Annotated in this window: 56 protein-coding genes (1 of these 56 only partly in view); 23 read left to right on the forward strand and 33 right to left on the reverse strand. The window is 67.2% G+C overall.

The genetic code is table 11. The annotated features are described in order from the left end of the window. Positions 1-18: 18 nt before the first annotated feature. Genes AL3_RS15350 through AL3_RS15365 form a run of 4 tightly spaced genes read right to left on the reverse strand, consistent with a single transcriptional unit; the run spans position 19 to position 4,372 of the window. On the reverse strand, positions 19-1,404 hold the full coding sequence (locus AL3_RS15350) for an MFS transporter (RefSeq protein WP_066302669.1): 1,386 nt from the start codon (positions 1,402-1,404) through the stop codon (positions 19-21). Between the two features lie 53 nt (positions 1,405-1,457). Continuing rightward, positions 1,458-2,696 carry an NAD(P)/FAD-dependent oxidoreductase gene (locus AL3_RS15355; RefSeq protein ID WP_066302670.1) on the reverse strand — a complete coding sequence of 413 codons (1,239 nt, stop codon included), beginning with the start codon at positions 2,694-2,696 and terminating at the stop codon, positions 1,458-1,460. Between the two features lie 3 nt (positions 2,697-2,699). After that, entirely contained in the window at positions 2,700-3,023 is a 324-nt protein-coding gene (locus AL3_RS15360; protein ID WP_066302672.1) for a 2Fe-2S iron-sulfur cluster-binding protein, read from the reverse strand. 35 nt (positions 3,024-3,058) lie between these two features. Beyond that, positions 3,059-4,372, reverse strand: coding sequence for a cytochrome P450 (locus AL3_RS15365; protein WP_083521809.1), 1,314 nt, complete (start codon positions 4,370-4,372; stop codon positions 3,059-3,061). Between the two features lie 119 nt (positions 4,373-4,491). Here AL3_RS15365 and AL3_RS15370 point away from each other — a divergent pair, with 119 nt between their 5' ends. From AL3_RS15370 to AL3_RS15390, 5 genes are all read left to right on the forward strand, one after another. Continuing rightward, entirely contained in the window at positions 4,492-5,388 is an 897-nt protein-coding gene (locus tag AL3_RS15370) for a LysR substrate-binding domain-containing protein (protein WP_151723867.1), read from the forward strand. Positions 5,389-5,498: 110 nt separating this feature from the next. Continuing rightward, positions 5,499-6,029 carry a flavin reductase family protein gene (locus tag AL3_RS15375; RefSeq protein ID WP_151723868.1) on the forward strand — a complete coding sequence of 177 codons (531 nt, stop codon included), beginning with the start codon at positions 5,499-5,501 and terminating at the stop codon, positions 6,027-6,029. A gap of 67 nt (positions 6,030-6,096) precedes the next feature. Further along, a complete protein-coding gene (locus AL3_RS15380) occupies positions 6,097-7,716 on the forward strand; it encodes a 4-hydroxyphenylacetate 3-hydroxylase N-terminal domain-containing protein (protein WP_083521810.1) in 1,620 nt (539 codons plus the stop codon). A gap of 49 nt (positions 7,717-7,765) precedes the next feature. After that, positions 7,766-8,728, forward strand: coding sequence for an AraC-like ligand-binding domain-containing protein (locus AL3_RS15385; RefSeq protein ID WP_066302674.1), 963 nt, complete (start codon positions 7,766-7,768; stop codon positions 8,726-8,728). Between the two features lie 76 nt (positions 8,729-8,804). Beyond that, on the forward strand, positions 8,805-9,410 hold the full coding sequence (locus AL3_RS15390; RefSeq protein ID WP_066302680.1) for an antibiotic biosynthesis monooxygenase: 606 nt from the start codon (positions 8,805-8,807) through the stop codon (positions 9,408-9,410). 82 nt (positions 9,411-9,492) lie between these two features. Here AL3_RS15390 and AL3_RS15395 read toward each other — a convergent pair whose 3' ends face one another. From AL3_RS15395 to AL3_RS15405, 3 genes are all read right to left on the reverse strand, one after another. After that, complete coding sequence (locus tag AL3_RS15395) at positions 9,493-10,473, reverse strand: permease prefix domain 1-containing protein (protein WP_066302681.1); 981 nt, start codon at positions 10,471-10,473, stop codon at positions 9,493-9,495. Then, positions 10,470-10,808, reverse strand: coding sequence for a PadR family transcriptional regulator (locus tag AL3_RS15400; protein WP_066302682.1), 339 nt, complete (start codon positions 10,806-10,808; stop codon positions 10,470-10,472). Before AL3_RS15400 ends, AL3_RS15395 begins: the two co-directional genes overlap by 4 nt. 440 nt (positions 10,809-11,248) lie before the next feature. Then, positions 11,249-11,863: a GyrI-like domain-containing protein gene (locus AL3_RS15405; RefSeq protein WP_066302684.1), complete on the reverse strand. Its 615-nt coding sequence runs from the start codon at positions 11,861-11,863 to the stop codon at positions 11,249-11,251. Positions 11,864-12,155: 292 nt separating this feature from the next. Here AL3_RS15405 and AL3_RS18525 point away from each other — a divergent pair, with 292 nt between their 5' ends. Beyond that, positions 12,156-12,863 carry an NUDIX hydrolase gene (locus AL3_RS18525; RefSeq protein WP_066302686.1) on the forward strand — a complete coding sequence of 236 codons (708 nt, stop codon included), beginning with the start codon at positions 12,156-12,158 and terminating at the stop codon, positions 12,861-12,863. On the opposite strand, the gene AL3_RS15415 is transcribed toward AL3_RS18525, so the two are convergent. From AL3_RS15415 to AL3_RS15425, 3 genes are all read right to left on the reverse strand, one after another. Continuing rightward, entirely contained in the window at positions 12,860-14,083 is a 1,224-nt protein-coding gene (locus AL3_RS15415) for an MFS transporter (protein WP_066302688.1), read from the reverse strand. The two genes, AL3_RS18525 and AL3_RS15415, sit on opposite strands and share 4 nt — an antisense overlap. A gap of 126 nt (positions 14,084-14,209) precedes the next feature. Continuing rightward, a complete protein-coding gene (locus AL3_RS15420; RefSeq protein ID WP_066302690.1) occupies positions 14,210-14,458 on the reverse strand; it encodes a hypothetical protein in 249 nt (82 codons plus the stop codon). A 91-nt stretch (positions 14,459-14,549) separates the two neighbouring features. Continuing rightward, positions 14,550-15,047, reverse strand: a complete 498-nt coding sequence (locus AL3_RS15425) for a MarR family winged helix-turn-helix transcriptional regulator (RefSeq protein ID WP_066302692.1) — start codon at positions 15,045-15,047, stop codon at positions 14,550-14,552. Between the two features lie 176 nt (positions 15,048-15,223). Between AL3_RS15425 and AL3_RS15430 the strand changes: the two genes are divergently transcribed. After that, a complete protein-coding gene (locus AL3_RS15430; RefSeq protein ID WP_066302694.1) occupies positions 15,224-15,478 on the forward strand; it encodes a hypothetical protein in 255 nt (84 codons plus the stop codon). Between the two features lie 34 nt (positions 15,479-15,512). On the opposite strand, the gene AL3_RS15435 is transcribed toward AL3_RS15430, so the two are convergent. From AL3_RS15435 to fepB, 6 genes are read right to left on the reverse strand one after another with little or no spacing between them, the layout of a single operon-like run. Further along, on the reverse strand, positions 15,513-16,904 hold the full coding sequence (locus tag AL3_RS15435; protein ID WP_066302702.1) for an alpha/beta hydrolase-fold protein: 1,392 nt from the start codon (positions 16,902-16,904) through the stop codon (positions 15,513-15,515). Then, entirely contained in the window at positions 16,894-17,766 is an 873-nt protein-coding gene (locus AL3_RS15440; RefSeq protein WP_066302704.1) for a siderophore-interacting protein, read from the reverse strand. The genes AL3_RS15435 and AL3_RS15440 overlap by 11 nt, the downstream gene beginning before the upstream one ends. Then, complete coding sequence (locus AL3_RS15445; protein WP_306303040.1) at positions 17,763-18,731, reverse strand: ABC transporter ATP-binding protein; 969 nt, start codon at positions 18,729-18,731, stop codon at positions 17,763-17,765. Before AL3_RS15445 ends, AL3_RS15440 begins: the two co-directional genes overlap by 4 nt. 3 nt (positions 18,732-18,734) lie before the next feature. Then, positions 18,735-19,784: a FecCD family ABC transporter permease gene (locus AL3_RS15450; RefSeq protein ID WP_066302706.1), complete on the reverse strand. Its 1,050-nt coding sequence runs from the start codon at positions 19,782-19,784 to the stop codon at positions 18,735-18,737. Continuing rightward, positions 19,781-20,800 carry a FecCD family ABC transporter permease gene (locus AL3_RS15455; RefSeq protein WP_066302708.1) on the reverse strand — a complete coding sequence of 340 codons (1,020 nt, stop codon included), beginning with the start codon at positions 20,798-20,800 and terminating at the stop codon, positions 19,781-19,783. Before AL3_RS15455 ends, AL3_RS15450 begins: the two co-directional genes overlap by 4 nt. Positions 20,801-20,844: 44 nt before the next feature. Beyond that, positions 20,845-21,723 (reverse strand): Fe2+-enterobactin ABC transporter substrate-binding protein, encoded by an 879-nt coding sequence (gene fepB, locus AL3_RS15460; RefSeq protein ID WP_066302710.1) that lies wholly within the window; start codon positions 21,721-21,723, stop codon positions 20,845-20,847. Between the two features lie 456 nt (positions 21,724-22,179). Here fepB and AL3_RS15465 point away from each other — a divergent pair, with 456 nt between their 5' ends. Continuing rightward, positions 22,180-23,223 (forward strand): alpha/beta hydrolase family protein, encoded by a 1,044-nt coding sequence (locus AL3_RS15465; protein WP_151723869.1) that lies wholly within the window; start codon positions 22,180-22,182, stop codon positions 23,221-23,223. 29 nt (positions 23,224-23,252) lie between these two features. Next, positions 23,253-23,651, forward strand: coding sequence for a MarR family winged helix-turn-helix transcriptional regulator (locus AL3_RS18685; RefSeq protein ID WP_169795758.1), 399 nt, complete (start codon positions 23,253-23,255; stop codon positions 23,649-23,651). On the opposite strand, the gene AL3_RS15475 is transcribed toward AL3_RS18685, so the two are convergent. Next, positions 23,652-23,882 (reverse strand): hypothetical protein, encoded by a 231-nt coding sequence (locus AL3_RS15475; RefSeq protein ID WP_066302714.1) that lies wholly within the window; start codon positions 23,880-23,882, stop codon positions 23,652-23,654. 158 nt (positions 23,883-24,040) lie between these two features. Between AL3_RS15475 and AL3_RS15480 the strand changes: the two genes are divergently transcribed. Continuing rightward, positions 24,041-24,586, forward strand: a complete 546-nt coding sequence (locus AL3_RS15480) for a GNAT family N-acetyltransferase (RefSeq protein WP_066302715.1) — start codon at positions 24,041-24,043, stop codon at positions 24,584-24,586. On the opposite strand, the gene AL3_RS15485 is transcribed toward AL3_RS15480, so the two are convergent. Both AL3_RS15485 and AL3_RS15490 read right to left on the reverse strand, forming a co-directional pair. Continuing rightward, positions 24,583-25,284, reverse strand: coding sequence for an ABC transporter ATP-binding protein (locus AL3_RS15485; protein ID WP_066302717.1), 702 nt, complete (start codon positions 25,282-25,284; stop codon positions 24,583-24,585). The genes AL3_RS15480 and AL3_RS15485 overlap by 4 nt on opposite strands. Before the next feature lie 53 nt (positions 25,285-25,337). Beyond that, entirely contained in the window at positions 25,338-26,417 is a 1,080-nt protein-coding gene (locus AL3_RS15490; protein ID WP_066302719.1) for an ABC transporter permease, read from the reverse strand. 191 nt (positions 26,418-26,608) lie between these two features. On the opposite strand from AL3_RS15490, the gene AL3_RS15495 reads away from it, so the two are divergent. The 4 genes from AL3_RS15495 (at position 26,609) to AL3_RS15510 (ending at position 31,922) form a co-directional block, all read left to right on the forward strand. Further along, a complete protein-coding gene (locus tag AL3_RS15495) occupies positions 26,609-27,994 on the forward strand; it encodes a sensor histidine kinase (RefSeq protein ID WP_083521813.1) in 1,386 nt (461 codons plus the stop codon). Then, complete coding sequence (locus AL3_RS15500) at positions 27,987-28,631, forward strand: response regulator (RefSeq protein WP_066302725.1); 645 nt, start codon at positions 27,987-27,989, stop codon at positions 28,629-28,631. The genes AL3_RS15495 and AL3_RS15500 overlap by 8 nt, the downstream gene beginning before the upstream one ends. 159 nt (positions 28,632-28,790) lie before the next feature. Then, positions 28,791-30,593, forward strand: coding sequence for a thioester domain-containing protein (locus tag AL3_RS15505; RefSeq protein WP_066302728.1), 1,803 nt, complete (start codon positions 28,791-28,793; stop codon positions 30,591-30,593). A gap of 57 nt (positions 30,594-30,650) precedes the next feature. Beyond that, positions 30,651-31,922, forward strand: coding sequence for a DUF5979 domain-containing protein (locus AL3_RS15510; RefSeq protein ID WP_066302730.1), 1,272 nt, complete (start codon positions 30,651-30,653; stop codon positions 31,920-31,922). 98 nt (positions 31,923-32,020) lie between these two features. On the opposite strand, the gene AL3_RS15515 is transcribed toward AL3_RS15510, so the two are convergent. The 3 genes from AL3_RS15515 to AL3_RS18530 form a co-directional block, all read right to left on the reverse strand. After that, positions 32,021-32,350, reverse strand: a complete 330-nt coding sequence (locus AL3_RS15515) for a hypothetical protein (RefSeq protein WP_151723871.1) — start codon at positions 32,348-32,350, stop codon at positions 32,021-32,023. Positions 32,351-32,492: 142 nt separating this feature from the next. After that, positions 32,493-33,260, reverse strand: coding sequence for a DUF427 domain-containing protein (locus AL3_RS15520; protein WP_246168391.1), 768 nt, complete (start codon positions 33,258-33,260; stop codon positions 32,493-32,495). Between the two features lie 121 nt (positions 33,261-33,381). After that, positions 33,382-33,546, reverse strand: coding sequence for a hypothetical protein (locus AL3_RS18530; protein ID WP_157075272.1), 165 nt, complete (start codon positions 33,544-33,546; stop codon positions 33,382-33,384). A 392-nt stretch (positions 33,547-33,938) separates the two neighbouring features. On the opposite strand from AL3_RS18530, the gene AL3_RS15525 reads away from it, so the two are divergent. After that, on the forward strand, positions 33,939-35,177 hold the full coding sequence (locus tag AL3_RS15525) for a cobalamin-independent methionine synthase II family protein (protein ID WP_066302737.1): 1,239 nt from the start codon (positions 33,939-33,941) through the stop codon (positions 35,175-35,177). Positions 35,178-35,238: 61 nt separating this feature from the next. Here the strand turns inward: AL3_RS15525 and AL3_RS15530 are convergent, their stop codons facing one another. From AL3_RS15530 to AL3_RS15550, 5 genes are all read right to left on the reverse strand, one after another. After that, a complete protein-coding gene (locus AL3_RS15530) occupies positions 35,239-35,709 on the reverse strand; it encodes a DoxX family protein (RefSeq protein WP_066302739.1) in 471 nt (156 codons plus the stop codon). 63 nt (positions 35,710-35,772) lie between these two features. Further along, positions 35,773-36,606, reverse strand: coding sequence for an aldo/keto reductase (locus tag AL3_RS15535; protein WP_066302806.1), 834 nt, complete (start codon positions 36,604-36,606; stop codon positions 35,773-35,775). 42 nt (positions 36,607-36,648) lie between these two features. Continuing rightward, complete coding sequence (locus AL3_RS15540) at positions 36,649-38,367, reverse strand: alpha-glucosidase (protein WP_066302741.1); 1,719 nt, start codon at positions 38,365-38,367, stop codon at positions 36,649-36,651. 68 nt (positions 38,368-38,435) lie between these two features. Then, positions 38,436-39,686 carry a M20 family metallo-hydrolase gene (locus AL3_RS15545; protein ID WP_066302742.1) on the reverse strand — a complete coding sequence of 417 codons (1,251 nt, stop codon included), beginning with the start codon at positions 39,684-39,686 and terminating at the stop codon, positions 38,436-38,438. Next, positions 39,683-41,344, reverse strand: coding sequence for an amidohydrolase (locus tag AL3_RS15550; RefSeq protein WP_174522152.1), 1,662 nt, complete (start codon positions 41,342-41,344; stop codon positions 39,683-39,685). The genes AL3_RS15545 and AL3_RS15550 overlap by 4 nt, the downstream gene beginning before the upstream one ends. A 156-nt stretch (positions 41,345-41,500) precedes the next feature. On the opposite strand from AL3_RS15550, the gene AL3_RS15555 reads away from it, so the two are divergent. The 4 genes from AL3_RS15555 to AL3_RS15570 all read left to right on the forward strand — a co-directional run bounded on the left by AL3_RS15555 (position 41,501) and on the right by AL3_RS15570 (position 46,476). After that, on the forward strand, positions 41,501-42,685 hold the full coding sequence (locus AL3_RS15555) for a helix-turn-helix domain-containing protein (RefSeq protein ID WP_083521814.1): 1,185 nt from the start codon (positions 41,501-41,503) through the stop codon (positions 42,683-42,685). Positions 42,686-42,836: 151 nt separating this feature from the next. Then, complete coding sequence (locus tag AL3_RS15560; protein WP_066302743.1) at positions 42,837-44,168, forward strand: MFS transporter; 1,332 nt, start codon at positions 42,837-42,839, stop codon at positions 44,166-44,168. 150 nt (positions 44,169-44,318) lie between these two features. Then, positions 44,319-44,927 carry a TetR/AcrR family transcriptional regulator gene (locus AL3_RS15565; protein WP_066302812.1) on the forward strand — a complete coding sequence of 203 codons (609 nt, stop codon included), beginning with the start codon at positions 44,319-44,321 and terminating at the stop codon, positions 44,925-44,927. 115 nt (positions 44,928-45,042) lie between these two features. After that, positions 45,043-46,476, forward strand: a complete 1,434-nt coding sequence (locus AL3_RS15570; protein WP_066302744.1) for an MFS transporter — start codon at positions 45,043-45,045, stop codon at positions 46,474-46,476. Positions 46,477-46,546: 70 nt separating this feature from the next. On the opposite strand, the gene AL3_RS15575 is transcribed toward AL3_RS15570, so the two are convergent. Continuing rightward, on the reverse strand, positions 46,547-47,125 hold the full coding sequence (locus AL3_RS15575; protein WP_066302746.1) for a GNAT family N-acetyltransferase: 579 nt from the start codon (positions 47,123-47,125) through the stop codon (positions 46,547-46,549). Between the two features lie 124 nt (positions 47,126-47,249). On the opposite strand from AL3_RS15575, the gene AL3_RS15580 reads away from it, so the two are divergent. Beyond that, positions 47,250-47,711: a TetR family transcriptional regulator gene (locus AL3_RS15580; protein WP_066302748.1), complete on the forward strand. Its 462-nt coding sequence runs from the start codon at positions 47,250-47,252 to the stop codon at positions 47,709-47,711. 3 nt (positions 47,712-47,714) lie between these two features. On the opposite strand, the gene AL3_RS15585 is transcribed toward AL3_RS15580, so the two are convergent. From AL3_RS15585 to AL3_RS15600, 4 genes are all read right to left on the reverse strand, one after another. Then, positions 47,715-48,518 carry an ABC transporter permease gene (locus AL3_RS15585; protein ID WP_066302753.1) on the reverse strand — a complete coding sequence of 268 codons (804 nt, stop codon included), beginning with the start codon at positions 48,516-48,518 and terminating at the stop codon, positions 47,715-47,717. A gap of 9 nt (positions 48,519-48,527) precedes the next feature. Next, complete coding sequence (locus AL3_RS15590) at positions 48,528-49,454, reverse strand: ABC transporter permease (protein ID WP_083521815.1); 927 nt, start codon at positions 49,452-49,454, stop codon at positions 48,528-48,530. A gap of 145 nt (positions 49,455-49,599) precedes the next feature. Continuing rightward, on the reverse strand, positions 49,600-50,799 hold the full coding sequence (locus tag AL3_RS15595; protein WP_066302754.1) for an extracellular solute-binding protein: 1,200 nt from the start codon (positions 50,797-50,799) through the stop codon (positions 49,600-49,602). A 115-nt stretch (positions 50,800-50,914) separates the two neighbouring features. Then, positions 50,915-51,979 carry an ABC transporter ATP-binding protein gene (locus AL3_RS15600; RefSeq protein ID WP_246168392.1) on the reverse strand — a complete coding sequence of 355 codons (1,065 nt, stop codon included), beginning with the start codon at positions 51,977-51,979 and terminating at the stop codon, positions 50,915-50,917. Between the two features lie 167 nt (positions 51,980-52,146). Here AL3_RS15600 and AL3_RS15605 point away from each other — a divergent pair, with 167 nt between their 5' ends. Next, positions 52,147-52,935 (forward strand): winged helix-turn-helix domain-containing protein, encoded by a 789-nt coding sequence (locus AL3_RS15605; protein ID WP_066302755.1) that lies wholly within the window; start codon positions 52,147-52,149, stop codon positions 52,933-52,935. Next, complete coding sequence (locus AL3_RS15610) at positions 52,932-53,696, forward strand: PDC sensor domain-containing protein (protein ID WP_066302758.1); 765 nt, start codon at positions 52,932-52,934, stop codon at positions 53,694-53,696. The genes AL3_RS15605 and AL3_RS15610 overlap by 4 nt, the downstream gene beginning before the upstream one ends. A gap of 107 nt (positions 53,697-53,803) precedes the next feature. On the opposite strand, the gene yczE is transcribed toward AL3_RS15610, so the two are convergent. Beyond that, positions 53,804-54,433 (reverse strand): membrane protein YczE, encoded by a 630-nt coding sequence (gene yczE, locus AL3_RS15615; protein WP_066302759.1) that lies wholly within the window; start codon positions 54,431-54,433, stop codon positions 53,804-53,806. Positions 54,434-54,495: 62 nt separating this feature from the next. Here yczE and yczR point away from each other — a divergent pair, with 62 nt between their 5' ends. Next, positions 54,496-55,068, forward strand: partial view of a MocR-like transcription factor YczR gene (gene yczR / locus AL3_RS15620; RefSeq protein WP_066302760.1) — the 5' portion only. Its footprint extends 837 nt past the window's final position; 573 of the gene's 1,410 nt are visible here — the first part of the coding sequence; the start codon lies at positions 54,496-54,498; the stop codon falls past the right edge of the window.

Consider the following 55,068-nt stretch of genomic DNA (forward strand, 5'->3'; position numbering starts at 1 on the left):
CCCGGCCGCCCCGGTTTCCTACCCGTTCACCTTCTCGAACGCCGGAGCACGCCGCTTGTCGAAGATGGTGGCGCCGACTTCCTGCTCCGCCTGGTTGTTGATGGACAGATCGATTCCCGGCCGGTCCCGCAGCACCAGCACGGCGGCGATGGAGACCACCGTCATGCCCAGCAGGTACAGGGACACCGATGCACTGGTGCCGGTGGAATTGATCAGGGCCTGCGCAATGGTCGGTGCAAACGCCCCGCCCAGGATTGCTCCGAGCGCGTAGGAAATCGAAACCCCGGAGAACCGGACGGACGCCGGGAAGATTTCGCTGTACCAGGCGGCCTGCGGACCGTAGCTCATGCCCAGCCCGATGGCGAAGAGCCCCAGTGCCAGGTAGAGCATCGGCAGCGACCCGGTGTCGATCAGCCAGAACAGCGGGAAGACCATCAGCGCCTGGACGCCGAAACCGATCAGGTAGGTCCGTTTCCGGCCGATGGTGTCCGCAACGAATCCGGAGAGCAGCGTGAAAATAAACCACATCGCGGCGGCGAAGGTGATGGCCAGCAGGACATCGGTGCGGTCCAGGCCCACCTTCTCGCCGGTGGCGTAGCTGGGGATGAACCCGCCGGTCGCCATGTAGCCGGCGGCGTTGTTGCCGGCGAAGACCAGGGCAGCCAGGATCACCAGGAGCCAGTGCTTGCGGAACAGCTCAGCGACAGGCACCTTGGTCTGCTGCTTCTTTTCGGCGATCTCCGTGAAGATCGGGGATTCTTCCACCGCCCGGCGCACCAGGTAGCCCACCGCGATCAGCACAATGCTGAGCAGGAACGGCACCCGCCAGCCCCACTCGATGAATGCCTCGCCCGGGGAAATCCAGCCGGTCATCACGGCGGTCACACCGGAGGCGAGCAGCATGCCCAGGGGAACGCCCAGCTGGGGGAAGGAGCCGGCCCGTCCGCGGCGGCTGGGCGGAGCGTGCTCCACCGCCATCAGGACGGCGCCGCCCCACTCGCCGCCGGCGGAAATGCCCTGCAGGATCCGCAGCAGCAGCAGTACCACCGGTGCCAGCAGTCCCGCCGTTTCGTAGGTGGGCAGGACGCCGATCAGCGTTGTGGAGATGCCCATCAGGATGAGCGTCAGGACCAGCATGGGGCGCCGGCCGATCTTGTCGCCAAAGTGCCCGGCCAGGAAAGCACCCAGCGGCCGGAACAGGAAGCTGATGCCCACGGACGCAAAGGCGAGCAGCAGGCCGATCGACTCGCCGGCCGGTGCGAAGAACACCTGGGCGAAAACCAGGCCGGCGGCTGTGGCGTAGATGAAGAAGTCGTACCACTCGATGGTTGTGCCGACGATCGTGGCGAAGGCAACGCGGCGCTGCGTCCTCCGGGTACCGGCGTCGGACCGTGGTGTGCTCATGGGGTCTCCAGGATGGTGAAGTGGTGCTCGGATTGGAAAAGAAAACAGAACGTCTAGACGAAGCTGGACGCGGCCTGCCGGGCGTAGGCCTTGAGGCTGAAGCCGGGTGCTGCCGCTTCCTCGGGGGAGGGGCCGCGGCCGGCGGCCAGGAGCTTGCGGGCGCCCAGATGATCCCCTGGCGAATTGACGGATTCGACGGCGGCGAGCCGCCCGTCCCGGAAGCACAGGATGGAGAACTTGCCGGCCGCCGGGTCTCCGTTGAGCACGGTGCTGTCCCCGGGGGCGGACAGGCCGGCGATCTGCAGCCGCAGGCTTCCCTGCGTGCTCCAGAACCAGGGCAGCTCGGTATAGGCCGACGGCGGGCCGAGGATGGTTTGCGCGGCGTGCCGTCCCTGGTCGGTGGCGTTCTGCACGGATTCCAGCCGGCTCAGGCCACCGGCATGGAGGGAGGGAAAGCTGGCGCAGTCTCCCACCGCGAGGATGGACGGGTCGGAGGTCCGCAGCGCCTCATCCACCACGATTCCGTTGCCGGTTTCCAGCCCCGCAGCCGCTGCCAGCGAGTCATTGGGTACGACGCCGATGCCCACCACCACGAGGTCCGCCGGGTAGCGCGCGCCGGTGGTCGAGACGGCTGTACCCACCCGGCCGCCGTCGCCGGCGTCAAAGTGGCTGATGCCTTCGCCCAGCTGCAGCCGAACCCCGAGTTCCGCGTGTGCGGCGGCAAACCAGTCGCTCATCGCGGGGCTCAGCGCCCGTCCCATCGGGCGCGGTGCGAATTCCAGCACGGTGACGCTGCAGCCGCGGGCCCGGGCGGCGGCCGCAAACTCCAGGCCGATGAATCCTGCCCCGACCACCACCACGTCGCGGGCGCCGGCCAGGGCAGCGTGCAGCGTTTCGGCGTCGCCCAGGGTTTTGAGGCCGTGAACACCGGGCAGGTCCGCGCCAGCGCAGGTGAGGGCACGGTTCGCGGCGCCGGTGGCGAAGACCAGGTGCGCGTAGGGCAGGGTGCTGCCGTCCTGCAGGGTGACTTCCTTTGCGGCGCGGTCCACCGCAACTACTGCGGTGCCGGCACGCAGCTGGATGTCCTTGCCGGTGAAGAAGGACGCCGCGCGCAGCGGCAGCGGGGCGGGATCCGCGCCGGGCGCCAGGTAGTCCTTGGACAGCGGTGGACGCTGGTAGGGCAGGCCTGCCTCGTCCGCCACAATCGTGACGGCGCCGGTGTAGCCGCCGCCGCGCAGGCTGTCCGCAACCTGCAGTCCGGCCTGCCCTCCGCCAATAATGACGACGGACATGCGCTACACCTGATCCGTTGGCACGTCGACAATGATTCCCTCGAGCTCGGCACAGGCCTTAACCTGGCAGCCGAGGCGTGAGCGGTCCGTACGCTCGGCAGTGGTGCAGTCCAGCATTTCCTCCTCGTCGTCGCTGACCGCGGGCAGCGCCGCTGCGAACTCCGGGCGGACATAGACATGGCAGGTGGCGCACATGGCCTGGCCGCCGCACTCACCGACAATGCCGTCAACTCCGTTGGTCACGGCAGCGCGCATCAGGGAGGTGCCGGGCTCAACCGTCACAACGGCAGGGGTGCCGGAGGGCTGGATAAAGGTAATGGTGTTCATGGTTCTCCTAGCAAAGACAGGTCAAAGTCAGGGGTTTAGCCCCAGAGGACGGGCATCTTGACCAGGCCGCGGAAGACCCAGCCGGCGTCGATGGAAGCGTTGTCCGGGTCCAGCCGCAGTCCGGGCAAACGGTCGAAGAGGGCGGGCATGGCGACCTGGGCCACCTGCGCCCGGGCGACCCAGGTGCCGGCACAGAAGTGTGCGCCGCCGCCGAAACCCAGGTGCGGCTTCTTCGGCCGGTCGATGTTGAAGGTCTCCGGATCCTCGAAGACCTTGGGGTCGCGGTTAGCTGCACCCAGCACCACGCCGATCCGCGCCCCCTTAGGCAGGCGCACCCCTTCCAGGACCGTGTCCCGGGTGACCTCGCGGGGGTACATGCCGATGGGTGCCACCCAGCGGACGGATTCCTCGAAGGCCGTGGCGTAGCGTTTCGGATCCCCGTTGATCGAGGCCAGCTGGCCGGGGTTGTTGAGCAGGGCCCAGACGGTGGTGGCGAGGACGTCGCGTGGTTCGTTCAGGCCGCCGCCGATGGTCATTTTCAGGTTGGCGCGGATTGCTTCCAGCGGGATCGGCAGGGACGCCAGACCGGAGAGCAGTGAATGGTCCGGATTGTCCTTCAGGTACGGCAGCATCTCGTCGATGGCGGTATCCACCTCGGCTGAGGACTGCGCGCTCTTCGCCCAGACCCCGGCGTCGTCGGCGTAGTTGCCGGTGCCGTCGATCATGGTCTGGCTCCAGCGCTGCATATCCGCCTGGGTGGCGTTGTGGAAGCCGCAGATCAGGCGGAGGTTCTCGGCTGCGTACGGTGCCGCGTAGTCCCAGACAAAGTCGGCACCCGGTCCCTTCTGCTCCAGCTCGCTGAGGTACTTCTCATTGTTGGCCTCGAAGACCGCGTTCCAGTGGTTCTTGATCGTTCCCGGCCGGAGCGTGCTGCCGTAGGAGTCCCGGTCCCGCTTGTGCTCCGGATCGTCCTTGCGCAGCATCGAGTGGCCCATGGCGCGCTTCATCAGCGAACCCGTCTCGTTGGCGGAGAAGGTCTCTGCGTCCTGTTCGATGGTGTGGCACGCCGCGTAGCTGGTCACCATGTAGCGGTTGACAGCAGGGACCCAGTGCACGGAAGCCTCTTCGCGCATCCGGCGGTAGATCGGGAACGGATCCCGGTACAGGTCCGGGATGGTCACCCAGTCCGCCACCGGTGCCTCGCGGGAGGGCGCCTCGCGGGACGGCGGTTCGTCCGCTGCCGGAACGGGAAGCGGAGGAGCCAGCGGGGTTTCGGCAGCAGGTCCGGCGTCTTGGCCTGCTCCGGTAAAGGGGCAGCCGGCGGTTTCCGTTGTTCCCGGGAAGGTCATCGTTTCTCTCCTGGTGGGTGGGTTGGCGTCGACACGTCTGAGACCAAGTGTGGTGTGGATCATATCCCCGGTAAAGTACAAGAAAGAGTCCACCATCCACGGTTTTAGCGAGGTTATGCATGGCCCGGTACACGCTGCGGCAGCTGGAGGCCTTCGTGGCCGTGGCCGAGCAAGGCAGCATCGCCGCGGCGGCCGCGTCCCTGCACGTCTCCCAGTCCGCGGTGTCCGGCGCGGTCAACAACCTGGAGCGGGTCTTCGACGCCCAGCTGACGATCCGGCGCAAGGCCCACGGCGTCACCCTCACCGCTGCCGGCCAATATGTGCTGACCCGCGCCAAATCCCTGCTGGTGGAGGCCACTGATCTGGAGCTGCATGCCGGTAATTCCGGCGCGGACCTCCGCGGTTCGCTGACTGTCGGCTGCTATCTCACGCTGGCGCCGACCGTGCTGGCGAGGCTGATTGACCACTACGGCCGGCGCCACCCCCTGGTGGAGCTCGATTTCTTCGACGGCCCGCAGACCGAGGTGCAGCGCCGGCTGGCCACCGGCCGGCTCGACGTCGCCATCGCCTATGACCTGTCCCTCCCCGCCGGGCTGAACCGGCAGAAGCTCTACGACACGGAGCCGTCGATTGTGCTGTCCGCCGAGCATCCGCTGGCTGGCCGCGAGGACCTTGCCCTGGCCGACGTCGCCGCGGAACCGATGATCCTGCTGGACGTGGATCCCAGCCGTGAAAACACCATGACCATGTTCGACGGCGCCGGGCTGCGGCCTAACATCCGGTTCCGGACGACTGATTATGAGGTGACGCGTTCCCTGGTGGGCCGGGGCATGGGCTACGCGATCCTGGTCCAGCAGCCAGCCGGCGGCCAGTCCTACGAGGGCCGGCCCGTGGTGGTGCGCCGGATCCGCCCGGCCGTGCGTTCGGTGCCGGTTTCCATCGTCTGGCCGGCTGCCGTCCGCCCGTCGCAGAGCGTCAGTGCCATGCTCGACCTCGCCGCTGAGCTCTACGTCTGACGCCTGCGCTGTGGCGCACATCCCCTGCGCTCCCGGCCCACCAGGACCCGGCCGCCGTTCCTAATGTGGTGTGGAACACAAGAAGCCCCGCACCCCTAAGGAGTTCCCGGATGACTGCTGAACTGCTGGAAACCCCCGTGGCCGGACCGATTCACCAGGCCGGTCCCGCTGACCGGATTGATCCGGTGAAGCTGCGCAACACCTTTGGCAACTTCACCACCGGCGTGACGATCGTCAGCTACGAACACAACGGCGAGGTGCTTGGCGCCACCGTCAATTCCTTCACTTCCGTCTCCCTCGACCCGCCGCTGGTGCTGGTCTCCCTGATGAAGACGGCGAAGGCCGCCGCCCTGCTGGCGGATAAGCCCTTCAGCATCAACGTGCTCGGCAAGGATCAGCTTTCCCACGCCCTGCAGTTCGCCGGCAAGCCGCAGGACGGCCTGGAGATCGATTGGAACCGGGAGCACACCTCCCCGCGGATCGCCGGCTCAATGGCCTGGTTCAGCTGCGAACCCTGGCAGCAGTACGACGGCGGCGACCACGTCCTGGTCCTCGGCAAGGTCACGGCCTTTGGAGACGCGGCCGACGACGACGCCGGGCCGCTGGTCTTCTACCGCGGCGGCTGGCGCGGCCTCGCCTAAGCGAACGCCCACCCCACCCCAACTTCCCCCAGCAGTGCAATCACACCTGTGCAAAGGAGCATCCAGCATGACCACCACCGAACCCGCCGCCGAACCGGCCGCGGACGCCCAGGCAGCGCCCGGCGTCGTACCCCCTGCCGGTGAAACCGCCGCCCGCCCGATGAACGGTGCGGAGTACCTGGACTCCATCCGGGACGACCGTGAGGTCTACATTTACGGCGAGCGGGTCAAGGATGTCACCACCCACCCGGCGTTCCGCAACTCCGCCCGGATGATCGCCCGGCAGTACGACGCGCTGCATGACCCCAAGACCAAGGACGTGCTGACCGTCCCCACGGACACCGGCAACGGCGGCTACACCCACGCGTGGTTCAAGGCACCGAAGTCCGCTGAGGACCTGCTCAAAGGCCGCGACGCGATCGCCGCCTGGGCCAAAATGTCCTACGGCTGGATGGGTCGCTCACCGGATTACAAGGCCTCCTTCCTGGCCAGCCTCGGCGCCAACGACGAGTTCTACAACCCGTACCAGGCCAACGCCCAGCGCTGGTACAAGGAGGCGCAGGAGAAGGTCCTGTACTGGAACCACGCGATCGTGAATCCGCCGATCGACCGGCACAAACCCGCCGACGAGGTGGGGGATGTGTTTGTGCACGTGAAGAAGGAGACCGACGCCGGGGTGATCCTCTCCGGTGCCAAGGTGGTTGCCACCGGCTCGGCGATCACCAACATGAACTTCATTGCCCACTACGGCATGCCGATCAAGGACAAGCGGTTCGCGATCGTCGCCACCCTGCCGATGGATGCCCCGGGGCTGAAGCTGATCTCCCGCGCCTCCTACGCCATGACCGCGGACGTGATGGGCAGCCCGTTCGATTACCCGCTCTCCTCCCGGCTGGATGAAAACGACGCGATCCTGATCCTCGACGACGTCCTGGTGCCGTGGGAGAACGTGTTTATTTACGGTGACGTGGAGAAGGTCTCGCAGTACTCGGTGCGCTCGGGGTTCAAGTCCCGGCTGCTGCTGCACGGCTGCACCCGGCTGGCCGTGAAGCTGGACTTCCTCACCGGGCTGCTGGTGAAGTCCCTGGAGCTGACCGGCACCGCCGACTTCCGCGGTGTGCAGACCCGGGTGGGCGAGGTGATGGCGATCCGGCACCTGTTCTGGTCCCTGTCCGAGGCGATGGCCCGCAACCCCGAACCGTGGAAGGGCGGGCGCGAGGGGTACGTGCAGCCGGACCGGATCGCCTCGATGGCCTACTCCTGGTTCTCCACCACGCAGTACCCGAAGATCCGCGAGATCGTGCAGAAGGATCTGGGTGCCGCGCTGATCTACCTGAACTCGCATGTCTCGGACTTCGGCAACGAGGACATCCGCGGCTACCTGGACAAGTATGTGCGCGGTTCCAATGGCATCGATTCGCTGCAGCGGGTCAAGACGCTCAAGGCCCTGTGGGACGCCACCAACTCCGAGTTCGGCTCCCGCCACGAACTCTACGAGCGCAACTACCAGGGCAACCATGAGGGTGTCCGGCTGGAAATCCTCAACGTCACCAAGGGTTACGGCCTCACGGACCAGTTCACCGCGTTCGCCGATGAGTTCATGGGAGAGTATGACGAGAACGGCTGGACCGTCCCGGACCTGTTCGGCAACGAGGACGTGAACATGATCGGCAAGTTCAACCTCTAGCGCCGGTTTGCGGGGTGCCGGAGCAGCGGGAATGGGAGGAACGGCAACAATGGAGTCGCGTAGCTACACCGTGCACACAGCCCCGGACCTGCCCCGCTGGCGTGCCCTGGTGGATGATCTCCTGCTGCCGCTGGATATCCGCAGCGACCACCCCTCCTTCGGCGCCACCATTGAAGCGGTGGCGGTTAACGGCATCCGGCTGTTTACCGTCACCGCCGGTCCGCACCACGCGGACCGCACCGACCGGCTGGCCAGTGCCGGTGCGTCCTCCGGGGCGGACCCGTTCTTCACCATTTCGCTGCAGCTGGAGGGGAGCAGCAGCATTGAACAGGGCGGCAGCCACGCGCTGCTGCAGCCCGGGGACTTCACCGTCTACGACTCCACCCTGCCCTACACCCGCAGGTTCGACGGGCACTCCTCGTCTCTGGTCGTGATGTTCCCGCAGCAGCTGATCAGCCTGCCGCCGCAGGCGCTCGCCGGGATCGCGGGGCAGGCCATCTCGGGTGCTGCCGGAACCGGAGCGATCGTCTCCGCCTTCCTGACCGGGGTCGCCCGGAACCTTCCGGCCCTGGACGGAAAACTCGGGCTCGGCCTGGCAGGATCCATGGTGGACCTGGTGACCGCCGCGTTTGCCGATGCGATGGGCTTCCACCCGGTGTCGTCGTCGCGCCTGGAACAGGCCATGACCGTGCGGAACTGGATCATGGACCGCCTGGGTGACCCCGGGCTCAGCCCCGGCGCCATCGCAGCGGGGAACTTCATCTCCACCCGGCAGCTGCACCTGCTGTTCCGGGAACAGGGCACCACAGTGTCCACCTGGATCCGGGAGCGCCGGCTGGAGATGGCCCGCCGCGACCTCGCAGATCCGCTGCGCGCCGAGGACCCGGTGGCCGCCGTCGCGCAGCGCTGGGGTTTCGCCGACGCCCGGCATTTTGCCCGCGTCTTCAAGGCTGCTTATGGCAGCCCGCCGGTGCAGTACCGCCGGGCAGGGCTGGGCCTGGCTTCCGGCTAACAGCGGGTGGGAGATGCGCACGGGCCGCTGACCAGCGGATTCGGAGCACCGGCCCGGGATCCGGATACTGGAAGGCATGACAACTTCGCACACTGACACCCTTCCGGCCCGGGGGCCGGAAGCGGTGACGGTCTCCATCACCCGGCGGGTCGATCCCCGCCGCGTGTCCGAGGCCACGCACTGGGTCCAGGAGGGCGTCAACCTCGCCAACACCTGGCCCGGTTTCCTCGGCTCGGGATGGGTCCGCGCCTCCGCCACCTCCGACGAATGGCACATGCTGTACCGCTTCGCGGACGAGCCGTCCCTGGATGCGTGGGAGCATTCCCGGCACCGCCAGGACTGGCTGGCACAGGGACGGGACCTGGTTGAAGACCGCACCGTCACCCGCCGCACCGGAATCGAGGGCTGGTTCGACACGCCGTCGTCCACCACCGATCTGGAGGCACCCATCAAGCCGCCGCGCTGGAAGCAGGCGATCGCCATCTGGCTCGGGTTCTTCCCGGTCAACCTGGCCTTCACCGCCTTGGTGGGCGTGCTGCTTCCCGGATGGTGGGACTCGCTGCTGATGCCGCTGCGCGTGCTGATCACCACGGCGTTCCTCACCCCGATCATGGCGTACTGGGTGCTGCCCTGGGTAACGGGACTCCTGCACCCCTGGCTGCAGCGGCAGCGGACCACCTAAAACTCCTACCGAAAACCGACGGCGGCGCCGGCCGGGGAAACTTGTCCCGGCCGGCGCCGCCGTCGTCTTTAGTGCCTTGTGTCTACCGCAGTGCCTGCTGCACCGGAACCGGCCGGCTGGCCTTCCAGGCCTTCAGGAACCCGTCACCGATGTCCCAGAGCCCGATAACCAGAACCGCTGCCGCGGTAATCCCCGCGATCCAGCTGGAGGCATCCGCACCCCAGTCCACATTCGCCAGGAACGCCCAGTCAAAGACCTGGTCCGTGGCCAGCAGCCAGAGCACCGGCACCATAAACAGCAGCGCCAGCAGCGTATTCACGGCCGCGAAGGTGTAGGTCCAGCGGCCGGCCAGGTACAGCACGACGGCGAACCCGGCTTCGATGACCAGCAGTGCAATCACGTAGGGAAGCCAGAAGCTCCAGAGACTCTCCTGCAGCACCAGCACCGGTTCGCCGTCCAGGTACATCAGCGATCCGATCCGCTGCCAGAGCAGCAGTCCGATGAAGAACGCGATAAGCACCACGCTGGCAATGGTGTCGCCCAGGGAGACCTGGGCCTTCCGCGGCAGTGCAGGGAGCATGGCGGGGGTCCAGGCTCCCAGCCCGAGGTCCTTCCGCCGGGTTCCGTTGTACTGGATGATCCCGAACGCCAGGGTCACCCAGAAGCCCAGGTGCACCAGAGCGTTGATGGCGGTGCCGATCGCGGCACCGAAGGCACCGGCCGGTTCCCCGGGGTCTATCGCCATCCGGACCACAACGCTGCCCACAAAAGCGAGCGGCACCACGATCAGCAGCAGCGTTTTCAGCAGCCGCCACCAGTCCAGGAACAGGTCCGGGCCAATGAGGTAGAGGGGCCTGCCGGTGTAGCGCGCGGCGAGCCGGGCCGGATCACCGAGCTCGGTGAGGACCTCGGTCTCAGCCTCGGCCGCAGGCTGCCCGCCCTCCACCCGGGCCTCGACGTCGTCGGTAATGGAACCACGCAGCTCCCGCTCGATGTCTCCCCGCTGTGCTTCGGGGATCGACCTCAGTGCTGCGAAGACATAGCGGTCGGTGAGGGTACTCATGATTGTCTTCCTTCGTTGAGCTGGCGGATGGAGCCATGCAGGTCTTCCCAATCGCGCAGCAGCGCATCGAGCAGTTTCCTGCCCTGTTCGGACGTGGTGTAGAATTTCCGCGGCCGGGTTTCCTCGGTGTTCCAGGAGCTGGTCAGCAGTCCTTGTTTTTCCAGCCGGCGCAGCAGCGGGTAGAGCGTGTTGGCCTCGACGCCGAATCCGGCCTTGTCCAGCGACTCCAGCAGACCGTAGCCGTAGCCGGGCCGCTTGAGGATGGAAAGGCAGGCCAGAACCACGGTTCCGCGCCTCAGCTCCTGCAGGTGTCCGCTGAGCAGTTCATCATCCATGACTCACACTATGGTGTGTCAGACACAATATTGCAACGGGTTGGGGGAACTTTTTCCCAGCCGCCCAGTTTCCCAGAGTGTGGTGAAGGCGTTGTCTTGGGGGGCCATCGGCCACAGGGGTAACGAGGGGTGGGAGGCTGCGTGGGATCTGTCCGGTTCCGGGACCAAGGCGGCACGGATTCCCACTCTATGTAACCTGCCGTGACTGGTGAGGTCACATCAGCCTCAGGAGTGAACTTAGAGTGGGAACGCGTGTCGCGCCCGGCCGAGTGTCCCGCCCGGGGACCAGTCCCACACCCGATCCGGTGCCGTCAGGGGTTCAGACCGCCCCCGGCCACGAACCACGCCCATGGCTGCGAACGGGATCCGCCCCCGGCCACGAACTAGGTCCGGGTCCGGGCCTAGCCGCCCACCCGGGCCGCCGCCCGCATGCCGTCCGGTCAGCGGCGCCGGACCGGCTGGCGCAGGATGGTCTTCAACTTCTCCGGTGCCGTCCGGCGCGGATCACTCAGATAAATCTCGTGGTGGTCACCGTTGAATTCCAGGCTGTTGCCGGGCATGTAGTCGTTGTGCAGCCGGGCCAGGACCGGCGCTTCGTCATCGTAGGGACCGGTATGCAGGATCTGGACGGAAAGCCCCTCCGCCAGGCTAAGCCAGCGGACCCGATCCACCGACTCCAGACCCTTCTTCGCCAACACCTCCGCCGCCGCTGCGGCGAGCAGGTCCGGGGTGGTCCACTCCGGCTGGCTGATCAGCATTGTCCATTCCCAGGAGTCCTTGTTTCCCTGCACAAAATCGGCCGGATTCCCTGCCCGCCACAGCCCCTCCAGCGGGCCGACGACGGCATCGTGTCCCAGCGTCCGCTTGGCGGAGAACTTCAGGGTGTAGGCCACGGAATAGAGTGCTTCCACTGCTGCGGCGTAGTCCGGAGAAGTATTGGGATTGCCCTGGCCGTCCACCGCAATGAAGTTCTGGCCGGGCACCTCCACCAGCGTGAAGTCCGGTCCGGCGGAATACAGCTTCCGGAGAGTCTTTTTGACGTCGTATTTGTCCATGGCCGGTCTTTCCTCGCTCCCGCCGCCGCTACGGGCCGCTGTCCGTTTCAATCCAAGTTCATGGCGGGCAGGCGGGCAAGTCTGCCTGGGTATCTCCGCCCTGGGCATCTCGGCCCGGGTATCCCTGCCTGAGCATCCCTGCCTGAGGCATCTCCGCCCGGGGTATCCCTGTCTGGGCATCGGTGCTCGTGAGGCGTCCGATACGATCCATGGAGGCGATTGGCAGGATAGGCAGTTGGCAGGCCGGGATCACTTTGCAGGCCGATTACTTCGAGGGTGGGACAGGGGCACGATGACACTGGTAGGTACTGCGGCCACGGTGGTGCTGCTGCGCGACGGCACGGCGGGGCTGGAGGTCTTGCTGCTGGAACGTCCGCGGCACACCGGCACCTTCGCGGGAGCCTGGGTTTTCCCGGGCGGCCGGGTGGACCCGGAGGACTACGAGGCGGCTGGGTACCCTGAGCCCGACGGCGCCGAGGGGACACCTAACCCGGGCCGGGACCTCGCAGCTGCCCGCGTTGCCGGGACACGTGAGACGGCTGAGGAGACGGGACTGCTCCTGCCCCCGGACTCCCTTACCGATCTCTCCTGCTGGATTCCGCCGCTGCAGGCACCCAAGCGGCTGAAAACGTGGTTCTTCCTGGCGGAGTATCCCGGCGGCGAGGTCCGGCTTAACCCGGGTGAACTCATCGATTCCGCCTGGCTCACCCCCGCCGCGGCCCTGGCCCGGCACCGCGGGGGCCGGATGCTGCTGGTGGCTCCGACTTTCGTCACGCTGACGGCGCTGCAGCATGAACCGAACACCGCGTCCGCCCTGGCGCACGCGGCTGCGGGTCCGGTGGAGACATTCAGCAGCCGCCTTCTGGACGGTTACGAGCCGGACGCCGTGATCACCTGGCACGGCGACGCGGAGTACCCGGACGCCGCCGCAGCGGGAGGGTCCGGGGCCCGGCACCGGCTGACCATGCGCGGAAGCCAGTGGCGGTACGAGCGGAGCTAGGCGCTGGCCTTGCGGGGACCCTCCGGAAGGAACCGGTTGCGTCCCGCCAGCAGGGCCATGCCGCAGCACAATGCCATGGCGCCGGCGCTGGCTGCCAGGGGCACGGTCCAGTTCCCGCTGAGATCGTAGAGGAAGCCAAACACCACCGGGCCGGCCGCCCCGATGCCGTAACCCACTGACTGCGCCATGCCGGAAAGCGAGGCCGCCTGGACGTGGTTGGTGGTGCGCAGGCTGAACAAGGATAGGGCCGTGACAATCAGGCTGCCGGCGCCAGCCGCGCTCACCACCACCCAGAGCAGCGGCACTCCAGGTGCCAGCAGCAGTCCGAGGAATCCGGCCGTTGCCAGGAGGCTGCCGAAGACCGCGACCGGGCGCTGGTCGCGGAAACGGTGCAGCAGCCCGCCGGTCAGCAGACTGGCCACCATCCCCACCAGCAGGAACACCGAGACGTGCAGTCCCGCGGTGGTTTCGGAGATGCCCTGCTCGTGTTCGATGCTCGGCAGCCAGGTCATCAGGATGTAGAACGCCAGGGACTGCAGGCCCATAAAGAGCGTGACCTGCCAGCCCAGCAGGGTGGTCCACGGAGAGCGGTAGCGGATCTTCGGTCCGCGTTCAGTGCCGCCGGCCGGCGCATTGCTGCCCTTCAACGTCGGGAGCAGGACAGCCATGGCGATAAGTGCCAGCCCGCCCCAGATGCCGAGGGCGAGCCGCCAGCCGGTGCCCTGGGCCAGGGAAATCGGAACAACGACGGCGGCACCGAGGGCTGCGACAGCGCTGTGCGCCGCGATGTAGATGCCGGTCAGCTGGCTGACCCGGTCCGGGAAGTCCCGCTTGATCAGAGAGGGCAGCAGGACGTTGAGGAAGGCGATGGCGACGCCGATCAGAATGGTTCCGATCCACAGGGCTGCCGGAAGCGGGGCCGAGCGGAAAGCGGTTCCGGACGCCAGCAGTGCCAGGGAGAGCCACAGGGCACGGTCCAGCCCGACGCGCGCGGCGAACGCCGGTGCCAGCGGGGAGAAGAGAGCGAAAGCGATCAGGGGGAGCCCCGTTAGGAAGCCCGCCTGCGCGCTGGTGAATTCCAGTTCGCGTCCGATGTCCGCGAGGAGCGGGCCCACAGACACGAAGGCTACGCGGAGATTGATCCCGATCAGCAGGACGCCGGTAAGGGCAAGCCCTGCCCGAACCGGCTGGTTGGTCCTGATCCGGCCCGATACCGCCACGCTTCTCCCTTGCAGCCACGAATATGCCTTGCATCACGTTAGCGCGGGATGGAGCCGAAATGGCACGCCCGCCTTATATGACGTGCTCACTTGCTCCGGGAAGCGCGGCGGCTGGCCGGCGTGTGGTTAGCCGGCGGTGCCTTCGGCGGAGATCCGCTCGATCTCCTCGGGCGTCAGCCCGGCAACTGCTGCGATGCTCCCGGTCTCCAGGCCGTCGCTGACAGCTGTCTGCACGAGGTCGGTCAGAACCTGCTCGGCGCGGTCCACGGCCCACTGCTGGGCTTCCAGCTGGGATGCGGCCAGAGCCAGGGTAGACAGCGAATCTTCGACTGGAGTGGGAAGAGTGGGGTCCTGCATGGAACCTGCTGCTGTCATTGTCTTCATCCTTCGGTACGCCCCTGGAAAACCATCCAGGCAGGCTATGTAGTTACCAGACACTGTCTGGAGTGTTCAGCTACTGCTGATCTTACCGGTCGGCCTCAAGCGCCCGGGTCATCTCCTGCAGGAAGCGGGTAATGGTTTCCGCCTCCGCGGAAGTCAGCGCTTCCGCGGTGTCCAGCATTTTCCGGTGCATGGTTCCCAGTGTTTCGCGGACCTCCCGGTCCGCGCTTTCTGTGGCAACGATCTCCAGTGCCCGCCGGTCCGTTGGATGCGGGCGGCGGATCAGGTAACCGCCCTTCTGCAGGCGGTCGATCAGAGCGGTGGTGGACGCCGTGGAGATATTCAGGACGCGGGACAGGTCCTTGGGTCCGATGGAGTGCCCGGCCTGCCAGGCCCGCATCACATAGCGGATCGCCAGCAGATCGGTTTCATTCATCCCCATCGAGTCGCGGGTACGCCGGCGCATGGCCGCTTCGGCAGCCCGGTACGCACGCAGCGAATTGAGGACGTCGACGCCGCCGACGGTCTCAGGCGATTGCCGGTACCAATATCCGGCGCCTGTGGGGTTGACGGTTTCAGGCATGCGGATAAGTTTAGCCCAGCGGATTACTAGGCCGTCTACTAAATCGGATTCGCCACGCAGGGTTCCTCAGCAAACTTATGATCTAGGGTGGGTAGTCCAGCGGCCGGGGTCCGCCCGCAGCCAGTTCCGCTGGCTGAACGGCCTGCCTGGCTAATTGCAGCAAAAGGAGACCGCGCATGCCCACACATGAAGGCCCGGCAATTCCCGGAGGCAATGAGGAAGACACGCTGGAGCAGCAGGTTCCGGCTGATCCGGACACCGTGGAGGACGACGGCGCCGAAGAGCCGGTCCGGCCGCACGGAGATCCGCTGCTTCCCGGCGGGTCAGAGGCAGACCGGCTGGACCAGGCCAGGGACAGCGGCGGCCCCGACGGCGAGGAGGACTATCCCCGCGACGTCGGAGCCGAGTATCCGGAGGACAGTTCCGGCTAGGCAGCAGGTTCAGCCTGCGGCTTTGTCAGCATCGTCACTGCCCGCTGAACAGGTCCGACAGCCCGCGGATCAGCCAGGGATGCCACCAGGCCCAGTCATGGCCGCCGCTGATGGAGTGGAAGGCTGTATCGACGCCGTTGCCGGCCAATGCGGTGTTGAGCTGCCCGGCCGGTTCATGGATGCTCGGTTCGTAGCGGCCTGCCTGGAACCGGATCCGGAGCGGTTCCTGAACCGCCAGCAGGGGCTCGGTCAGGTCATAGCGCCAGAGCGAGGGTGACTGTGCCAGGGCCGTGCCGGCAGCCCGTGGGTATCTTGCCAGCTGCCAGAGCGCGGCGAGTCCGCCGTAGCTGGCGCCGGAAACCACTGTCTGCAGCGGATCCGGTATGACCGGAAGGGCCCGGCGGAGTTCCGGCAGCAGGTCCCGGGCCACGAAGTCGACGCTCCCCGTCGGGCCGGACAATTCGCGGGAACGCGTAGAGACATCCACCGAATCAATCATGGCCACGTGCAGGGGAGGGAGGACACCGCCGGCAATGGCCCGGTCCAGGGTGGCGGGCAGGTTCTGGTACTTCGCCCAGACCTGGCCGTCGTGCAGCAGGACCAGCGGCGTGGGGCGGCTGACGGAGACACGGGGCCGGTACAGCCAGACGTTTCGCAGCTGGCCCGACTCCCGGTCCCGGACCCGCCGCAGTTCCAGCCCCCGCACGAAGTCGCCCAGGACATGCCGCGGTCCGGGAACGGGCCGGGCCAGCGGGCTGCCGGCCGGCGGAAATCCGAAGCCTTTGGCAGCCTGAACGCTGCCGGCACGGGCAGGCTCACCCATAATGCTGGCTCCGGCTTCCGCAGCCGGTGTGGGCGCGGCGAGCCACCCGGCGGAGGGAGCGGCCGGCAGCCGGAGCACCGACGTCGGTGCTCCGGACATCCCCGTGCCCAGGGCGGGATTCCGCGGATCCGGACCGCCGGCGTCGGCCGCCAGACGCACGGACCGCCGGTCAACCGCGGACTGCCAGGGCGCGGGCAGCGCTCTGGTGTGCACAGTGATCCGGTAGCTGGTTTCCCAGTCGGCGGGCATGCGCCAGGTCAGGGCCCACACTCCGGCCGGCAGCGCTTCGAACTCACAGGACGCCGCGGTATCCGGATGCACCATGGCATTCGCCGAGAGGATCACCGCCGTGGCCCCCGGATCGCGGTACAGGAAGGTGACCGCGCGGATCGCCGGATCACCCTCCGGGTCCGCTTCGACCAAGGGGAGTTCCCGGGAATCCCAGCCTGCGAGGAGCTGCTCCCGCTCGGGTGCGGAGAGGGTGTCCCAGTGCGCGCGGAAGTGTCCCGCCAGCGCCCGGACCGGCACCGCCGGCTGCGGAACGGGCTCGCGCGGCGGCGGGAAGTTCCCCTCTGCCGTGGGGGCCAGGATGTCAGTGCCCATGTGCGTGCGCCTGCTGGTGATGGTGGTGGTCCTCTTCCTGCCCGGGCAGAATCGTCTCCAGTTCGCCCTCCACCCTGTCGTGGTCCGTGGCGCGTCCGTAGCTGACTTCGTCGCTGCCGCGGTTCCAGTACCCGATGATCAGCTGCTGCTTCCGGGGGAAGCCGAGCGACTTTAACCGGGTCCGGGCGTAGCGGACGACGGCGGATTCCGCGGACACCCAGATCTGCACTTCACCGGCGGCCAGCTCAGCGGCGGGGAACTCGACAGCGGCCAGCGCCTCCTGCAGGAGCGTGGTGGAGCCCGGCTGCGCGCCGTGGCGGTGCAGCCAGCGGATTTCCACGCCTGCCGGGGCATTGAGCTCCTGCTCTTCAGCCGGTCCATCGACCTCGATCAGGACCAGTCCGCGCTGCTGCGGGCCAAAGCGTTCAATCGTGCCGCCAATGGCCGGCAGGGCCGTCTCATCACCGGCCAGCAGTACCCAGGCTGCGTCGCCCACCACCACCCCGCCGCCGGCCAGGGCCGCGATTTGGCTGCCCGGGACGGCGGTCTCCGCCCAGGCCGCCGCAACGGATGTCCCGGCGTGCCGCACAAAGTCCACGCTCAGCGTGGAAGCGTCCGCCGCCAGGGTGCGGACAGTGTAGGTGCGCACCCGTTCCCGCTGGCCTGGCTTCCACTCCCAGCCGCGCTCACCGCGGTAGGGCAGGTCCAGGGGCTCGCCCGGTGCCGGGAAAAAGAGCTTGACGTTGGGGATGTGGGCGCCCGCGTTCACGTATCCGGCAACCCCGGGGCCGCCGAAGTGGACCCGCCGCATTAGCGGGGTCACGTCTTCGACGCGTTCGACGGTGAGGATATGGCCGCTCATGCAGGTGCTCCTTCGGTAAGCGGTGCCGGAATGCCGGGCTGAGGGGTAAGGCCGGGCTGAGAGGTAATGCCGGACCGGGGAGTTCCGGTGCCGGGAAGGCCGTGCAGGTGACCTCCGGAGGGGGCCAATCCGCCGCTTCCAAGGTCCTCCGGTTCCAGGGGAACCACCAGCGGGCCCCCGGTTGCGGGGTCGGGGATGACGAGTGCCTCGATCCCGTAGATTTCCTTCATCAGTTCCGGAGTGGCGATTTCCGCGGGCGTGCCCTGGGCCACGATCCGGCCGTCCTTCATCGCGATCACATGGTCGGCGAAGCGGAAGGCCATGCCCAGTTCATGCAGCACGGTCACCAGCGTGTAGTTGCCGGTGCGGTGCAGGCCCCGGCACAGCCGCAGCACCTCCAGCTGGTGCGCGATGTCCAGGAACGTGGTGGGCTCATCCAGCAGCAGCACCGGGGTGTCCTGGGCCAGGACCAGGGCCAGCCAGACCCGCTGCCGCTGCCCGCCGGAGAGTTCCCCCACGGTGCGGTCGGCGAGGTCCTGCACTCCGGTGGCAGCCAGCGCGGCGTCGACGGCCTGCTGGTCCGCTTCCGACCACTGCCGCAGCAGCGACTGGTGCGGGAACCGGCCGCGGGCCACCAGATCCGCCACGGTGATGCCGTCCGGCGCCGTCGACGTCTGGGGCAGCAGCGCCAGCTGCCGCGCCACCTCGCGGGTGGGGTAGGAAGTAATGTCCTTGCCCTGCAGGAAGACTTCCCCCGCCGCGGGCTTCAGCAGCCGCGAGAGGGCCCGCAGCAGGGTGGACTTGCCGCAGGCATTCGGGCCAATGATGGCGGTGAAGGAACCGGGCGGGATCCGCACGTCCAGGTGCTCGGAGACCGTACGGCCCTCGTAGCCGATGGTCAGGCCGCGGCCGGAGAGGACGTCTTCCATGGGGTTCTCCTTGGTGGGCAGGGGGTGAGGGGGCACCGGTCAGACCTGCTTGCTGCGGGTCAGGAGCCAAAGCAGGTACACGCCGCCGACCAGCCCGGTCATCAGACCGATCGGAATGGCCGCCTGGATGGGCAGCCGCTGTGAGAGCAAGTCCGAACCTGCCACCAGCACAGCGCCCATCAGGGCGCCGGTGCCGATGTGGACGCCGGGGGAGCGGGTCAGCCGGGAGGCGAGCTGGGGTGCGGCGAGGGCGACGAAAACGATCGGGCCGGCGGCCGCCGTTGCCACGGCCGTGAGCCCAACTGCGGCGGCCATGGCGATGATCCGGGTGCGTTCGGTCCGGATGCCCAGCGCGCGGGCGGCGTCGTCGCCCATTTCCATCTGGTTCAGGTTCCGGGACAGTCCCAGCAGCACCGGCAGCAGGAGCGCGACGGCGATCAGCACCGGAACGGCATGGCCCCAGTTCCGTGCGGCCAGGGAACCGGAGAGCCAGAGGTGCGCCTCCGCGGCCAGATCGGAATCTCCTTTGGCCAGCAGGATGGTGTTCACGGCGGCGAGCATGGCACCGACCCCGATGCCGATCAGCACCAGCCGGTAGCCGCCGGTCACCCCGCCGCTGAGTGAAAGCAGGTAGACAACGCCGGCTGCCAGCAGCCCGCCTGCGATCGCCGCGAGGGCGGTGGCGCCCGGGCCGGCGTCGAACAGCACGATCTGCGCCACCGCTCCGGTGGCGGCACCGGTGGTGAAGCCGATGATGTCCGGCGAGCCCAGGGCGTTGCGGGAAATCGATTGGAAGGTGGCGCCGGCCGCGCCGAGGCAGGCACCAACGCCCAGGGCAGTGACGGTGCGCGGCAGGCGGATTTTCTGCACAACCTTCAGGGTTTTGTTCTCTCCCTGACCGAAGACGGCACCCAGCACATCGCCGAACGCCAGCGCGATCGTGCCGGTCTGCATACCGGCAATGCCAAGCACGACGGCGGCGGCTGCCAGGATGGCGCCGGTCACCAGGGTCCGGCGGCGGTAGCGCAGCCGCACCGGACCCAGAGCCAGTGTGCGGGTGCGGGCCGGTCCGGTCTTGAGGGCGCTCACAGCTTTGCCAGCTTCCGCCGCCGGGCCAAGGCGATGAAGAAGGGAGCGCCAACCAAGGCGCTCATGACGCCGGCACCGATTTCGGCGGGCGCGGCAATAACCCGGCCAACCACGTCGGCGAAGAGGAGCAGGAGCGCGCCGAGGAGCATGGACAGCGGCAGCAGCCGGCGGTGGGTTGGACCGGTGATCATCCGGGCGATGTGCGGCGCGGCGAGGCCGAGGAAGGCGATGGGACCGGCGGCGGCGGTGGCGGCGCCGGCCAGGATGAGGATGGCGAGGGCGCCAAAGATCCAGGTGGTGCGGATCCGCACGCCCAGGGTCCGGCCCAGGTCAGCGCCGAGTGACATGGAGTCCAGGCTCCGGGAGAGCGGCAATGCCATCAGCACGGCGAGCAGGCACGCGCCGAGGACCCAGGGGAGCACATCGTAGCCGCGGCCCTGGAGGGAGCCGGAGGCCCAGGCCGCGTAGGCGGTGATGGTTTCGTCCGGCCCGCCGATCAGGATGATCTTGGTGCCCGCGATCAGCATCACGGAGAGCCCGGCACCGGCCAGGACCAGGCGCACCGGGTTGGTGCCGGCGTCGTGCGCCCGTCCCAGCAGGTAAACCAGCACGGAGGTGGCGGCCGCGCCCGCAAAACCCAGCCACATGTACTGGTACGGGGACCTCATGTTGAAGAAGCCCAGGCCGATGGCGACGGCGAGGGCAGCGCCGGCGTTGACGCCCAGCAGGCCCGGTTCGGCCAGCGGGTTGCGGGTCAGCGCCTGCATCAGGGCTCCGGCCAGGCCCAGGGCGGCGCCGACCGTGATGGCCAGGAAAGTACGCGGCAGGCGCAGCTCCCGGACCAGCAGGTGGGTGTCCTGGGACGGGTCAAAGGCGGTCAGGGCCGCCCAGGTATCGGCCAGGGGAATGGTTCGCGAGCCGGAGGCAAAGCTGGCAAACGCCAGCAGCACCAGCAGGGCCAGGCCGAGGGCCCAGGCACTTGCCTGCCGGTGCTGCTTGCGCGGGGTTTGGAACACGTGCTGCGATTCCCTGTTTCTGCGTTGGTGGCCGCTGGCGCCGGCTACTTGGCCGCGAAGGAGGTGCTGAACCAGTCGATGATGTCGCTGGCGCTGAAGTAATCGAGGCGGAAGGACTCCGGGCCCATCGAGTACACCTGTCCGGCCTGCACTGAGGGCAGGTTGGCCAGGGTCGGATCGCCGGTGAAGGCCTCCACCGTGGCTTCGGTGGAGCTGATCAGGAAGGTGTAGTCACCGGTCACGGAGGCGGACAGGCCCTCGTACGAGGTGAAGGCGAAGTCTTCGCGCTTCTGGGTGGAGGTGTCGAACTGCTCGTCCGGGTCCACGACGGTGAAGCCCAGGGCGGTGACCAGCTGGGAGTGCGGGCCGGTGCTCTTACCGACCGGGGAGACGTCCCCGGCGTTGAAGCTGACGATCGAGGCGGTGGTGCCCGCTTCGATGGCCATGGCTTCGGCGGTCTCGGCGACGGAAGCGTCGAACTCTTCGACGACGGAAGCAGCCTTCTCCTCGAGGCCGGTGGCTTCGCCAAGCTCCTCGGCCAGGTCCTGCCAGGTCTGGTCGCCGTAGTTGACCACGATGGTCGGGGCGATCTCGCTCAGCGCGTCGTACTGGTCCAGCACCGAGTCGGCGCCGGAGGTGGAGACAACAATCAGGTCCGGGTCCTCGGCGATGACGGCTTCGAGGTCCAGCTCGCCGATCGTGTAGAGGGGCTCGACGCCGCGTTCCACAGCCACGTCAGCCCACTGGGTGAAGAAACCGTTCTCGTCCGCGGTGCCGCTGCGGGCGGTGCTGACGGAGGTGGAAGTCACGGGGGCATCAATGGCCAGCAGGGTGCCGGTGACCGAAAGTGAGGTGGAGACAATGTTCTCCGGCTTGGCGTCGATGACGGTCTCGCCTGCTCGTGCACGATGGTGCGGGGCCATTGCGCGGTGGCGGCAGCGCTCTCGGTGGATTCGGCCTCGGCGGAACCGTTGCTGCAGGCTCCGAGGGTGAGGGCCATAACCGCTGTGGCGGTGAGTGCCAGGGCCTTTTTAGGCAGGGGAAGACGCAAGACGTGCTCCTAAAGTGCACGCCGCCACGGACGCGGACGGCGGTAAGTGGTTAGCGCTGGCGGCATCTGCGCCGCAGCACTGGTTAGCCTAACCTAAGCTCCAGTGAATTACGCAACGTTACTGTGGGCTAATCGTCCCGGCTGGGGCAAATCCGCACTCGGAGGGCCTGCGCGGGAACGCCGGCGTCCGTGAAACGCTCCGGTTTGGGCTAAATCATCCGCTTTGGGACTTCGCTGCCGCCGCGGATCGGAGCGAATTGCACAAACCGGAGCGTGGCCGCGGCTCAGCCTATTGTGCTGGCGGCAGGTTCGGTCCAGGATGGTTCGCATGCGAAATATTGACGCAGTCCCAGCGGTCGTCCCAGCAGATGTCCCAGCGGTTCGGTCGGAGCGGGTGCGCATTGGGGTGCGGGCGGGGACCATCAGCGGGACACTGCGCACGCCCGGCCCGGACAACTCCGGCCCAGACAACTCCGGCCCAGACAACTCCGGCCCAGACGACTCCGGCCCAACACAGCCTGGCCGAGCCCAGCCCGGCCCGGACAACTCCGGCCCAGGCAAGCCCGGCCCGCGGCTGCCCCGCGCGGCAGTCACCATCCACCCGGCCACGGCTGTTCCGGAGCGGCTGTACAGCGGTTTTGCCAAGTATCTGGCGGCAGCCGGGTTCGCTGTCCTGTCCTACGATTACCGGGGCACCGGAGCCTCCGGCACCGCCAGGGATAACCGCAGGCTCCGCATGCGCGACTGGATGGACGACGACGTCCCGGCCGCTGCGGCGTGGATGCGGGAACGTTTCACGGACGTGCCGCACGTCGCCGTCGGGCACAGCTTGGGCGGGCATGCCCTGGCCTTGAACAACGGGACCGAGGGGCTCCGCGGCTTTATGACCGTCGCATCCCATGCCGGGGTGACGGCGATGATCCCGAACCGGGCAGAACGCGCCCGGGTGGAACTCATCCTGCGGGTCCTGGGCCCGGGCGCGGCCCGCATGCTGGGGTATGTGCCCGGCCGGAAGCTAGGGCTGGGGGAGGACATGCCGGCCGCCGCCATGCTCGAATGGAGCAAATGGTCCCGGACTCCGGGTTACTTCTTTGATGATCCGACCATGCATGCCAGGGAGCGGACGGCGCGCGTGCGGACCAATGTCCTGTGCGTCGGTTTGGACGGCGATCCGTGGGCGACCCCGGAGCAAATCGGAGTGATTGCCCGCCAGCTGGTGAACGCCCGGGTGCAGACCCGGACCTACGCCCCGGCAGATGCCGGCGTCACTGCAATCGGGCACATGGGATATTTCCGGCGGGGGCCCGGTGCGTCGCTCTGGCCGGATGCCGCCGCGTGGCTCGCGGCCACGGCAGGGGTTGCCGGAAAGTGAGACCGGACCAGGAAAAACCTCCCCGTTTGGTGTTCCTCCTCCTTGAAGCAGAGCGCCGCCTGGGCCGCTGGATCAGCCGACGGGGGAGCACCCGGGGGATCAGCGCCGCAGCAGCCGGAGTCCTTTTCCATGTGGCAGCCCATCCGGCCGCGGCCACCGGGGAGGTGGCTGAAGCCCTGCACGGCTCGGCTGCCGGGACCAGCGGACTTTTGGCCCGGATGGAGAAGGCCGGACTCATCACCCGCGTCTCCGATCAGGAGGACCGGCGTACTATCCGGATTTCTCTTGCACCTGGGGGTGCGGCGGCGATGGAGGACGTCCGGACAGCCGTCACCGACCTCAATACCCTGGTGACGGACGGGTTCAGCGCCCAGGAACTGGAGACAGTGGCCCGCTGGCTGGCGCACGTCTCCAAGTCGGTGGGCTGATTAGATGCTGCAGGTGCCGGTGAACGGATCGCAGAGCGACTGGCCGCCGTTCGGAACAGCGTAGACACCGTCCCCGCCTTCGATCAGCCGGAGCACCCCCATCTCCTCCAAATCGGTGAGCACCCTCAGGGTCTGCACACCGCCGAGATCGAACTCCTCCGCAATTTCCTGCGGCTGGACGCGCCCGTGGCGCCGGACGAAGTCGATCACGTTCTGGTTGAGCGTCAGCATGTGCACCTTCCTGTCCTGTCCTGCGGCCGGGATCGCCGGCCGCGGCCTACATGTATTCAACGGCAGGGTGCCCGCCAGCATTCCCGCCTGGCAGGCGCGGCAACCGGTGCCAGGAAGCCCTGCCGAGTCCCCGGACAGCACGGGTTTAGACTGTCCAGATGCAGACCCTGTCCACGGAACGTCTCCGTCTGCGTCCCTGGGCTTCCGGGGATGCGGACTTCGTGTATGACATGTATTCCCGCTGGGAGGTGCAGCGTTATCTCGGGAAGGTGCCGCGGGTTCTGCCGGACCTGGCCGAGGCCCTGGCCATGGTGGAACGGTGGAAAAACCTCGACGATCCCGTGCATGGCATCTGGGCGGTTGAGCGGACGGCCGGTGAGCATCAGACAGGCAGCCAGCTGGTCGGCACCCTTCTGCTCAAATCCATCCCTGCCTCCGGCGAGCTGCCGCTGCTGCCCTCCGGCGTCACCGAGATTGGCTGGCACCTCCATCCGGATTTCTGGGGCCACGGCTATGCCACGGAGGCCGCGGCCGCTGTCCTGAAGATGGCACTGGCTTCCGGGATGGAGCGGGTTGTGGCCGTGACGAATCCGGAAAACACCGCTTCCCAGCAGGTCTGCCGGCGGATCGGTTTGGACCACGCCGGACAGACCGACCGGTACTACAACACCATCTGCGAACTATTCGTCAGCCCGGCCGGTTAGGCCACGGCGGCAGGCAGCGTCAGTTTCCCATCCCGCATCCGGGCCACCGAATCCATCAGCGGCAGGAACTCGACGTCGTGGGTCACCAGCACGGTGGCCAGGTTGAACTCCAGCGTGACCTGCCGCAGCAGTTTCATGATCGAGGCGGAGCGCTCATGATCCAGAGCTGCGGTGGGCTCATCCACCAGCAGCAGGGACGGGTGCCCCATCAGGGCCCTGGCAATGTTCACGCGCTGCCGCTGGCCGCCGGAAAGCTGGTGCGGACGCTTTCCCAGCTGACCGGACAGCCCGACGACGTCGAGCAGTTCCGCGGCCCGTTCCTCTGCCGGCCGGGTGTGTTCCCCACGGAGGTGCGCCACTGCCACCAGCTGTTCCTGCGCGGTCAGCGCCGGAAGGAGGTTCGGCTGCTGGAAGACGATGCCAATCTCTTCCCGACGCAGCCTGGACCGCTCGGCGTCCGCCAGGCCGGCGACGTCGGACCCGTTGACCAGCACCGTTCCTGAGGTGGCTTCGATCAGCGTTGCGGCCACGGCCAGCAGACTGGACTTGCCGGAGCCGGAGGGACCGGCCAGGCCGGTGACCGTGCCGCGCTCCGCTGTCAGGCTGACGTGGTCCAGGGCCTTAATCGTGTTGTCCTGGCCGTCGGGGTATTCCAGGGTGACGTTCTTGAGGAGCAGGGGAGTGGTTTGGGTGTTCATGGTGATCCTGTCAGTCGCTTGAATCGTGTGGGGTGTGGCCTGGGACTGCCGGGCTAGTTCCCGCCCAGGGCGAGCAGCGGGTCCACCCGGGTTACACGGCGCACGGCAATGGCCGCACCCGCAAGCCCGAGGAGGAAGACACCGGCCACCGGCAGTACCGTCGTAGCGGCAGTCGCGGCGAAGGGCGCCACCTGGGCGGCCAGTGCGCCGGCTCCGGCACCCAGCAGCCCGCCGGCTACGGTCCCGCCGGCCAGAATGACGGCGGCCTGCACCAGTGCGTCGCGCAGGACGTAGGACTTGGTCCCGCCCAGGGCACGCAGCACGGCAATGTCACGGGTCCGCTGCAGCGTCCAGACAGTCAGGAACGCCACGATCACCAGCGCAGAGATGCCGTACAGGAAGGCCTGCATCATCAGCAGGGATCCGTTCTCCGAGGAGTAGGCCGGCAGTGCCGACAGGCTCGAGGAGCGGGTCAGGCTGGTGGTTCCTGCGGCCGCGTTAGCAGCGTCAAGCGCGTCGCTGTCCCGGCTTCCGCCGTCGTAGTTCACGGTCAGGACAGTGCCGGCAACATCGGGCTCGACGTGGGCGAAGTCCTTCCAATCCTCAATCGCGGTCCAGGCCACCGGAGTGTGGCTGTACCACTGGTCTTCGATAACCCCCGCGACGGTCAGGGACTGACCGTTGACGGTGGCCGTGGTTCCGGGCTCCAGGCTGAGGTCATCGGCGAGCTGCTGGCTCACCACGATCTTTCCGGCAGCGACGCCCTCCGGCGCCAGGCCGCCGCCCGGGTTCGCACCGAACAGCGCCGCGGAAGCTGTTCCGCCGGACTGGATCCGGCCCTGGGCGATACCCAGTGCTTCAGCACCGCTCACGCCGGGAGCCTGCTGCCATTCCTGCAGCTGCTCGGGACTGACCTGGGATTCAGTGAAGGACGCCTTGGGCTCGGTGCCGGCGGGGGCGCCGAACACCACCTCATCGGCGTGCAGCTCCTTGATGCTGGACGTGGACTGGTCGGCCAGGCCGGCGGTGAGGCCGGACAGCATAACCAGCAGGAAGCTGATGAGGGCGACGACCGTGCCCATCAGGGCGAAGCGGCCTTTCGCAAAGCGGATCTCTCGCAGGGCCAGATACATGGGTATTTCCTTCGTTGTTCCGTTGTTCTTCGTCGGGGGTGCAACTTGGCTATTCCCTCCTTATCCACTCTCCTGTCCGCCGGGCGCTCCGGCATCGGCTGGGCGGGCGGTTCCACGGAACCGTTTGGTTGAAGCACCGGTCAACCAAACGGTTGATGCGGCGCCTGTGGAGGATGGCTAGGCTGGCGGATATGTCCGCCGAGTCCGGCCGGTCGCAGGCCGGCGAACGCATCCTGCAGGTCCTGCGCCTTGCCCTCCATGTGGGATTCGCGCTGCTGCTCGGCGTTGCGGTGGTGCGGCTGCTGCTGATGGCGCCCGTGTCCTGGACCACCTACGCGGCGCTGTTCCTGTCAGCGGTCCTCGCCGCCGTCTACATCACCGGCACCGTCGCGGAGAAACGGGCCTCCGAAGGCACCCGGAGATCAGGCAGGTTCGATCCCGAACGGCACGGTCTGGCCTGGCTGGCCGTAGTCACCGGGTTGTGGGGCGTGCTGATGGTGCTGAGCCCGGACTTCTCCTGGCTGGCCTTCCCCCTGTTCTTCCTGGAGCTGCGGCTATTGTCCGTCCGGTCCGCCGTCCTCGCCGTGAGTGCAACGACGGCGGCGGTGGTCGCCGCCCAGTGGGCGCACGCCGGCACTTTCCATGCGGCCATGCTGCTGGGGCCGGCGATCGGCGCCGGATTCGCCGTCATCATGGGTATGGCCTATCAGGCCCTCTATACCGAAGTGACCAACCAGCGGCGGGCACTGGACGAACTGCACCGCACGCGGACGGAACTGGCGCGCAGCCAGCGGGAGCAGGGCGTCCTGGCCGAACGGGAACGGCTGGCGCGGGAAATCCACGACACCCTGGCCCAGGGGCTGGCCAGCATTGTGCTGGTCAGCCGGTCCGCGCAGGATTCACTGGGCGCCGGGGAACTGGACTCCGTGCGGGAGCGGCTGCGGACGGTTGAATCCACTGCCGCGGAAAACCTTGCGGAAGCCCGGCGTTTTGTCCGGGACCTGCGGACTCCGCAGAACGACGCCGGGTCACTTCCGGACCGTCTGCTGCGGGCCTGCGCGGCGGTACAGGACCAGGCTGCCGCGCAGGGACAGGCGTTGGAATGCCGGTTCAGGCTGGAGGGAAGCCCGGTGCAGCTGCCCGCCCCTTACGAGGTGGCGATCCTCCGGGCGGTGCAGTCAGCGCTGGCGAATGTCCTGCGGCATGCGGGGGCCTCCGCCGCGGTGGTTACCCTGGCCTTCGTGGGGCAGCATGTGACACTGGATATTTTCGATAACGGCCGCGGTTTTGACCCCGAGGGTGTTCCGGCCCGGGACCAGCCCCGGCCGGACGGCACCGGCTACGGGCTGATCTCCATCCGGGACCGGGTCACTGCGCTCGGCGGGAGCATGGACCTGGAATCGGCTCCCGGCGAAGGAACGGTCCTGGGCATCCGGCTCCCGCTGCACACCGGCACCGGGACCGGCAACGAAGCGGCCGGCGGCACCGGCACTGAATCGCCCGGCGGGGGCAACGAACCGGTGCGCACCGCGTTGCCGGACACAGGATCCACGGCAGGGGGACGGAACCATGAGTGAACTGCGGGTGCTGCTGGTCGATGACCATCCGGTGGTGCGGTCCGGGCTCCGGGCGATGCTCTCGGGTTTCGAGGGTGTGTCCGTTGCGGCGGAGGCTGGCGACGGAGATGAAGCTCTCCGGATGCTGGAGAAGGAGAAGGCCCTTGGCCAGCCCGTGGACCTGGTGCTGATGGACCTGCAGATGGGGCCGGGCATGGACGGGGTCACTGCGACCCGGCGGATCAAGGAAACGGATCCGGAGCTTCCCGTGCTGGTGCTGACCACCTATGACACCGACGCAGACATCCTCGCCGCGGTGGAAGCCGGGGCCAGCGGTTACATGCTCAAGGACGCGCCGCCGGAGCAGATCCGGAACGCCGTCCGATCGGCTGCCGCCGGACAGACCGCACTGGCCCCGGAGGTCGCCGCCCGCCTGATGGGCAGGCTGCGCAACCCCGAACCTTCACTCAGCAGCCGCGAAATTGAGCTGCTGGAACTGCTGGCCACCGGGATGTCCAACCGGTCCATCTCCCGGACGATGTTCATCAGCGAAGCCACGGTCAAGACCCACCTGGTGCACATCTACGAAAAGCTGGGCGTGGATAACCGCACCGCGGCTATTTCGGTCGCCCGCGAACGGCGGATCATCCGCGGTTAGCCTGCCGGCCGGATTCCGCGGCCAGACTTTTTTCGCCTCATAGTCCTTGATTAGCAGCTCCGCTCTGGCGGGCCTCTTTCGTGGTGCATACCGTTCCTACTCATCCGGGGGTCACTGCCGGAAAGCTTTGGACCGCACCTACTGTTTGAGGGATTCCCTATGAGCTTCCACGTGTCTCATGCTGTACCCGTATGTTCGCCCCAGCACAGGAAGGGGCTGCGGGCAGCAACCCTGCTGGGAATCCTGGTTGCTCTGCTGCTGCTGGGACTCCCGCTGGCCGGCCCCGCCCACGCCGAGCTCGGGAGCGAGGCCCCGGTTGATGACCCGCAGTACTCCGCAAACACGGACATCGTGATCACGTCCACGGGTGAAGGGCAGGCAGTGCAGGGAGCTTTGCCTCCAGCCGGCCAGACCTGGCCGATCGACAGTTATCCCACCACCATTCCGCCGGGTTATGTGACTGACAACGTGTCCTTCGCGGGGATCATCAACACCACGGACATCCTCGGAACCAATACGGCGCAGATGTACTGCATAGACCTGCGGACAGAGACCCGGGTCGGCCTGGGATATGTGAACGGCACGTGGGATGAGGGCAACGTACCCAATATCGGCTACGTGAACCGTCTCCTGAACACGTACTACCCGCAGACCGACCTTCCCACGGGGCTGACGGATGACCAAAAGGCAGCAGCGGTCCAGACCGCCATCTGGTTCTTCACGGACGGCTATGTCATCAACCCGGCCGACCCGTTGGCCGCTGCCGTGACGGCGATCGTCAATGACACGATCGCGGCAGGGGCCCTGACCGAACCCGATGCGCCGGATATCTCCATTACACCGGCACTCGCTGAAGCGCCGATCGGCGGGGCGGCCGGTCCCTTTACAGCGACTGCCGAGGATGCCGCGGAGATCACTCTCACCGCGGATGCCGGGTACACGGTGTACTCGGACGCGGCGGGAACCGTACCCGTGGTCAATCCGGTTGCCAGCGGCAGCCAGTTCTGGGTGCGCAGTGATTCGGGCGGAACCGGTCCGGGAGGTGTTTCCGCACGCGCAGTGGTCACCGTGCAGACCGGCAACGTGTACCTGTACGACGGCGCCACCCCCGAAACGACCGCCGCCCAGAAACTCATCCTGGCGGCCACCCGGGAGCTGACCGCCAACGCGGACGCCACGGTGTCCTTCTACGCAGTGGGGGCATTGGCCGTCACGAAGTCGATCGGTGGACCGGCTGCCGGGAGCCAAGGCGACGTGCTGATCAATATCGACTGCGGCCCCGGGGTCCAGTTCGACTTCACTGTCCCCGCCGGGACCACCGGCAGTGTCACTGAGACATTTACCGGTATCCGCGCAGGGTCCACGTGCACCATCACCGAACCCGTGAACGGCGCCACGCAGAGCGTTCTGGTGACGACCGGGCTGCCTGAGCCCGTGGCCATTACAGCAGACGCCACCGCGGCAGCCGCGGTCACGGACAGCTATGACTTCGCACCGGGGACGCTGCTGGTCAGCAAATCCATTACCGGGACAGCAGCCGGTGCGCAGGGGGAGATCCGGATCGCCGTCGTCTGCACCTCCGACGGCAACACCGTTCTGGACGAAACCATTCTGATTCCTGCCGGTGCGGCCGGTTCTCTGGTCACCGAATTCCCTGATCTTCCGGCCGGTTCAAACTGCAGCATCACCGAAACAGCCGACGGTTCCACCGCCAGCATCCTGGCCAGGGTCACCGGAGGTGGAAGCGTGACCATCCCGGCGGGCGCGGCAGTGGAGACGGCCCTGACCAATACGTATGAGTTCACCAAGGTCAAGCGGACGCATTTCGACTACGGGGAACGGCAGCTGCCAAACACCGGAGTAGAAGGCGCCGGCGGTTTACTCCTCCTCGGCACCGGGCTGCTGCTTTCCGGCGGCCTCGGCGTAACCGCTGCCAACCTGCGTAAGGGAGCCAGAAAATGAGTGGAATTCAGAAGACTCCGCAGCATCGTGCCCGGCTGGGGCTGGTAAGAAGCCTGATTGCGCTCGCGCTGTCCTTGCTCCTCCTGCTGCCTCACCGAAACTGCCAACGGTGCCAGCACAGCCGTCGGCGTCGTCACCGTTTCAGTTCCAGCCACCGGCACGGTCACGATCCCGGCCGGTGACGGGGCGGAAGTGACGTTCACTGACACCTACACCCTGAACCCGGGATCCCTGGCGGTGAGCAAGGAAATCGCGGGGGCGGCGGCAGGTCAGCAGGGGGAAGTTGAAGTGGACATTCTCTGCCGGCTCGACGACGAGACTACGTTCAGCCAGGCCGTCACCATTCCTGCCGGGACCACGGAAACAACCACGCAGACGTTCTCCGGGATTCCGGCGGGAAGTGCCTGCGCCGTCACCGAATCCGCAACCGGCGAGACCAGCCAGGTCGCGGTGAGCGTCGATCTTCCTGACACAGTGACCATCCCGGCGGGTGGGAGCAGTACTGCCACCGTGACTGATACTTACACGGAGAAACCCGGAATAATCACGGTGACGAAGTCCTTCGCCGGACCGGCCGCAGGCAGCCAGGACGCGGTGGAAGTTGAAGTCACCTGCACGCTCGGCGGCGCCCCCGTGTTCCAGGAGACCTTCCAGGCTCCCGCGCAGGTCACCTCGGATGTGTTTGGCAGATACCTGAACGTTCCGGCAGGAGCAACCTGCTCGGTATCGGAGCTTGTGGACGGCAGCATCCCAGGCATTGTGGTCAGCACTGACCTTCCCGCACCCTTCACCGTACCGGCCGGCGGCGAGGCGGGGGCCACCGTAACCAACACCTACTCCTTCGACCGGGGAGCACTGGTGGTCACCAAGGAGATCGCCGGCGCCGCCGCGGGAGAGCAGGGTGAGGTAACCCTTGAGGTCCGTTGCACGCTGGAGGGGGAGGCGGTCCTGGAGAACTCCTTCACAGTCAGCGCGGGGACCACAGGTGAGGTCTCGGAAACGTACGGGGACCTGCCGCCGGGGACGGAATGCGCTGTCACGGAGACGGACTCCGGCGCCGTCACCGGTCTGGACGTGAGCACCAGCATTCCCGATCCGGCGGTCATTGCCGCCGCGCAAACGTCCGAACTGCGGGTGGTGAATACCTACACCTCGTCCGTGGGCCCCGGCCCCGGCCCCACTCCGAACCCTTACCATCCGGGTAAAAAGAGGTTGCCGTCCACGGGCCTTGAGGGCGCGGGGGAGTTCCTGGCGCTCGGTGCGGTCCTGCTTGCGGCCGGCGGGATAAGCGTGGCCGCAGCAAACCGGCGCAGGGGCAGCCGGAACTAGGCAGCAGACAGGAACCGGGAACCGGCGGTGCCGGTTCCCGGTTTTGCCTGGTGTGAGGGGCTGGCGGCGCTGCGGCCCTGCCCGGTCCGGGCTGCCGGCTAGCGCGGAGCGTTTCCGCCCGGACCTTCCGGATCCTTGTCCTCGGCCCCGGGAACCGCTCCGAACCTGCGGTTCACCCCGGAACCCCGTCCCAGGGATTCCGGGTTGGGCTTGGCGGCGATGATCATGAGCAGGAACGTCAGCAGGCAGACAATGAAGGCGATGCAGCCGGCAGCCAAACCCAGCTCCCAGCGGAACTCGTTCGTGGCACCGCCCGTGGAGACCACCGCCGTCGTCACCGCCACAAAACCGGCGATGATGCCGGAGGCGATGACGGGGACATTGCCGTAGTTTGGCCCGGCTCCAGGGGTCCGCTGGGTTGCAGCCATGTTCGTCAGCTCCTGCACATCGTGCCGTGTCCGCCGTCTTGCCCTGATTCTTCCACCGCCGCCGGGCAGCAAGAAGGGCCGCAGGCTAAATTGCCTGCAGCCCTGTGGCGGGTCAGCGGGAAGTCCCCGAACCGGAAGCGGACTAGAAACGGAAGAGCGAGGCGATTTCCCGCAGCTCACCGTCCACGTACACCTCGGTGCGCTCGTCGTAGAAGGACACATGGTCTTTCAGCTGCGCCGAGTCCGGCAGCACGGTTTCGTAGGACCAGGCGAGATTCCTGCCCTCCGGCCGCCCGGTCACCGACCAGTAGGCCGCGGAGCCCTTATACGGGCAGACACTCTGGTGGGCAGAGGATTCCAGGAGGGACCAGTCCACGTCTTCGCGCGGATAATAGGTGCGCACCGGCACCATGGTCTCGTAAACGAACAGGGGATGCGTGGTTTCTGCCAGCACCAGTCCGTCCAGCTGCACACGGGAACTCCGGGAGGACTCACGGGCATCTACCCGGTGGAACGGATCCCGGGGATGCCCCTTGATCTCCTGGTCCTCTTCCAGCCAGCGGTCAAAAGCAGCGAAATCCAGCAGGACACGCCCGCCGAGGTCCGGATCCTCCGGCCGGAAGGCAGCCCCCGGCAGAGACCTGCGGGAAGCCACTACGTCAAAGGCGCTGCCGTCCGCAGTGTGCACAGAGAAGGGAAAGTGCGGGTCCATAACGGGCGCGGGTGCCGGTCCATCGGCAGGGGCCGCTGGAACCAGTTCAGCGGCCAGGTCCTCTGCGGGGACCGCGAAGACCGGGGTGATCCGCCGCGGTTCATAGACCAGCATGGCGTCCATGGTGTCGAGCACCGTATCGGTGCCCAGCTGTGCGCGGACCCGCCGGGGGGTGGGTTCAAATCTCATCTGTGGCATCAGCTGCCACCATGCCGGGCTTAACTGCAGTGCCATAACTCGATGGTCTACCTGCCCGCCGCCGCCGGCAAGGTCCCCCGGAAACCTTGCCGAACCGGCTGCGGCTGGTGTGGGTCCGGCCCTAGGCCGTGGCGGCCGATTCGGCCGCGGCGACGGTCGGAGCGGATTCGAAGTTCATCTCAACAGCGGTGACACCGCCTGCCACGAGGGCTGAAGCGACGGCGATTCCGGTGAGGAGGGCGGTCGTCCGGTTGGTGGTTCCGTGAGTGGACCGTGACTGGAACATGGTCCTCCTTTCTATGGCCGTGGGTTTTGGGGGTCTTGGCAGCCGGCCCAGGTGGCCTGCCGCTATCCCTCCTTAAAAATGCTACGGACCGCAGGAGGGCCCTTGCATAACCCGGATCACAAACACGGGATTGTTCGCGGTGGTGTTGCACACGTGCCCGTGTGGCGTTCGCCAAATCGCTGCTCAGCATGCATGCTGTTACCAGCCCTTCTGCTTGGTGCTCGGCCATTGCGGCCGTGGAAGGGGCGCACCCGCGCTGCCGGTGGATTAGAGCCCTAAACCACACCATCAAGAGCAGCCGAGAGACCTGCCTCCGTGACGCTGCAGCTTCCCCCGGACATTTCCTGTCCGGAAAGGTGCTAATGGCAGGAACGATGGAAAGGAAAGAGCCAATGACGCTCAAGCACAACCATGACCAGATCCAGGCCACGCAGGCGGGGTCCCTGCCGCGCACACCGGAGCTTATCGCGGCCAACGCGGCCCGCCGGTTCAGTGGGGACGGTTTCACCCTGGAACGCACACCGGAGTTCGAAGGCTTGCTTACCGACGCCGTCGTTAACCTGGTCCAGCGCCAGACCGACGCCGGAATCACGATTCCCGGCGACGGGGAATACGGCAAGGCCATGTCCTACGACGTCGACTACGGTGCCTGGTGGACCTACAGTTTCCAGCGCACAGCCGGCTTGGAGCTGACCGAATTCAACCCCATCCTGGCCGAGCCGGTCCGCAGCGAACCGGGGAACGTCCGGCTGACGTCCTTCGCGGACCGGAGGGACTGGACGGAGTTCGCGCAGGCGTACCAGGACCCGTCCAGCGGAATCCAGATCGGTAAGAACGCGACGGCGTTCCCGTCGGCGACCGGACCGCTCAGCTACACGGGGCAGGAGGCGATTGCCTCCGATATCGCGAACCTCAAGGCCGGCCTGGAGGCTGCCGGAGCCTCCACCGGTTTCCTGACCGCGCTTTCCCCTGGATCAGCCAGCCGGATCGGCAACGAGTACTACGCCACGGAGGAAGAGTTCATCTACGCGTGGGCGGACGTGCTGCGGGAGGAATACCAGGCGATTGTCGGCGCTGGCCTGGTGGTGCAGATTGACGACCCGTCCATCGCGGAGAACTGGGACCAGATCAACCCGGAACCCAGCGTGGAGGACTACCGGAGATTCACGCAGATCCGCGTCGAGGCGCTGAACTATGCGCTGCGCGGGCTGCCGGAGGAGCAGGTGCGGTTCCACGTCTGTTGGGGTTCCTGGCACGGTCCGCACACCACGGACATCGAATTCCGCCACATCGTGGACCTGGTGCTGTCCATCAATGCCGGTGCGTACTCCTTCGAAGCCGGCAACGTCCGGCATGAGCATGAGTGGACGGTCTGGCAGGACACCGCACTTCCGGAGGGCAAGCTGCTGATTCCCGGGGTTGTGTCCCATGCCACGAACGTGGTGGAGCATCCGGAACTGGTGGCGCAGCGCATCGAACGGTTCGCGTCCCTGGTGGGCCCGGAGAACGTGATCGCCGGGACCGACTGCGGGCTTGGCGGGCGCCTGCATCCGCAGATCGCCGCCGCCAAGCTCGAGTCCCTGGGCCAGGGTGCACGGCTGGCGTCCGAGCGGCTGTTCTCGCGGGTGTAGGTCCGCTAACGACGGCGGTGCCGGACCTTCCATGTGGAGGTGCCGGCACCGCCGTCGTCAGTTACCGGGTGGTGCTCCGCGCGCGGAACGCAGCCCGCAGCGCCCGCCACGCGCCGGTGGACCAGAGTGCCCAAATCACCAGCAGTGGTTGAAAGAACAGCCGGATCAGCCGTGCCTGGTCCGAGTCCAGTCCAAAAGCATCTGTGCCGGTGACGTACTGCGAAATGTTGCCCGGGAAAATGGCGATGAAAAACGCGGCGGCAGCCAGACCTGTCGGAACCCTCCGGCTGGGCAGCGCGGCCAGCGCAGCGCCCAGCCCGATTTCGGCAATACCCGAAAGCAGCACCACGGTGTCCTCATCCAGCGGGACCCAGCCCGGCACCTGCGCCCGGAACTCGCCGCGGGCGAAGCTGAGATGGCTGGTCCCGGCAAAGACCAGGAACAGGCCCAGGGCGACGGCGGCAGCCCGCCGCCGGCGGGAGGATTTGGGGGCGGGTTCGGTGAGGGCACTTCGCACAGGGCTCGGAGACATTTCCCGACGCTAACAGGGACGATCCGGCAGGGAAACCCCGCCGCAGATGTTTCCGGCCAAGATCTAGTGCCCGAAGGAGTCCGAATCCAGGATGCCGGCGTCCCCGGTATCCAGGGCGGTAAGGCCCGCGAGCTCACTGGCTTCCAGGGAGAAGTCGAAGACGGCCAGGTTTTCCTCCAGATGCGCCCGGGAGGAGGCCTTGGGGATCGGCACCAGGCCCTGCTGCACGTGCCAGCGCAGCACGATCTGGCCCGGGGTCCGCCCATACTTTTCCGCCAAAGCGGTGACCACTGGGTCCTGCAGCAGGCCGCCGTCCCGGCCGAGCGGGCTCCAGGACTCGGTGATGATCCCCAGCCGGGTGTTGGCCTGGCGCGAGGCTTCGCGGATGTGCCGGGGGTCCACCTGGATCTGGTTCAGGTCCGGAATAAGTCCGGCCTCGGCGAGGCGTTCCAGATGGGCAGGCTTGAAGTTGGAAACCCCGATGCCGCGCACCAGGCCTTCGGCCAGCAGATCGGCGATGCCCTGCACCGCCTCAACGAACCGGTCCTGGTCCGGATTGGGCCAGTGCACCAGCAGCAGGTCGATGTACTCGGTGCCGAGCTTCGCCGCAGAGGCAGAGAACGCCTGGCGGACACCTTCGCGGCTGTGCCAGCGCTTGTTGAACTTGGTGGTGATGACCACTTCGGAGCGGGCAATGCCGCTGCGCCGCAGCCCTTCGCCGACCCCCGCTTCGTTGCCGTAATTCTCCGCGGTATCAAAGAGCCGGTAACCTGCGTCGACGGCGGCTGCGACGGCCCCGGCCGTTTGGGCATCATCCATGGGCCACGTGCCCATCCCGATGGCCGGCAGCTCAAGTCCGTTGCGGAGCGTGATCGTGGGAGCGGTGGAGTTGGGCATGGTCCGTCCTTTCACTGCAGGATTCCTGGCAATGCTGCAACCCTAGCCAACCCGGCCGCCGACTACAGAAACATCCAGGACCCTGGCTTCCCAGGGCCGGAGGACATTGGCTTCGCCCGGGCCTGCGTAGTTGCCCAGAACCAGTTCCCCGGCGACCGAAAGATCCGGGGGCAGCTCCAGGTCGCCGTGGGAGACATTGGCCAGCACCAGCCACTCGGTGTCTCCCAGCATGCGGCGGAAAGCAAACAGGTGCGGATGATCGGCGTCCTCCAGCTGGAAGCCGCCCAGCACCACCACGTCCTGGGTATGCCGCAGCCGGATCAGGTCCTGGTAGTACCGGAAGACCGATTTCTCCGCGGCCCGGTCTGCCTCCGAATTGATCTGCCGATAATTCGGGTTGACCTGCAGCCAGGGCTCGCCCGCCGTGAACCCGGCATTCGGGCCGGCGGTCCACTGCATGGGTGTGCGCGCGTTGTCCCGGCTCATCGCCCGCAGGGCCTCCAGCGCTTCTTCCGGCTGGATGCCCTGGGCAGTGGCCTCGGCGTAGAAGTTCAGCGATTCCACATCCTGGTACTGGCTGATCGAGGTGTAGCCGGCGTTGGTCATGCCGATTTCTTCGCCCTGGTACACGTAGGGTGTGCCCCGCTGCAGGTGCAGCAGCGTTGCCCACAGGGTAGCGGATTCGTAGCGGTACGCGCCGTCGTCGCCGAACCGGGAGAGATGCCGTGGCTGGTCATGGTTGCTCAGATACAGGCTGTTCCAGCCGCGGTCGGCCAGGCCGCGCTGCCAGCGGTTCCAGGACGTCTTCAGGTCCGGCAGGCTGAGCGGGCGGTAGTTCCATTTCCGGCCGCCGATCTGGTCTATGTTCACGTGTTCGAACTGGAAGACCATGTCCAGCTCGGCCCGGTAGGGGTCGGTGTACAGCAGGGCCTGGTCCACGGTGGCTCCGGGGGTTTCGCCGACGGTGAGGAAATCGCCGTCGCGCCCGCTGAAGACCTCCCGCCGCATTTCCTGCAGGAACTCGTGGATCCGCGGGCCGTTGGTGAAGTACGGTGCCCCGTCGCCCCAGATGCTGCCCGGTTCCACCAGGCCGTCCGGCAGGGCGAGGTCTTTGGAAATGAAGTTGATGACATCCATCCGGAATCCGTCGACTCCGCGGTCCAGCCACCAGCGCATGGTTTCATAAACCTCGTTCCGGACGTGCGGGTTCTCCCAGTTCAGGTCCGGCTGGTGCGGGGTGAACAGGTGCAGGTAGTACTGCCCGGTTTCCGGTTCGAAGGTCCAGGCCGGGCCGCCGAAATGTGATCCCCAGTTGTTCGGTTCGGCGCCGGGCTCACCCGGCTCGAAGCCGGGCCGCGCGTCCCGCCACCAGAAGTAGTCCCGGTACGGGTTGTCTCGGGACTGCCGCGCCTGCGCGAAAACCGGGTGCTCGCTGGAGGTGTGGTTCACCACCAGGTCCATCACCAGCTTCAGGCCCCGGACGTGCATCTGGCCCAGCAGCTCGTCGAAGTCCGCTTCGGTGCCAAACAGCCTGTCGATCCGCCGGTAGTTGGAAATGTCGTAGCCGTTGTCCCGCTGTGGTGACTCATGGACCGGGGAGAGCCAGATGACGTCCACGCCCAGCTCCTGCAGATAGTCCAGGTGCGCGAGGATGCCTTTGAGGTCGCCAACGCCGTCGCCGGATCCATCCGCGAAACTGCGCGGATAGATCTGATAGACGACGGCGCTGGTCCACCACGCGGGCTCGTGCGGTTCGCTCATGGCTGGCTCCTCTCACAGGCAGTGCGTGGGAGTCTACGCCGGGAACCCCGGGCGGCGGCAGGTGAGGGCTAGTCCTCCACAGCGTCACCGCGCACCAGCCGGCGGGTGACCTCGGTGAGGAGCTCGACGCCGCGCACGGCGTCCTCGTCCCGGGTGAACTCCGCTTCATTGTGCGAGATGCCGTCCACGCTGGGAACAAAGAGCATCACCGTGGGCACGTGGTCCTTGAGGTTGGTGGAGTCGTGCCCGGCCACGGTCATGATGTCCATGTGGCTGAAGCCCAGGGCTTCGGCCGCGGCGCGGCCCAGCCGTACGCCGGCCGGTGAGTAGGGGTTCAGCCCCCACTGGTGGGTCAGGGCCAGGGACACCTCGGTCCGCGAGCGGGCCTCCGCCTCGGCAATGCGCTTGCCCAACAGGTCCATGGCGCGTGCCAGCACGGATTCGTCGGGGGAGCGCAGGTCCAGGTTCATGACCGTCTGGCGCGCGATGGTCACCGGCGAGTTCGGCAGGACCTGCAGCTGCGAAACGGAGCTGTGCAGCTGGCCGGGCTCAAACTCCTCAGTCAGTTCCCGCGCGGCCGCGATCACCAGCGCCGCACCGTACAGTGCGTCGCGGCGGTCCGGCATCCGGGTGGAGCCGGTGTGCGACTGGTCCCCGTCCACGGTCACCAGGTACTTGGCCGCGGCCCAGGTGCGGTCCACGAGTCCGACCTGGATGTTCTGCTCCTCCAGGATTTTCCCCTGCTCAATGTGGATCTCCGCGTAGCGGGCAATGCTGCCAAGCCAGGGTGCGGAGTCCGACGCCGGAGAGCCGGCGGCCAGGGCTTCAGCCACCGTGGCTCCGGCCAGGTCCTGTGTAGCCAGCGCAGTTTCCAGCGGGAGCTTGCCGGTGAAGACACCGCTGCCCATCATGCTGGGCGTGAACCGGCTGCCTTCCTCATTGAACCAGTTCACGACGGCAAGGTTGAACACCGGCGTGAACTCGCCGGCCTCCGCGGCGGCCGCGGCCCGCACGACGGCGTGGGCGGCAGCCAGCACCCCGTACGCGCCGTCGTACCGGCCGGCCAGCGGCTGGGAGTCCAGGTGGGATCCGAGCAGCACCCACGGTGCGCCGGGCACCAGTTCAGCCAGGCCAAACTGGTTGCCGGCCGCGTCCACGGCTTCGCGCAGTCCGTGCCCGGCGAGCCAGGTGCTGAACCAGGAGCGGGTGGCGTGGTCCTCCGGGGTGCCGGCCTGCCGGTCCACTCCGCCGCCCGGTGTGGCTCCAAAGCTGGACATCACGGTGAAATCGGCGAGGAAGCCGGTGTTCGAGGTGCTCATGGGGTTTCCTTCGCGCTGTGGGTGGGGTGGAAATCTGGATGCCGGTAGCGTAGCTCTCCGCCCACCATGGTGCCCAGCACCACGGTTGCGCTGATGCGGCCGGGTTCGACGGCGGTGGGATCCTGGTCCAGGAAGACCAGGTCCGCGAGCAGCCCGGGGGAGAGCTGTCCCTTTTCCATGTCCGTTCCGGTGGCTGCGGCGGATCCGGTGGTGTACGCGGCGAGCGCCTGGCCGGCGGTCAGCCGCTCGCCCGGGCCGTAGACAGTTCCCGAGGGCGTGAGCCGTTCGACGAAGGACTGCATCACGTCCAGCGGGCGGCCGTTGGAAACCGGCCGGTCCGAGCTGCCGGGGAGCACGGCTCCGCGGTTGAGGACGCTGGCGGCCGGATAGGACCACGCGGTGCGCTCCGGTCCGAGCAGCTCCGCCATACCGTCGCCGAACTCGGTGATGAAGTGCGGCTGCGGGACCAGCACGATTCCGGCGTCGGCAATGCGGTCCAGCTGCTCAGGCCGGACCACACCGCCGTGTTCAATCCGGTTGGGGAAACAGTTGGCGCCGTAGGTCTCCTGCGCCTCGGTGATGATTGAAATCGCGTGGTCCACTGCGGCGTCCCCAATCGCATGCATGGCGATCGGCCAGCCGGCCCGGTAGGCGGCCAGCGCCGAACTCCGCAGCTGCGCCGCGTCCATCTGCAGGTAGCCGTGATTGTGCGTGCAGCCGACGTAGTCCTCGGACATGTAGGCGGTGCTGCCCAGCAGGGATCCGTCGCTGAAAATCTTGACCGGTCCAAGGCGCAGCCATTCGTCGCCGAGTCCGGAGCGGATCCCGGTGTCCAGGCCCAGGCCGTCGGGATCGTCGGCGTGGCCGGGAAGCTGGCGCAGGGCGTCCAGGACCAGCATGGGCTGCATCCGGACCTTGAGCAGGCCCTTGTCCCGGGCCGACTGGTAAGCGGCGAATTCGCGGGGTGAATGGCCGATCCAGCCGCCGGCGATTCCGGCGTCGGTCACGCTGGTAATGCCCTCGGTGAGGTAGTGGCTGGTGGCCAGCTCGAGGGCACGCTCGATGGTCTCGAGCGGGTAGGGGAGCATCAGGTCCTGGACCAGGCGCATGGCGTTTTCCTCCAGCAGCCCGGTGGGCCGGCCCGCCGGGTCCCTGGCCACCACACCGCCGTCGACCGCCGCGTCCAGGTCCGCGGACCGGGAAACCAGTGCCAGGGCCGCACCGTTGAGCGTGCAGGCGTGGCCGGAGGAGTGCTTGATCCAGACCGGACGGCCGCCGGAGGCCTCGTCCAGCCGGTCCCTGTCCGGCTGGGCGCCGCCGAGCAGGAGGGGGCTGAAGCCGGAGGCGATGACCCACTGATCGGGCTCCAGGTCTGCGGCTGCCAGGCCGACGGCGGCGTACACCTCCTCGAGGGACCGGACGGCTCCCAGCGCGGTTTCCATCAGGCCCAAGCCGAACCACACGCTGTGGCTGTGCACGTCATTGAACCCGGGCACCACCGTCAGGCCGCCGGCATCCAGGACCGCCCGGGCCGGGATCTCCAGATCGGGATCGACGGCGAGGACCCGGCCGCCGTGAATCACCAGGGTGTGTGCTGTGGGCCGGTGCGGATCCTGCGTCAGGACGCGGGCATTGGTGATCATCAGGTCGGCGAGCATGAATTCCTAGCAGTTGATGCCGCCCCCGGAGAGGAAGCGGGTAAAGAGGCAGTGCAGTTCGAGCCAAAACCATTCAACTATGGCTAAATGTCTCACTCAATGGACATTAGCCGCCAAAATTAGGGATTGGATTATGCATTTTCATAAAGTGACCGCATGACTGAAACTCCCGGAACGGCCTTCGTTCCGTCCACCCGCAGCCTCCCGCGTGAGCCTTCCGGCGGCCAGCAGTGGGAGGACCTCATCCAGCGGCTCTGGGTCCAGCGGGATACCCTGGTGAGCGATTTCCTCAGCCGGTTCGAAGCAGTCTCCTACGACGACGCCCGGGTTCCGCCGGAAGATGTCTACCAAACCGCCGTGGACACCATGGACATGTTCCTGTACCAGATGGCGGGCTTTGAACTCCCCCCGGATCTGCGGAACCTGCCGCGTGAGGTTGCTGCCCGGCGGGCGGCCCAGGGAGTGCCCCTGCACTCCTTCCTCGAGGCGGTCCGCAACGATTTCCGGGTGCTGTGGAAAGGCCTGGAACGCGTGGCAGACGGGGACGGTGTGACGGTGCTGGTCTCCAACATGGACCGGGTGATGGATGTGGTGGAAGGTTATGTCTCCAGCATTCAGCAGTCCTTTGTTGAGGCTGAGGCCCTCCTGGCACGGGACAAACAGCTTTACCGCCAGCGGCTGATCTCCCGCCTGTTTACCGGGGAACCGAAATCCGGCAAGGATATCGAGGACATCTGCGCCGGCGTAGGGGTCAAACCCCTCGACGTCTTTGAAGTGATAGCCGTCATTGGGGACGCCGTTCCGGCGGCCCAGCGGGCCTTCCTGAATGACCGCCGGTGCCACTCCTATGACCGTGCGGGCGTCCTCTATGTGTTCAGGGTCCAGCGCCGGGGCCATGCCTGGCTTGACGAACCGCCGCCGTTCCCTGCCGGGTACGTGCAGGACGTCGCCGGGCTGGCGGCGGTTCCCGGAGCCGCGGCCTCGGCCCTCGTGCTGGCGCGGAGCGGTGCATCCGGCCTGCAGACCATGGATGAGGCCTGGATGCGCATCGCCGCTGACCTCCTGGAACAAACCCTTCCCGGGTTCTGTGCCGCGGTGCATGAGGCGATGGCCCGCTGCACCGAACATGAACGCCAGCGCCTGCTGCAGGTGGCGGAAAGCTATGCCCGGACCGGTTCCATCAAGGAGACCGCCGAGGAACTGTACTGCCACCGCAATACCGTGGTGAACCGGCTGCATTCACTTCAGCAGGTCATTGGCCTGGACCTGGCGGTCCCGGGTCAGGCGGCGAAGGCCCTGATAGCGCTCAGCTCGCTCCCGGAATTTCCCCGCACTGTTTAAATGCCCAAACTTTGGGTGAAAGGTGGGTGAAATTTGTCATTGTTTGTGGAAATGCCGCCTGACTACGCTCAGGAAGAGACCTCCCACAGCCGGCCCAGCAGCCATTTCCATTCCTTGACTGCGGCAGCGGCCACCTTGAAAGGCACCACTCGTGACTGAAACCAACACTAAACCGGGGGAACGCGGCGCGCCCGTGACCATCTCCGGAAAGGACGCGGGCACCATTGCCCGGGCGTCCTTCGTCGGCACCGCCCTGGAATGGTACGACTACTACCTCTTTGGCACTGCCGCGGCGCTGGTCTTCAACCGGCTCTTCTTCACCACCATGGACCCCACGGCTGCGCTGCTGGCCTCCTTCGCCACCTTCGGTGTTGGCTTCGCTGCCCGGCCCATCGGCGCGGTCCTCTTCGGCTACATCGGTGACCGCTATGGCCGCCGGCCCGCCCTGCTGGCAACCATCGTGATGATCGGCATCGCCACCGGCCTCATCGGCTTCCTGCCGGACTTCGGCACCATCGGTCTTGCCGCTCCGATTCTCCTGGCCGTCCTGCGCCTGGTGCAGGGCCTCGCCGTCGGCGGCGAATGGGGCGGCGCCGTGACCATGGCGATCGAGCACGCGCCGGTGGAGAAGCGCGGGCGCTTCGCTGCACTGGTCCAGGTTGGTTCCCCCGTTGGCACCCTGCTTTCAGCCGGAGCGTTCTCGCTGGTGCTCCTGTTCCCCTCCGAGACCTTTGATGCCTGGGGCTGGCGCATTCCCTTCCTGATGGCCTTCCCGCTGCTGCTGGTTGCCCTTTGGATCCGCGTGAGGGTTGAGGAATCCCCGATCTTCAAGGACCTGCTGGCGCAGGAAGAAACGGCCAAGGTTCCGGCCCTGGATGTGTTCCGCAACGCCGGCGGCCGCCTGGTCGTCGCTGTGATGGCTGCACTGCTCGGTGTGGGCGGCTTCTACATGATCACCACCTTCATCGTCAGCTACGGCTCCAACACCCTGGGCGTTGACCGCCAGGTGATGGTCAATGCCACGCTGATTGCTGCCGTTGCCCAGATCTTCGTAACCGTTGCAATGGGCCGGCTGGCCGAGAAGATCGGTCCGGGCAAGGTCACCATGTGGGGCGGCATCCTCACCGCCGCGGCCTCGTTCCCGATCTTCGCGATGGTGGACACCAAGTCCCCCCTGATGATCACGCTGGCAATCACGCTGGGCATTGTCCTGATCGCAGTGGCGTACGCGGTCAACGGAGCGCTGCTGACTGAACTGTTCCCGCCGAAACTGCGGTACTCCGGTGTGGCCCTTGGCTACAACATCGCCGGCGCCACCAGCGGGTTTATGCCGCTGCTGGCAACCGCCATGCTTGGCTTCTCCGGCAACCAGTCCTGGGGCGCGGCGCTGATCCTCGTGCTTATTGCACTGATCACCGCGGTGGGCGGTTTCCTGGGCGAACGCCTCCGGGTGCAGGACAAGCGGATCGTTGCCGCTGACTAAAACCAGCTGAACCGGCGCCGGGAAGCGCTCAAAATCCGGCCGGCAGGAACTGTCCCCCCATGCAGTTCCTGCCGGCCTTTCCCATGCCCGGCCGGTGGCTGGCGGTCCGGTTAGCATGTTCCATAAACGTCCATGCTGGGAGGTATCCGGATGTCTGGAGCTGGGACCGCCCCGGGCGCGCCCGCGGGAGCCGGGGCGGATGACCGGAAGCGTGCCGACGCGCGCCGGAACATCGAGGCCATTGTTGAGGCGGCAACCCGCCTGCTGGCCGTCGATCCGGATGCCAGCGTGAGTGAGATCGCGAAGGCGGCCGGGGTTGGCCGGGTGACGCTCTACGGCCATTTCGCCACCCGGTCGGAGCTGGTCCGTGAGGTGGTTGACCGCGCTATCGCGCAGACCGATACCTCGCTCGCCGGAGCTGATTTCGACGGCGATCCCCGCGGGGCGCTTGGGCGGCTGCTGGAAATGAGCTGGCAGCTGACCCACCGCTTCGGTGCCCTGGTGGTGGCGGCTTCCGGCACGCTACCGCCGGAAGAGATCAGGCGGGCCCATGACCAGCCGGCCGAGCGGGTCCGGCTGCTGCTTGAACGCGGACGCATCGACGGAAGTTTCCGGGCTGACATGCCCATCGAATGGCAGATCAGTGTGATTCAGGCCGTCCTGCACGGCGCTTCCGCTGCCGTGCACCGCGCTGAGATCACGGCGGATGAGGCGCCGGAGCTGGTGCGCAGCACGGTCCTCGCTGCGCTTGCCGGTTAGCCTTGCCTGCCGGAACCACACGGCGCCGGTCTTCCGGAAACCTCTTGTTGAACACCCCTGTTCGAGTTACGTTGGACCGTGCATCACAGTCCAGCATGCTGAGAGGGTGTTTGAGATGCAGTCCTTCGATAACTCAGAGCGAAATTCGGGGACCAATGCAGGGCCGGGCCCGGCGGCCGCCGAGCCGGCCGCGGCTGGCTCTCCCCGGCGCTGGCGGACATTGTGGCTGCTGGGCGTAGCGCAGCTGATGCTGATCGTGGATGTCACGGTTGTTGCCGTCGCGCTGCCGGCCATGCAGGCCGACCTGGGCCTGGACCGGGCCGGACTGGCGTGGGTCGCGAGCATTTACGCCCTGGTGTTCGGCGGGCTGATGCTGCTGGGCGGAAAGGCTGCTGACATCCTGGGCCCCCGCAGGGTGGTGCTGGCCGGTCTGGGCCTGTTCACCGCGGCGTCGCTGCTCGCGGGACTGGCGGCGGGACCGGAAGTCCTGTTGACTGCGCGGACGCTGCAGGGGGTGGGGGCCGCAGCGATGTCGCCGGCGGCACTTTCGGTGATCGCCCGGACCTTCACCGGGGATGAACTGGCCCGTGCGCTCGGTGTCTGGTCCGCCCTCGGCGGAGCGGGGGCGGCCCTGGGTGTGCTCTTTGGCGGAGTGCTGACGGCGGGTCCCGGCTGGCCCTGGGTGTTCTTCATCAACGTCCCGGTGGGATTGGTGCTGCTGGTGTGCCTGGCGCGGTGGATCAAGCCGCTGCCGGGTTCCGGTGGCCGTCTCGACGTTGTGGGGGCAGCCCTGGTGACCGCAGCGACGGCAGGGGTGGTCTACGGACTGGTCTCCGCGGGCGATTACGGCTGGGCCAGCGCCCAGACCCTTCTCCCGGCGGCTGCCGGCCTGATCGGCTACGTGCTGTTCTGGCAGCGGATCCGGCGGGCTGCCGCACCGCTGGTTGACCCGGCGATGCTCCGGCGGCGTCCGGTGCTCCGCGGCCTTGGCCTGATCTTCGTAGCCACGGCGCTGATGATCTCGGTGTTCTTCCTGGGCTCCTTCGTACTGCAGAACCTGCACGGATTCACGGCGCTGGAGACCGGACTGGCCTTCCTCCCCGTGGCGCTCGGGACCATCCTCGGCTCCAACCTGGCCGGACGGGTGCTGCCAGGCTGGGGAATCCGCGCCGTCTCCGTGGCCGGCCTGCTGATCGCGGGCACCGGACTGGCAGCGGCCGCAGGGATCTTCTCCATGACGGTGCTCATTGTGGCCACCAGCGTGGCCGGGTTCGGCATCGGCGCCGTGTTCGTCGCCGCCGCCGGCAGCCTGTTCTCGGTAGTGCAGCCGCAGGAGGCGGGAGTTGCCTCCGGGGCGCTGAGCACCTTCCATGAGTTCGGTGCCGCCGCCGGAGTCTCCGCGGTTTCAAGTATTGCGGCCGGGCTGCTGATCCCGCAGTTTGAGGTCTTCGCAGCAGGCTACTGGTTCGCTGCGGCTGTCGCTGCCGCGGCCTGCCTCGCGGCCCTGGCCTGGCCGCGGGAGAACGCTGCCCCGGCAATACCCGGGTGACGCCGGTTGGCGGCACAGGCTGGTGACACCGCCAGCTGGCCGGCCAGCTGGGCGAATCAGATGCCGCAGGTCAGATATTCAGGTCCAGCCGCATCAGGACGCGGGGGAACCCGTTCAGGACGGACGTTGTCTGCGCAGCCTTGGTGAACCCGGCCGCTTCGAAGAGGCTGCGGGTGCCCACGTAGGCCATGGTGAGATCGACTTTCGCGCCGCGGTTATCCACCGGGTAGGCTTCCACGGCTGGCGCCCCGGCGGCCCGGGCAAAGTCCACGGCTCCGGCCACCAGGGCATGGGAAATACCCTGGCCCCGGTGTCCGGGACGGACCCGGATGCACCACAGGGACCACACCGCGGCGTCGTCGACGTGCGGTATCTTCCGGCTCTTGGCAAAGGAGGTATCCGACCGCGGATGGATGGCAGCCCAGCCCACCGGCTCGCCGCCGTCGTACGCCAGGACTCCCGGCGGCGGGTCTTCCCGGACCAGCTCCCGGACCCGTTCGCCCCGCGCCGTCCGCACCAGCGCCTGGTTTTCCTTGGACGCCGTCAGGCGGTAACTCAGGCACCAGCAGACGTTGGCGTCCGGAGACCTGGGACCCAGGACGGCAGCCGTGTCGTCGAAGTCGGTGGCGGGGCGGACCTGGATAGCCATGCGCACACCCTACTCCGGAACAGCAGCGAAGCTGAGAAACCCCGTGGAACGGGCTAGACTAGCCGGTTCACCGTGGCAGACGGACTGCCCGGTGCCGATGCAGCAGCCAAAGAAAAGAGAACCCATGTTTGCCGCTGGAGCGTCCATTACCGAGATTGAGCAGGACGTCGAGGAAATGATCGTGGGGCTGGTCCACCGGCTGGGGGACCTGGCCGATGCGGACCCGGATCCGGTGGGCGCCCAGGAGCGGGCCTACATCAAGGCTTTTTCTGATGTCCGGGCCAACAGCTCGATGGATCAGGCAGCCCTGCTGGCCACCGCCGTCGGGCGTCCCAACCTGGCGGAATCCCTGCTGTACCTCAACCGCCGGCTGGACGAGGCGAACCTGGGCCCGCGGGACCCGGCCGGCATCATCGGCGTCGTTATCCGGCTGGCCATGGACGGACTGTGGGTCAGCGACATCCTGGACTCCAGCCGCTTCACCCGGGCCGAACGGGACCGGATCACCAACCTGCTCACCGCACTGTCCCGGCTCAGCGACGAGCGGATGACGGAGCTCCTGCCGGAGTGCGCCGCCACCCGCTAGCGGCTACTTCTTGTCGTCGCCGTTGAGGCGCTGGGAAAGATAAACCGGGATCATTGAGAGCAGGATCAGCACCGCGGCAATTACGTTGACCACCGGGGCCTGGTTGGGCCGGGCCATGTTGTTGAAGATCCAGATCGGCAGGGTTTCGGTGCCCGGGGGAGCGGTGAAGGTGGTGACCACCACTTCGTCGAAGCTGAGCGCGAAGGCGAGCAGGCCGCCCGCCACGAACGCCGAGCGGAAGCCCGGGAACGTCACGCCGAAGAAGGTTTTCACCACGTTGGCACCCATGTCCATGGCCGCTTCCTCCAGGCCGCGGTTCATCCGGCCCAGCCGGGCCTGCACGTTGTTGAACACCATCACGATGCAGAATGTCGCATGGCCCACGATCACCGAGAACAGCCCCAGCCCGATGCCGAGCGGTTCCAGCACGGTCTTGAACGTGTTGTTCAGGGCGACGCCGGTGACGATGCCGGGCAGTGCGATGGGCAGCACCACCAGCAGGTTGATCGTGTTTTTGCCGAAGAAGTCGTACCGGGACAGGGCGAACGCGACCATGGTGCCCAGCAGCAGGGCGATCACCGTGGCGACGGACGCGACCTTCAGCGAGGTCCACAGTGCCTCGCGGACGCCGTCGTTATGCCAGGCGGCGACCCACCAGCGGGTGGTGAACTCCTTAATCGGAAACGCCCCGGAGGTGGTTGCGTTGAACGAGTTGGCGATGACCAGCAGCAGCGGCAGGTAGATCGCGGCCATCACCAGTCCGGCGAAAACGCGGAGGGTGATCTTGGCGGAAGCGGAAAGCCTCATGGCAGTCTCCTACAGTTGCTTCAGGGCGCCGGACTTGCGGGCCAGGAACAGGTAAAGCACGACGACGATGATCGGCACGGTGCCGAAGGCTGCGGCGAGCGGCGGGTTGAGGTTGATGTTGGAGGCGATCACGGTGCCGATCACCTGGGTCTTGCCGCCCACGAACTGGGCGGCGATGTAGTCGCCCAGGCTCAGCGAGAACGTGAAGATGGACCCCGCCACAAAGGCAGGTTTCAGCAGCGGCACTGCCACGGTCCACACCGTGGACCAGGCCTTGGCACCGAGGTCAGCGGAGGCGTCGAAGAGACTGTCCGGGATCTGCCGGAAGGCGTTGTAGACCGGCACGGCCATGTACGGGAACCAGAGATAGGCCAGGGTGATGATCAGCGCGGCGGTGCCGTAACCCGGGCCGGACATGCCCAGCGGGGCCAGCAGCCAGTCCAGCGGCCCGCCGGAGGAGAACGTGATCCGCCAGGAGAAGACCTTGACCAGGTACCCGGCCCACAGCGGCAGCGTGATGCCGATGGCGAAAACGGCGCGCATCCGCGGGGAAGCGACCTTCGCCATGTAGAGGCCCAGCGGCAGCGCGAGCGCGGCGCAGAGCACGGTCACGGCCAGGGCAATCCCGATGGTCCGCAGGGCGGTCTGCTGGTAGGCGGGGACGGTGAGGATTTCAGTGAAGTTCTCCAGCGTGAACGCCGGGATGACCTTTGACGTGAAGCTGTCCGTCGTCCAGAAAGCGGTGATGAACAGCAGGATCAGTGACCCGATGTAGAGCACACCCAGCCAGGTCAGCGGCAGCAGGAGCAGCCCGGTCAGCCGGGCCCTGGGCCGGGCGTAGAGCAGGCGGGAGACGCGGTCGCCCAGGCTGTTCCGGGGCGGCGCCGGGGGCGCATCGGGAGCGGATGGGGGTGGGGTTCGTTCGGTTACTGCCATGGCGCTTTCCGGCGGATGCTCCGCCGATTCTCCTCTGTGGCCGGATCTGTGGGACGTAGGGCCGCGTGCGCGGCTGTGAGGGGTCTGGCCGGTGGGCGGCGGCTGTTCGGGCCGCCGCCCACCGGTACGCAGGGCTTCGGTGGTGCTAGCCCTTGATCTCGGTCCAGGCCTTGGTCCAGTCCTGGTAGTTGGTGCAGGTGGCGTCCGTACGGCCGTCAACGCACTGCTCCACCGGGGTGGTCCACATCCAAACCTGCTTGTAGTACTCCTCGTCCGTGGCGAAGAAGGTCTCGCAGTGAGCCGCGTTGGCTTCGGATCCTTCACAGGCGAGGGCGTTGGCGGGAGCCATGCCGAAGTTCTGCGAAATCTGGGCGTTCACCTCGGCGGAGGAGGCGTAGTCCATCCACTTGTAGGCGCAGTTCGGGTTCTTGGCCTCAGCAGCGATCATCCAGGTGTCGGACCAGCCGGTGGCGCCTTCCTTCGGCAGCACGGACTCGACGGTGGCGCCGTCGCCCTGCGCCAGGTTCACGATGACCTGCCAGCCGGTACCCATGTGGGCGGTGCCGGAGGAGATGGAGCTGACGGCCTTGAGTGCGTCGTTCCAGTACTCGCCCACCATGCCGTTCTGGGTCTTGAGCAGGTCGACGGCGGCAGCGAGCTGGTCGGCGTCCAGCGCGTACGGGTTGGTGATGCCCAGGTCCGGCTGCGTGGCCATCAGGTACACGGCGGCGTCGGCAATGTAGATCGGGGAATCGTAGGCCATGGTCTTTCCGGCGTACTCACTGTCCTCTTCCCACAGCGGGGCCCAGGAATCCGGGGCCTGCGCAACGTGCTCGGTGTTGTACATCAGCACGTTGGCGCCGCGGCCGATCGGTACGCCGTAGCTCTGGCCGTTCAGCGTGTCATAGACCTGGCCCTTGAGCCCTTCGACGATGTTGCCGAAGTTCGGAATGAGTTCCGTGTTGATCGGGGCAACGTCGCCGCCGGCAATCAGGCGGAGCGATGCGTCGCCGGAGGCGGAGACCAGATCGTATTCGCCGCTGCGCATGAGCTGGACCATCTCATCGGAGGTGGCGCCGACCTTGCGGTTCACCTGGCATTTTGTCTCTGCTTCGAAGGCGCTGACCCAGTCGGCGTCGGGATTGGTGGAGCCGTCCTCCACGAAGCCGGCCCAGGCGATGATGTTGACCTGGCCTTCGCTTTCGCCGACCTCGCTGGCCATGGGCAGGTCCGGAACCTGGATGCCGGTCGAGGACGAATCGGAGGCGGCGCCGCCGCCGCAGCCGGCCAAAACCAGCGAGAGTGAGGCGAGGGCTGCCAACGGCAGTGCCTTGGTGATCTTCATGGGAGAACCTTTCATAGTGGGTGCGGGTGAAACGTGGTGCTGGAAGCCGGTGGTGGCTGGCTGGGTCTGAGGTGGAGGTGAAACCACTGGGCGGTATGACTAACTGACGGTTGTACTAACTGACGGCGAAGTTAAAGCGGGAAGGCCACTGGAGTTCGACGGCGTCGCCGCGGCCGCAGGCGGTGGCCCGGGAATCGTTCTGCTCCTGGACGATCAGCCGGTCCCCGGTTTCCGTGGTGGCCACGTACCGGGTGGTGGGGCCGGTGTAGACGATTTCTTCAATCCGGGCGGAGACGGTGGAGAAGCCGTCCGGAGCCAGGCTTCCCGGAGCGGCGATGTGGATCCGTTCCGGGCGGATGCTCACCAGTGCATCGCTGCCTGTGAGCCGCTTGGCGAGGGTGCCCTCGACCAGGTTGGTGCTGCCCAGGAAGGTCGCCACGAACCGGGTGGCCGGACGCTCGTACAGGTCTTCCGGGCTGCCGACCTGCTCGATGCCGCCGTCGTTAAACACGGCGACGCGGTCTGAGAGGGTTAGTGCCTCTTCCTGGTCGTGGGTTACGAAGACGAAGGTGATGCCAACTTCGCGCTGGATCTGCTTGAGCTCGATCTGCATCTGCTCACGCAGCTGCTTGTCCAGTGCCCCGAGCGGCTCATCCAGCAGCAGGACCTGCGGGCGCAGTATCAAGGCCCGGGCCAGGGCGATGCGCTGGCGCTGGCCGCCGGACAGTTGGGAAGGCAACCGGTCCGCGACCTGCGGCAGGCGGACCATCTCCAGTGCCTCGGCCACGCGGCGCACACGTTCCGCCCGCGGAGTCTTGCGCAGCTTCAGTCCATAGCCGACGTTCTGGGCAACGGTCAGGTGTGGAAACAGCGCGTAGTCCTGGAACACGGTGTTCACGTTCCGCTCGAACGGAGCCTTACCGGTGACATCGGAGCCGTGGAGGTAGATATGGCCGCTGGTCACCGGTTCAAAGCCGGCCACCATGCGCAGCACGGTGGTCTTGCCGGACCCGGAGGGCCCCAGCAGGGAGAAGAACTCACCCGAGCGGATGTCCAGGTCCAGGTCCTTGACCGCGGAGAAATCGCCGAAGCTCTTGGTCACCCGGGACAGGCTGATCGCGGTGCCTGAGGACGCATGGTCCTCGACGGTGGGGGAGATGGGTGCTGTGCTGGCTGGCACGGAAAGTCCTTTCACTTCAGCAGGAAGCGCGGAAGCGCAACAAGTAGTAAAGCTATGAAACCAGATGTTATATGTAATTTCCGTCACTTCAGGTAAATTTCTTGTTACGGATGCGCGGCCAGGGCTTTTGGCGCCCGGCACTCCGCCAAGCTGGAAAGATCGTGAACATGCCCCAGAACACCGCTCCGCAGAAACGCCTCCTCACCGCCGTCTTCGCGCCGCTCGGCGACGCCGGGAAGGCCAGCCGCGTCGAAGAGCGCATCATTCAGGGGATTTCGGCGGGTGCGCTGCTGGACGGAGACAGGCTCCCCACCGAGATGGAGATGGCCGCATCGATGGGCGTGGCCACCGTAACGGCGCGTGAAGCACTGGCCGGACTCCGGACGCGCGGCCTGGTGGAAACCCGCCGGGGACGCGACGGCGGCACCTTTGTTACGCTGCCCTCCGGCGACCGGATGGAGCTGGTCCGCCGCCGGCTCGCCGCCATGAGCCGGGTGGAGCTGCGGGACCTGGCGATTCACTACGCCGCAATTGCCGCCACCGCCGCGGAGCTGGCGGCCGACGCAGCGGACACTGAGGATGTTGAGGCCCTCGCGCACCTGCTCGAAGCGCCGGGCCGCGGCAACCGAGCTGTGGGAGACTTCCTGCTGGAGCTCGCTGCGCTGAGCCAGTCCGCGCGGCTGACCAGGGAATATGTCCGGCTGCACACGGACTACGGTTCACTGCTCGGGCTGGCCCATGCCGACGCAGCCTATGATGCCGCCATGGTGAGTCTGTGCCGCCGGATCTGTGCCGCCGTGGCGGAGGCGGATGCTTCCGCCTCCCGTGCACTGGTCCGCGAATACGTCCAGGCCTCCGTGGCCTGGCTCATTGATGAACACACCCGCCTTTCCACCTCCGCCGACCTCACTACGGCAGAGAAATCACCCCCCGCACCCGCCTGGAGGAAAGCATGAGCATTTCCCGCAGTGAATCCCCGATATCCCCGGCAGCCGCTCCCGCCGCTGCCCTGGGCAGCTTCTTCGAGGAGGTCCTGGAACTCCTCGAAGCCTGGAAGCCACGGATCGAGGCCCTGTTCGCCGACCCCGCGGCGCCACCGTCGCGGCGGGACGTGGACGCCGTCGTCGAACCCCTGGCCGCCGATCTCCTGGGCAGTACCCGCCACCCGCTGGCCGGCGGCGGATTCGTTGCCGCGCATGGCGCCGTCGGGGACGCAGCCTGGCACATGGCCTGGTGGCAGGGGCGCAGCAAGGAGGTGCAGATGCTGACCTCGATTGAATCGATGGGGGAGGCCTATTCGCGCCGCGAGTGGTTCACCGTTCCCGTGGAAACCGGTGCCAGCCACATCACCGGACCCTATGTGGACTTCATCTGCACCGATGAATACACCGTGACCCTGACCTCTCCGGTCAGTGTGGCAGGGACGGTGGTTGGCGTCGTCGGCGCGGACGTTTTCGTGGAATCCCTCGAAGAGGTCCTGCTTCCGGGCCTGCGGCAGCTGCACGGAGAGGCGTCGCTGGTGAACCGGGTGGGGCGGGTGGTGGTCTCAGCGGACCCGCAGCTGGCAGCCGGCCGCCTGCTGGTCGGGGACTGGCGGCAGGCGCAGGATCCCCTGCAGATGGAACTGCGGGGGGCTGAATATGCCGGGCACCGGGCTGCGGTGCATGCCTGCGGCCGGCTGCCCCTGGCCGTGGCGATCCCGCACCCCCTGGCCTAACCCGGGAGCCAACCCTGGGCTAACCCGGGAGCCAACCCGGCCGGCGGGGCCGGTTGGAGGGGCCGGATAGCGGGGCCGGATAGCGGGGCCGGATAGCGGGGCCGGCCTTAGCCGCCGGCGACCGGGCGGGGCTCCGGCGCCCTGCCGGGCACCTCCGGAATGTGAAAGAACGGAAGCGTCCGGCTGACCAGCGGGCCAATCAGCAGGGCAAAGGCCACGGTGCCCAGGCCCACCGGTCCGCCGAGTGCCCACCCGGTGGCCAGGACAGCGATCTCGATCCCGCTGCGCACTGCCCACAGCGGCCAGCCGAACCGTGCATGCAGTCCGGTCATCAGCCCGTCCCGCGGGCCCGGGCCCATCCGGGCGCCGATGTAGAGCCCGGTCGCCACGGCCAGCAGAACGAGGCCGCCGGCGAACAGGAGGGCCTGGGCCCAAAACTCTGACGGGGCCGGCACCACCGCCAGGCCCACTTCCGCGCTGGGCCCGATGAGCAGGACGTTCAGCACCGTTCCCACCCCGGGCTTTTGCCGGATCGGGATCCACAGCAGCAGGACGGCCAGGCCAATCAGGTTGGTCACCCAGCCGAAGGGGATTCCGGACTGGAGGCTGGTGCCCTGACCCAGGACATCCCACGGGGAGACGCCGATTCCCGCGCGGACCATCATGCCGATGGCAAAACCGTACAGAAAAAGGCCAATCAGCAACTGTGCCACCCGGCGGGCAAAAATCCACGTCATAGCCTCAAGCCAATCGTTGAATTGGTCTTATATCAAGATGCCAATTGGCATAGGCTGGCCTGATGTTGATCCTGGGAGCAAATCGCTTGGCGGGTATGCTCGGTGCCTGGCGCGCCAGTGGTCCGGCGTATTCGGATCTGGCGGAGCGTATCCGGCTGCTCATCCTGGACGGCCGGCTGCCGGTCGGTGCCAGGCTGCCGGCCGAACGCGAGCTCTCCGGCCGCCTTCAGCTTTCCCGCACAACGGTCAGCGCCGCCTATGCCAGGCTGCGGGATACCGGTTACCTGGAAAGCCTGCGGGGATCCGGCAGTGTGGTGCGGATTCCGGGGGTGCCCGCGGCCTCCACGCCGTTGGCCGGCCCCGATACCCTGGACCTCAGCAAAGCCGCCCTGCCGGCCGCACCCCAGCTGGCCGGCGCCGCGGCGGCGGCCCTGGACCAGCTCCCCGGACTGCTCACGGAGCCCGGCTACGATCCCGTGGGCCTGCCCGCCCTCCGCACAGCCATCGCGGAACGCTATGCGCTGCGCGGCCTGCCCACTGACCCCGGGCAGGTCATGGTGACCATCGGTGCGCAGCATGCGGTGGCGCTGCTGTCGCGGGTGCTGCTCGAACGCGGGGACACCGCGCTGCTGGAA

The sequence above is a fragment of the Arthrobacter luteolus NBRC 107841 genome (assembly GCF_001552075.1).
Lineage (GTDB): Bacteria > Actinomycetota > Actinomycetes > Actinomycetales > Micrococcaceae > Arthrobacter_B > Arthrobacter_B luteolus.

Bases quoted from the DNA above. Each gene is read 5' to 3' on its own strand.
- AL3_RS15350 (WP_066302669.1), bottom strand. From the start codon at position 1,404: ATGAGCACACCACGGTCCGACGCCGGTACCCGGAGGACGCAGCGCCGC.
- AL3_RS15355 (WP_066302670.1), bottom strand. From the start codon at position 2,696: ATGTCCGTCGTCATTATTGGCGGAGGGCAGGCCGGACTGCAGGTTGCG.
- AL3_RS15360 (WP_066302672.1), bottom strand. From the start codon at position 3,023: ATGAACACCATTACCTTTATCCAGCCCTCCGGCACCCCTGCCGTTGTG.
- AL3_RS15365 (WP_083521809.1), bottom strand. From the start codon at position 4,372: ATGACCTTCCCGGGAACAACGGAAACCGCCGGCTGCCCCTTTACCGGA.
- AL3_RS15370 (WP_151723867.1), top strand. From the start codon at position 4,492: ATGGCCCGGTACACGCTGCGGCAGCTGGAGGCCTTCGTGGCCGTGGCC.
- AL3_RS15375 (WP_151723868.1), top strand. From the start codon at position 5,499: ATGACTGCTGAACTGCTGGAAACCCCCGTGGCCGGACCGATTCACCAG.
- AL3_RS15380 (WP_083521810.1), top strand. From the start codon at position 6,097: ATGACCACCACCGAACCCGCCGCCGAACCGGCCGCGGACGCCCAGGCA.
- AL3_RS15385 (WP_066302674.1), top strand. From the start codon at position 7,766: ATGGAGTCGCGTAGCTACACCGTGCACACAGCCCCGGACCTGCCCCGC.
- AL3_RS15390 (WP_066302680.1), top strand. From the start codon at position 8,805: ATGACAACTTCGCACACTGACACCCTTCCGGCCCGGGGGCCGGAAGCG.
- AL3_RS15395 (WP_066302681.1), bottom strand. From the start codon at position 10,473: ATGAGTACCCTCACCGACCGCTATGTCTTCGCAGCACTGAGGTCGATC.
- AL3_RS15400 (WP_066302682.1), bottom strand. From the start codon at position 10,808: ATGGATGATGAACTGCTCAGCGGACACCTGCAGGAGCTGAGGCGCGGA.
- AL3_RS15405 (WP_066302684.1), bottom strand. From the start codon at position 11,863: ATGGACAAATACGACGTCAAAAAGACTCTCCGGAAGCTGTATTCCGCC.
- AL3_RS18525 (WP_066302686.1), top strand. From the start codon at position 12,156: ATGACACTGGTAGGTACTGCGGCCACGGTGGTGCTGCTGCGCGACGGC.
- AL3_RS15420 (WP_066302690.1), bottom strand. From the start codon at position 14,458: ATGACAGCAGCAGGTTCCATGCAGGACCCCACTCTTCCCACTCCAGTC.
- AL3_RS15425 (WP_066302692.1), bottom strand. From the start codon at position 15,047: ATGCCTGAAACCGTCAACCCCACAGGCGCCGGATATTGGTACCGGCAA.
- AL3_RS15430 (WP_066302694.1), top strand. From the start codon at position 15,224: ATGCCCACACATGAAGGCCCGGCAATTCCCGGAGGCAATGAGGAAGAC.
- AL3_RS15435 (WP_066302702.1), bottom strand. From the start codon at position 16,904: ATGGGCACTGACATCCTGGCCCCCACGGCAGAGGGGAACTTCCCGCCG.
- AL3_RS15440 (WP_066302704.1), bottom strand. From the start codon at position 17,766: ATGAGCGGCCATATCCTCACCGTCGAACGCGTCGAAGACGTGACCCCG.
- fepB (WP_066302710.1), bottom strand. From the start codon at position 21,723: ATGGCCCCGCACCATCGTGCACGAGCAGGCGAGACCGTCATCGACGCC.
- AL3_RS15465 (WP_151723869.1), top strand. From the start codon at position 22,180: ATGCGAAATATTGACGCAGTCCCAGCGGTCGTCCCAGCAGATGTCCCA.
- AL3_RS15475 (WP_066302714.1), bottom strand. From the start codon at position 23,882: ATGCTGACGCTCAACCAGAACGTGATCGACTTCGTCCGGCGCCACGGG.
- AL3_RS15480 (WP_066302715.1), top strand. From the start codon at position 24,041: ATGCAGACCCTGTCCACGGAACGTCTCCGTCTGCGTCCCTGGGCTTCC.
- AL3_RS15485 (WP_066302717.1), bottom strand. From the start codon at position 25,284: ATGAACACCCAAACCACTCCCCTGCTCCTCAAGAACGTCACCCTGGAA.
- AL3_RS15490 (WP_066302719.1), bottom strand. From the start codon at position 26,417: ATGTATCTGGCCCTGCGAGAGATCCGCTTTGCGAAAGGCCGCTTCGCC.
- AL3_RS15495 (WP_083521813.1), top strand. From the start codon at position 26,609: ATGTCCGCCGAGTCCGGCCGGTCGCAGGCCGGCGAACGCATCCTGCAG.
- AL3_RS15500 (WP_066302725.1), top strand. From the start codon at position 27,987: ATGAGTGAACTGCGGGTGCTGCTGGTCGATGACCATCCGGTGGTGCGG.
- AL3_RS15505 (WP_066302728.1), top strand. From the start codon at position 28,791: ATGAGCTTCCACGTGTCTCATGCTGTACCCGTATGTTCGCCCCAGCAC.
- AL3_RS15515 (WP_151723871.1), bottom strand. From the start codon at position 32,350: ATGGCTGCAACCCAGCGGACCCCTGGAGCCGGGCCAAACTACGGCAAT.
- AL3_RS15520 (WP_246168391.1), bottom strand. From the start codon at position 33,260: ATGCCACAGATGAGATTTGAACCCACCCCCCGGCGGGTCCGCGCACAG.
- AL3_RS18530 (WP_157075272.1), bottom strand. From the start codon at position 33,546: ATGTTCCAGTCACGGTCCACTCACGGAACCACCAACCGGACGACCGCC.
- AL3_RS15525 (WP_066302737.1), top strand. From the start codon at position 33,939: ATGACGCTCAAGCACAACCATGACCAGATCCAGGCCACGCAGGCGGGG.
- AL3_RS15530 (WP_066302739.1), bottom strand. From the start codon at position 35,709: ATGTCTCCGAGCCCTGTGCGAAGTGCCCTCACCGAACCCGCCCCCAAA.
- AL3_RS15535 (WP_066302806.1), bottom strand. From the start codon at position 36,606: ATGCCCAACTCCACCGCTCCCACGATCACGCTCCGCAACGGACTTGAG.
- AL3_RS15540 (WP_066302741.1), bottom strand. From the start codon at position 38,367: ATGAGCGAACCGCACGAGCCCGCGTGGTGGACCAGCGCCGTCGTCTAT.
- AL3_RS15545 (WP_066302742.1), bottom strand. From the start codon at position 39,686: ATGAGCACCTCGAACACCGGCTTCCTCGCCGATTTCACCGTGATGTCC.
- AL3_RS15550 (WP_174522152.1), bottom strand. From the start codon at position 41,344: ATGCTCGCCGACCTGATGATCACCAATGCCCGCGTCCTGACGCAGGAT.
- AL3_RS15555 (WP_083521814.1), top strand. From the start codon at position 41,501: ATGACTGAAACTCCCGGAACGGCCTTCGTTCCGTCCACCCGCAGCCTC.
- AL3_RS15565 (WP_066302812.1), top strand. From the start codon at position 44,319: ATGTCTGGAGCTGGGACCGCCCCGGGCGCGCCCGCGGGAGCCGGGGCG.
- AL3_RS15570 (WP_066302744.1), top strand. From the start codon at position 45,043: ATGCAGTCCTTCGATAACTCAGAGCGAAATTCGGGGACCAATGCAGGG.
- AL3_RS15575 (WP_066302746.1), bottom strand. From the start codon at position 47,125: ATGGCTATCCAGGTCCGCCCCGCCACCGACTTCGACGACACGGCTGCC.
- AL3_RS15580 (WP_066302748.1), top strand. From the start codon at position 47,250: ATGTTTGCCGCTGGAGCGTCCATTACCGAGATTGAGCAGGACGTCGAG.
- AL3_RS15585 (WP_066302753.1), bottom strand. From the start codon at position 48,518: ATGAGGCTTTCCGCTTCCGCCAAGATCACCCTCCGCGTTTTCGCCGGA.
- AL3_RS15590 (WP_083521815.1), bottom strand. From the start codon at position 49,454: ATGGCAGTAACCGAACGAACCCCACCCCCATCCGCTCCCGATGCGCCC.
- AL3_RS15595 (WP_066302754.1), bottom strand. From the start codon at position 50,799: ATGAAGATCACCAAGGCACTGCCGTTGGCAGCCCTCGCCTCACTCTCG.
- AL3_RS15605 (WP_066302755.1), top strand. From the start codon at position 52,147: ATGCCCCAGAACACCGCTCCGCAGAAACGCCTCCTCACCGCCGTCTTC.
- AL3_RS15610 (WP_066302758.1), top strand. From the start codon at position 52,932: ATGAGCATTTCCCGCAGTGAATCCCCGATATCCCCGGCAGCCGCTCCC.
- yczE (WP_066302759.1), bottom strand. From the start codon at position 54,433: ATGACGTGGATTTTTGCCCGCCGGGTGGCACAGTTGCTGATTGGCCTT.